The following is a 57,221-nucleotide window of genomic DNA, read 5'->3' on the forward strand; positions in this document are numbered from 1 at the left end:
GCAAGAAGTGGACGATGCCGATACGGGACTGGAAAGCGGCGCTGAATCGCTTCGCCATCCAGTTTGAAGACCGGGTGCCGCAGGCTTAAACGAAAACCCGTTTACACAGAATCCAGTACACCCCCAGCTGCCGGGCTACCCCCGGCAAGTATCCACGGAGTAGAAAACGTTTTAAGTAGCTACGATCTTCTATCGAATTCGTACGCATCTACTCCGTAGCCCGTTAAAAGGCGGCAGAGTCATTTTCGCAAAACCCGCGAAAAAAACTCTGACCCCATTTAACTACAAATGTGTGACGCGTACTTACAACTGCGGATTCAGCTTCTCTGATTTGGAATGCAATTTATTCAGCGCCGACAGATAAGCCTTGGCCGAAGCCACCACAATATCCAGATCCGCCCCAACCCCATTCACAATCCGACCAGCCTTGGACAAACGCATGGTCACCTCCCCCTGCGACTGCGTCCCGGTGGTAATCGCATTCACAGAAAACAGCAACAACTCCGCACCGCTAGCCACCTTGGTTTCAATCGCATTCACAATCGCATCCACCGGCCCATTCCCCTCCCCCGCGCAATTGGACTCCTTGCCATCAATCGAAAACACCACATGCGCACTAGGCTTCTCGCCAGTTTCAGAATGCTGCGACAACGACACAAAACGATAAAATTCCTGGTCATGCGACTGCTGCTCTTCCGACACCAGCCCGATGATGTCCTCATCAAAAATCTCAGATTTCCGATCCGCCAGCTCCTTGAAGCGCGCAAAAGCCGCATTCACTTCAGTCTCGGACTCCAGCGCAATGCCCAGCTCTTGGAGACGCTGCTTGAACGCATTCCGCCCAGACAGCTTGCCCAGCACAATCCTGTTAGCGCTCCAGCCCACATCCTCCGCCCGCATGATTTCATAGGTATCGCGCGCCTTCAGCACGCCATCCTGATGAATCCCCGAAGCATGCGCAAAGGCATTCGCGCCCACCACGGACTTGTTAGGCTGCACCGCAAACCCGGTGATCTGCGACACCAGCTTGGAAGCCGGCACGATCTGCGTGGTATCGATGCCGATATCCAGATTGTAGTAATCGCGCCGCGTCCGCACCGCCATCACGATTTCTTCCAACGCCGTATTACCGGCCCGCTCACCCAAGCCATTGATGGTGCACTCGACCTGGCGCGCGCCGCCGATCATGACCCCTGCCAGAGAATTGGCTACCGCCATGCCCAGGTCGTTATGGCAATGCACCGACCAGATCGCCTTGTCGGAATTAGGAATCCGCTCGCGCAAGGTGCGCAGCATCTGGCCATACAGTTCCGGCACGCCATAGCCGACGGTGTCGGCGAAGTTGATGGTGGTGGCGCCCTCCGCAATCACCGCTTCCAGCACACGGCACAGGAAATCCATATCGGAACGGCTGCCGTCCTCCGGACTGAACTCAACGTCGTCGGTAAATTTTCGGGCAAAACGCACCGCTTGCTTGGCTTGCTCGAACACCTGGTCCGGCGTCATGCGCAGTTTCTTTTCCATGTGCAGCGGCGAGGTTGCCAGGAAGGTATGGATGCGCTTGCGCTCGGCCGGCTGCAAGGCTTCTGCCGCACGCGCAATATCCTTGTCGTTGGCGCGCGACAAGGAACATACGGTGGAATCCTTGATGATGCCGGCGATCGCCTTGATCGCCTCGAAATCACCCGGCGAAGCCGCGGCAAATCCGGCTTCGATCACATCGACCTTCATCCGCTCCAGTTGCCGGGCGATACGGATTTTTTCATCCTTGGTCATCGAGGCGCCGGGCGATTGTTCACCGTCGCGCAAGGTGGTGTCGAATATGATCAGTTTTTCGGGCGAGTTGGCTGCCATGCTGTGCTCCAGATTGGTCTTGTGAACCATCAATTTTAAAGACTTTGACGGTTTGCGGTATAAAAATAACAAAGTAACGGGCGTAAAAAAACCGCCCGGAGTAAAGCGGGCGGCTTGTTTGGATTCCAGGGGATCAGGAAAGCGGCGGAATACGCAGCTTCTGGCCCGGGTAGATTTTGTCCGGGCTGCTCAACATTGGCTTGTTGGCTTCAAAAATGGCTTGGTACTTGTTCGGATCGCCATAGAATTGCTTGGAAATCTTCGACAGGTTGTCGCCGCTGACCACGTCATACCATTGGGATTCGTCGGTAGCCGCTGCAACGGTCAGATTATCATTCACATTACTGATATCCTTTACATTGCCGCAGCACAAAACGATTTTTTCACGGGTGGCCTGGTCCGACGCTTCTCCGCTGACGGTAACAGCAGAGGAAGCGGCATCGAAAGCAATCGTCAAACCGCTGGTATCGATGCCTTGCGTGCCGACATAGGTCTTGATCGCGTCTGCTGCGGCATTTTGCAGCTCTTCGACATTAGGAGCCGCTGCGACTTCTTCTGGCTTATGTCCCAGCAGCTTCTCGCCTGCCTCTTTAAAAAACGAAAGTAATCCCATTTTTTTCTCCGGTAGTAGTTAAACAACGATGATGCCACTAGCTTCGCTACAGTGCTGCTTGAAACGTAAGGTTTAACAACATTTAACCTTACGTATATTTCACAGGCATGACCGACTCACTATCTGTATCGCTTAGTCTTTATCGTCGTGCTCAAGTTCCGTCTGCACGATGCTGACCGGTTTGCCCTTGAACCAGCGCCAGAAGTACACGCCGAATCCCGACAAGCCATACAGCACGAACAGGCCGAACAATACCTTTGACGGATCGCTGAAAATCGCCACCAGCGCCAGCACCACCAGGAACGCTGCAATGAACGGCATCGGCTTGCGCAGATTGATGTCCTTGAAACTATAGAAAGGCACGTTGCTGACCATGGTCAGGCCGGCATACAGGGTGATCGCCCACGCCGCCCAGCTCAACGATGTGCCCTGGAACCCCAGATCATCCATCAGCCAGACAAAGCCCGCCACCAGCGCTGCCGCGGCCGGGCTGGGCAAGCCCTGGAAATAACGTTTGTCGACCACCGCGATATTGGTATTGAAGCGCGCCAGGCGCAAGGCGCCGCCGGCGCAATACACGAAAGCCGCCAGCCAGCCCAGTTTGCCCATGCCGCGCAAGGACCATTCATACACCACCAGCGCCGGCGCAGCGCCAAACGACACCATGTCGGACAAACTGTCGTACTGGGCGCCGAATTCGCTTTGGGTATTGGTCAGGCGCGCCACCCGGCCGTCGAGACTGTCCAGCACCATCGCCACGAAAATCGCGATGGATGCCTGGTCGAAGCGCAGGTTCATCGCCATGACGATGGCATAGAAACCGCAGAACAATGCTGCGGTGGTGAAGGCGTTCGGCAACAGATAAATGCCGCGCCGGCGGCGTACCGGCGGGTGGATATCTTCTTCGTCCAGGTATTCGCTGCGCTCGGCGTTTTTGTACGGGCGCAGCGCCTTGGGGAACTGTGCGACGTTACTCTTCGCTTTACGGCGCTTGAATGTGGCCATATAAGTTCCGTTTCAATCAACTCTAATTACACATAATCTTGCAAACTCCAACTTCCCGGCACGTCTTTTAGAATTCGGCCAGGATAGTCTCGGTAGCGGACACTTTGTCACCGACGGCGACTTTGGGTGTGGCGGTCAGCGGCAAGTACACGTCCACCCGCGAACCGAAGCGGATGAAGCCATAGCGCTGGCCACGCGTCAGGATGTCAGCAACCTTGACGTAGCACAGAATGCGGCGCGCAATCAGGCCGGCGACCTGGACGCAAGTCACGGTCTGGCCGTTGGCGGCGGTAATCACCAAGGCGTTGCGTTCATTTTCCACCGAGGCCTTGTCGAGGTCGGCATTGACGAATTTGCCCGGGAAATACTGGACTTTTTCAATCTTGCCGTCGACCGGCGCGCGATTCGAATGGACATTGAACACGTTCATGAAAACGCTGATCTTCAGAGCTTCGCGATTGGCGTAAGGATCCATGGTTTTTTCAACCACCACGATGCGGCCATCCGCAGGCGACAGCACGGCAGCCGGATTTTGTGGGATCACACGGCCCGGATCGCGGAAGAATTGCAGTACGAATAAGGCAATAATCCAGAATGGCAGCGACCATGCAACCGAGAAAAACGTAACCAGCAGCGCAACCGCAAAGGCGATGCCCAAAAACGGCCAACCCTCGCGGGCAATAATAGGATGGGGATAATTATTCAACTGCACTCCGGATTATTTTGAGAATTAGTGGATTGATACATTAGCGGTTTGAACCATGACGGAACTCAAAGCGTGGCTATTCTAGTCGAGCGGGAAATAAATGTAACCTGTCGCATAGCGATTACTCAGGCTAAAAGCTAAAACGCCAGCTGCTGTGCCGCTTGATGGTCAAGGTACTGGGTAAGGGAAATCACATCAACACCGCAGACCGTCAGCATGATACTAGATGATCTTTGGCATTGTATAAAAAGACCAAGCTTCTCGCTCGATTTTATTGACGTAGGTAAATATAGGCAAAGATATATTTTCAATACAACAACAAATCAGCAGATTCTTGTTAAAACAGGGCCGGGTTCGCATTGCAGAACCCGGCCTGTGCGGACTTTGGCGGATAACAGCCGGAGCGTGGCCTATTTCTGCTGCTCTTCTTCCGCCGCCCGGTTTCTGTCTTGCGCATCCTGCAACTGCTTCTCCACCCCTTTTGCCTTTTCCAGCGCATCCGTCTGGGTTTTGAATATCTGCGGCGGCGGCGGCGAAGGTTTGCAGCCGGCCAACGCCAACACAGCAACCGCGACCAAGCTCAGGCAAGAAACGGAGGAGCGCATCATTTGAAGCGGACTTTACCGACCACGCGCATGTTCAGGGTGGTTTCACCCGGTTCGAAGCTTGGCTCTTCCACCGGCGCAGCATCGGCCATGGAGGCTGCACGCATCATCATTGCCTTAGGCGCAGGCGCCGAGTCCTGGGCATAGTTGCCGGAACCTTCAAAATCCACTGTATCCAGCACTGCATCCGCAGGATTGCGGCCCATGGCGTGTGCGATCGAGGCGATCCGCTCGGTCAGGTTCTGATACGTCGCAGCGATACGCTGGTCATCCAGTTTCTTGCTGGTGGCGTCGCTCAAACCGAAATACAAACCGTTCAGGCCCAACACGCTTTGCACCGCCGCCACTGTTTTCGGCAGGTTGTTGAGATTGGTGGTGGTGGCGTCCAGATACTGGCCGACGCGCCAACCGGTTGGCTGGCGCGGCTTGCTGGCGTTGCCGCGCGGCTGCGGCTGGTCTTCCGGATAGACCGGATAGGTGTAGTAGCCACGCGTTTGCAGAATCGCCTGCGGGTCCTGGCGTTTCAGGATGTCGGTGCCCTGCTTCATCTTGACGTTGACGCGCGACGCTGCCGTCGCCTTGTCCTTGTCCTGCTCTTCCACGTTGAAAGTGATCCTGACCTGGTCGTTGGCGTGCTTGACTTCGCCGTAGGCCGGCACTATCACCAGCGTGCCGGTGGTCGGCGGCAAGGCTTGCGCCTGGGCGGCGAAACCGGTGGCGGCCAACAGGGATGACAACATCAATTTGCGTGATCGCGACATATTCTTCTCCAAGAAAAAATGGAGCGCTACTCAAGTGCGCTCCAAAGACTGTTTTTCAGACTACCCTTTTACAGACCATCCTTCGATTATATTCTGTCAATTTAGTTCGACGACAATGTTGCCTGTTGTAAGAATCAAATGCAATACAAGAAAAACCAGCGGCCTCCGATCCGCATTTACTTTTCAGACGAATCGCGGTGCACATTGCGTCCCATCAGATTCTTGATTTCAGCCAGATTATCCGACGTGTCAATTCCGGCTGCCGCCGCATCGTATTGATAGGGGTCCAGCTTCTCGCCGCAATGCTTACAGAATAGCGAATCGGCTTCATGCCCCTCGGTCAGGCAATGCGTACAGGTGCGGGTGGTCGGCGTGCCCTTCATCATGGTCATCGCCAGTTCCACGCCGACAATCCCGGTAGGCAAGGCGATGATGCCATAGCCCATCAGCATGGCGCAGGACGTGATCAACTGGCCCATCGGCGTTTTTGGATGGATGTCGCCATAACCAGTGGTGGTCAAGGTCACAATCGACCAGTACATGCCGACCGGGATGCTGGTGAAGCCGTTTTCCGGCCCCTCGATCACATACATGATGGTGCCCAGGATCACGCTCATGATCAGCACCGCGCCAAGGAACACCAGAATCTTGTGGCGGCTGTTGCGCAGCGCCTGCCACAAGACCTGCGACTCGTCGAAATAGCGCGGCAACTTCATCACGCGGAATACGCGCAGCATGCGCAACAGGCGGACATCGATCAGGAAATGGAATTCCGGCAGCAAAAACGCCAGATAGGTCGGCAGTATAGACAGCAAGTCGATGATGCCGAACAGGCTCAGGGCATAGCGCAATGGCCGCTTGACGCACAGCAGGCGCACCACGTACTCGATTGTGAACAAGATGGTGAATAGCCACTCCAGCGCGTTCAACGCCAGGAAATCACGCGAACGCACGGCGCCGACGCTGTCTATGATTACAGTCGCAACGCTGAGGACGATGATGATCAGCAAGGCGGTATCAAAACGCCGTCCGGCGGCGGTATCGGCTTCAAAAATGATCGTATAGAGACGTTCCCGCCAGCCACGGTCAGGCTTGCCGAATTTGCTGCTTATGGTGTTAGTTGCCATATTCCCTAGAAAGTCGCCCGATTACCAGTATCACAATCTAAACAATGAATGATTGCCGGTCAAGAAAGTAAAAAAGGACGGCAACGCCGTCCTTTTCATCGAACCGAAAGAAACTTGATTAGTTCTTCGTTTGATCTACCATCTTGTTTTTCTTAATCCATGGCATCATGCCGCGCAACTGTTCGCCAACTTGCTCGATCTGGTGTTCGGCTGTGATACGGCGACGGGAGATCAGGGTTGGCGCGCCAGCCTTGTTTTCCAGGATGAAGCTCTTCGCGTATTCGCCGGTCTGGATGTCTTTCAGGCATTGGCGCATTGCGTCCTTGGTGGCTTCGGTCACGATGCGCGGGCCGGTGACATACTCGCCGTATTCCGCATTGTTCGAGATCGAGTAATTCATGTTGGCGATACCGCCTTCATAGATCAGGTCGACGATCAGCTTCAGTTCGTGCAGGCACTCGAAGTAAGCCATTTCCGGCGCGTAGCCGGCTTCCACCAGGGTTTCGAAACCGGCCTTGATCAGTTCAACCGCACCGCCGCACAGAACCGCTTGTTCGCCGAACAGGTCGGTTTCGGTTTCTTCGCGGAAGTTGGTTTCGATGATGCCTGCACGGCCGCCGCCGTTGGCGGTTGCGTAAGACAAGGCGATCTCGCGGGCGCTGCCGGACTTGTCTTGGTAGACGGCGATCAGGTGAGGCACGCCGCCGCCCTGGGTGTAGGTCGCACGGACAGTGTGGCCTGGCGCTTTTGGCGCGATCATGATGACGTCGAGGTCGGCGCGTGGCACGACTTGGCCGTAATGCACGTTGAAGCCGTGAGCGAATGCCAGCGTTGCGCCTTGCTTGGCGAACGGTGCGACGTTTTCTGCATACACCTGAGCGATGTTTTCATCAGGCAGCAAGATCATGATGACGTCGGCTGCTTTCACTGCATCGTTGACTTCAGCCACGTTCAGACCGGCATTCTTTGCCTTGTCCCACGAAGCGCCGCCTTTACGCAGGCCGACGGTCACTTTCACGCCCGAGTCATTCAGGTTTTGCGCGTGGGCGTGGCCTTGGGAACCGTAACCGATGATGGCGACATTCTTGCCTTTGATCAGGGAGAGGTCGCTGTCTTTGTCGTAGAAAACTTTCATTTTTAATCCTATATAAGTAATTTGGTGTGAGGTGCGTTGAGACGTCCCAACGCCGTGTTCGATTTTTCTGATTCTTTACACTTTGAGAATGCGCTCGCCGCGACCGATGCCTGAGCCGCCGGTACGCACGGTTTCCAGGATCGCTGCACGGTCGATCGAATCGATGAACGCGTCCAGCTTGCCCTTGTTGCCAGTCAGTTCCAGGGTGTAGGACTTGTCGGTGACGTCGATGATGCGGCCACGGAAAATATCCGCGGTACGCTTCATTTCCTCGCGTTCCTTGCCGACCGCACGCACCTTGATCAGCATCAGCTCGCGTTCGATATGTGCGCCTTCGGTCAGGTCGACCACTTTGACGACTTCAATCAGACGGTTCAAATGCTTGGTGATCTGTTCGATCACGTCATCCGAACCGCTTGTCACGATGGTCATGCGTGACAAGGTCGCATCTTCGGTCGGTGCGACCGTCAATGTCTCGATGTTGTAGCCGCGGGCCGAAAACAGACCGACCACGCGCGACAGCGCGCCGGCTTCATTTTCCAGCAGTACAGAAACGATATGGCGCATGATTACAGATCCTCCGAACCGAGCAGCATTTCAGTCAAGCCCTTGCCCGCCTTGACCATCGGCCAGACGTTTTCGGTTTGATCCGTAATGAAATTCATGAATACCAGCCTGTCCTTCATGCCGAATGCCTCTTTCAACGCGCCGTCGACGTCGGCCGGATTTTCGATCTTCATGCCGACGTGGCCGAACGATTCTGCCAGCTTGGTGAAATCCGGCAGCGAATCCATGTAGGACTCGGAATAGCGCGAACCGTAGTCGATCTGCTGCCACTGACGGACCATGCCGAGGAAGCGGTTGTTCAACAAAATGATCTTCGGCGTCAAATGATATTGCTTGCAGGTGGCGAGCTCCTGGATACACATCTGGATCGATGCTTCGCCAGTGATGCAGGCTACGGTCGCACCCGGATTGGCCATCTGCACGCCCATCGCGTACGGCAGGCCGACGCCCATGGTGCCGAGACCGCCGGAGTTGATCCAGCGCCGTGGTTTGTCGAAGCCGTAGTACTGCGCCGCCCACATCTGGTGCTGGCCGACGTCCGAGGTGATGAACGCATCGCCGTCGGTGATCTGCCATACTTTCTGCACCACGGATTGCGGCTTGATGACTTCTTTCGAATCGGCAAACTTGAGGCAATCGCGACCGCGCCATTCGTTGATCTGCTTCCACCAGTTGGACAGGGCCGCCGTATTTTGCCGGGTCTCGGCCGCATCCAGTTGCGCCAGCAATTCCTGCAGCACATCCTTGACGTTGCCGACGATAGGAATATCAACCTTGACGCGCTTGGAAATCGACGACGGGTCGATGTCGATATGGATGATCTTGCGCGACACCGAAGTAAAATTCTTCGGATTGCCGATCACGCGGTCGTCGAAACGGGCGCCGATGGCGATCAGCACGTCGCTGTTCTGCATCGCCATGTTGGCTTCGTAGGTGCCGTGCATGCCGGGCATGCCGACAAACTTGTCGCTGGACGATTTGTAACCACCCAAACCCATCAAAGTAGTGGTGCACGGATAGCCCAGGCGATCGACCAGCTTGTTCAGCTCCGGCGAAGCATTCGCCAGGATAACGCCGCCGCCGGCGTAGATCATCGGCCGCTCGGCGGTCAGCAGCAGTTGCACGGCCTTGCGGATCTGGCCCGAATGGCCTTTGTCCACCGGCTTGTACGAACGCATCTCGACTTCCTTCGGATACTCGAAGACGTGCCGGTGCATGGTGATGTCTTTAGGGATATCCACCAGCACGGGGCCGGGACGGCCGGTGCTGGCGATAAAGAACGCCTTCTTGATGGTCGCCGCCAAATCCTTGACGTCCTTGACCAGGAAGTTGTGCTTGACGCACGGGCGTGTAATACCGACTGTGTCGCATTCCTGGAATGCATCCTCGCCGATCGCATAGGACGGCACCTGGCCCGAAATCACCACCATCGGGATCGAGTCCATGTAGGCCGTGGCCAGGCCGGTCACCGCATTGGTGACGCCGGGACCGGACGTGACAATCGCCACGCCAACCTTGTTCGAGCTGCGGGAATAGGCATCGGCTGCGTGAATCGCAGCTTGCTCATGTCGTACCAGGATATGCTGGAATTTTTCTTGCTGGAAAATGGCGTCGTAGATGTACAGCACGGCACCACCGGGATAACCGAACACGTGTTCGACTCCCTCTTCCGCCAGGCAGCGCACGAGAATTTCCGCGCCGGTGACAGGCAAGTTTGTGTCTTTGCTCATTTACTAGATCCTTTCAAGGTCCATTGGAAATTGATCGGATGCTCTTTCCTGACGAAATGGCGAAGCGTATCAGTGCTACGGCGTCCCTTCTTTGTGCGATCACGTCATTCCGTTGCGTAGCCGTAGATACGATTCAAAATGGCGCTAAACGCTACTCGTTCAGCCGAAATTCCTGTTTACGCTGTTACCTGATTCTCGCGCTTGTGGCACGGGTTAGAGCAAACAGCTTACAAATATGTAGCATGCCTGTCCGTTGAACAACATCTTGGGTCGTCAGCGAAAAGACTATGGTCGCACTCCAGGATGCTGAAGTGGATAGCTACCATAATGCGTAGTTTCAATCCGGTCAAGCCAAATTACATGAAATCTGCTTTAAATCATGTCTTTTGCTGCAGTTTTACCCACAACCCTCGCCTTTTTTGCTAGCATTCGGCCAGCCTTGAAATTAATCCTAAGCCATTGTTTATCAAGACAATGGCAAAAATAATTTCAGGCAGAGGCCAAGGACGACTAGCGCAAACGCGTCAACACCGGGATTCTCTCCAGGGGTCGCCGTATTTTCCCAACAACCGGCGGCAAGACAGTATATTGAACAGCATCTTGAAGAAAAGCAGCAGCCAGTTAATGACCGAATCCGCCGCACAGCATGGCCACAGATAAAGAACTTTCCGACTTTCTTGAAAACGTCGAGCGCCGGGCTTTCAAGCAGGCGGTTTACGCTGTCCGCAAGGATGAGTCGGCGCTGGACATCGTCCAGGACGCCATGATCAAACTGGCGGAAAAATATGGCGACAAGCCGGCCGCCGAGCTGCCGATGCTGTTCCAGCGCATCCTGCAAAACACGATCCACGACTATTTCCGCAGGGAAAAAGTCCGTAACACCTGGGTCAGCCTGTTTTCCAGCATGGGGCATAACAACGCCAATGACGAAGACTACGACGTCCTGGAAACCTTTGAATCGCCGGAAGATTCGCAAGCCACGGAATCCAGCGCCAGCAAGCTGGAACGTGAGCAAATTCTCAATATGATCGATCAGGAAGTACAGAAGCTTCCGGCGCGTCAACGGGAAGCGTTCCTGATGCGTTATTGGGAGGACATGGATGTTGCCGAGACCGCGGCCGCAATGGGATGCTCGGAAGGCAGCGTAAAGACGCACTGCTCTCGCGCAACGCACACTCTGGCGCAATCGCTCAAGGCCAAAGGAATCAGCTTATGAACACTAAAGAAATCAACTTCGCTTTCAAGGTGCGGCACGCACTGAATGAAAACCTGGACAACTTGCAGGCGCCGGCTGTCGACCGCCTGGCTGCTGCACGCCAGGCCGCACTCGCACGCAAGAAAAAAGACGTGCCGACGCGGGTATTGGCGCGCCAAGGCGTGCTGGCCGGCCATGCGGGTAACTTCGCGGGTAATTTCTTTAATGACCGCTTGTCATGGCTGACCCGCATCGGCGTCGCCGCGCCAATCCTGGTCGGCGTCATACTGTTGTCAGGCCTATATCAATTCGAGCAGCAACACCGGATTACCGCCGCCGCCGATATCGATGCCGCCGTGTTGTCGGATGAATTGCCGCCTTCGGCCTATCTCGACCGTGGCTTCAGCGCCTTCTTGGCGCAACAGCAAGAGCCGCAGCAAGACGCGACCCAGCAAGAGCAATGACCCTGACTACCTTCACGAATCCGGCTGAACGCAAGACGGCCGCAAGCAAGCAGACTGGCGGCGCCAAGCGTTTGATCGGCGCCGCATTTGCTTTACTGGTCACCGGCGGCGCCGTGCTGGCGGTTCTCGGGCCGGTTGTGCCGACCCATGCCGCCGATATCAGCGAAGCCGCCCTCAAAGCGCCCAAGATGACCAAGGTGGCCGGCAACGCCGTACCTAATTGGGTGGAGCTGACGGCGCTGCAACAGCATATCCTGGAGCCGTTGGCCCCTGACTGGGACAAACTGAAGCCGGCCACCCGCAAGAAGTGGCTTGAAATCAGTGGCCGCTATGTCAAGATGACTCCCGCGGAACAGGAAAGACTGCAAGCCAGGATGCGCGGCTGGGTCACCTTGACCCCGGAACAACGCCGTATTGCCCGTGAAAATTATGCGCGCGCTAATAAACTGGACACTGAGCAAAGAGCATTGCGTTGGCAGCAATACCAGCAATTGTCCGACGAACAAAAGAAGGAGCTGGCCGAACAAGCCACGCCGCGGCATAAACGGGTAACCACCATGCCGCCGACCACCCTGAACAAGCCCAAACCGGCGGCCCCGGTCAAACTGGCGCCCCAAGGAAATACGGAACAAACCGCAGTGGTCGCACCGGCAGCTGCAGCAGCGACACCTGTGGCGTCGCCGGCGCCAGTGCTGGCGCCCACCGCGAAATAAGCATTTTGAAGCCTTCAGCGTCGCCAGCAGTCAATTCGCTCGCCATCGAGCAACAAACGCCCTCATTGAAACGCCGTTTCGGCAGCATCATGTATGAATCGATGCTGCTGTTCGGCATCCTGTTCATCTCGGGATGGATTTTCTCCACTCTATTGCAACAGCGCAACGCCCTCTATCTGCGTCATGCCCAGCAAGCCTGGCTGTTTCTGGTGTTGACTGCGTATTTCGTCTGGTGCTGGAGCCATGGCGGCCAAACCCTGGCCATGAAAACCTGGCGCATCCGCCTGGTCAATAAAGACGGTAGCACAGTCAAGGCCCGCCGCGCAGCGCTACGTTTCCTGCTGAGCTGGTGCTGGTTTCTGCCGGGGCTGGCATTGGCTTGGGCATTGGGTGCGCATACCTGGATGCTGATCTGGGTGCCCGCCGCCAATTTCATTCTCTGGGCCCTGACGATTTATCTTGATCCTCAGCGCCAGTTCCTGCACGATCGGATCGCCGGCACCAAGCTGATCAATATGGCTGAAATCGCCACACCCGCCGGCAAACACAAGTGGTATCACTAAAAATATCAAGCCGCTCACCTGGAGCGGCTTTTTTATATCTGCTGCAAGGCAAGCAATTCCTGCTCTGAAAAGCCGGCCGCCCTTCTCGCCTCCAGATTGAACGGGCCGCGCAAGATCGGCGCCTTATATTGGACCGCCAAGGCGGCGAATGTCACCAGAGGCTCCAGTTGCCGCTCTTGGCATAGCCAGCCATACCAGCGATTGCCGATGGCCACATGGCCGATCTCGTCGCGCAAGATAATGTCGATGATCGCCGCCGCCGGCTCATCTCCGGCCTGCGCCAGCTTGGCGCGGGTGCGCGGCGAGGCATCCAGCCCGCGCGCTTCCATCATGCGTGGCACCAGCGCCATCCTGGCCACGATGTCGTCGCTGGTTTTTTCCGTCAACTCCCACAGACTGTTATGCGCGGAGAAATCGCCGTAGGCGAAGCCCAGGCTGCGCAAATGCGCTGCCAACAGGCCGAAGTGATAAGCTTCTTCCTTGGCTACCCGCAACCAGTCGGCATAGTAGTCGGGCGGCATCCCGGCAAATCGCCAGATGGCGTCCAGCGCCAGGTTGATGGCGTTGAATTCGATATGCGCCAGTGCGTGAATCATGGCGGCGCGCCCCTCTACCGAAGCCATGGAACGATGCCTGACCTCGCGTGGCGGCACCAGCGCCGGTTGCGGCGGGCGCCCGGGTATGCTGGCAACGGCCTCAAGCGTGGCAGCGGCATCGAGCGCCATGCCGCCGTCGCTCCATGCTGCGGCCATCGCTTCGACGGCAGCGACCTTGGCGGCGACATCGGCCTCGCACAGGCATTGCAAGGCAACCACACGCAGTTCCGCCGCGGCTGCCCTATCTACTGCAAAGCAAGAATCAGGCGGTTGGATCATGTTGACAGCGGTAAAATGGCGCTACGGTTGAAAAATCGGAGTACGGACATATCTACTGACATTGATTAACGGCATCCAGCATTTTACGGAGATTTATGGCCATCTACCAATTGGGTGAACATGCCCCCGACATCGCGCCGTCAGCCTATATCGCGCCATCCGCCAACCTGATCGGCAAGGTCAGGATCGAAGCCGACGCCAGCGTCTGGTTCGGCGTCACGATCCGCGGCGATAACGAATTGATCACGGTCGGCCAGGGTAGCAACGTACAAGAAAGCAGCACGCTGCATACTGACATGGGTTTTCCCCTGACGATAGGCAAGAATGTCACCATCGGCCATCAGGCGATGCTGCACGGATGCACCATCGGCGACGGCTCCCTGATCGGCATCCAGGCGGTGATACTGAATGGCGCCAAGATCGGCAAGAACTGTCTGGTAGGCGCCGGTGCGCTGGTCACGGAAGGCAAGGAATTCCCGGACAACTCGCTGATCATCGGTTCGCCGGCCAAAGTGGTGCGTACCCTGAGCGAACAGGATGTTGCTGCCCTTGCCGGCAACGCCGCGCACTATATCGAACGCGGGCAGGAATACAAGACCGGGCTGAAGCAAATCGGTTGACGGCAAACAGTTAGCGGCGACAATTGACAACAAACGGCAAAAAAGAAAACGAGTGGATAACGATATGGACGTAACAAAGATGGCGATAACCAGCGGTAGCGATTCGCTGCAGAAATTCATGGTCGAAAATGCGGCGGTGCGCGGCGAGCTGGTGGAACTGTCGACCACCTGGCAGCAAGTATTGACACATCATCACTATCCGAAGCCCGTCACCACGCTGCTGGGAGAAATGATGGCCGCGGCGGCGCTCATGTCCGCCAACCTGAAATTCAACGGCGTCATCGTCATGCAGATTCACGGCGACGGGCCGATCCGTTTACTGGTGGCCGAGTGCGATTCGCAGCTTCGCATGCGCGCCACCGCCAAGCTCGCTCCCGACGCCGTGATCGACGACGACGCCACGATGTCGCAACTGGTCAACCTGAATGGCCAGGGACGTTTTGCGATTACGCTCGATCCGCAGGACAAGATGCCCGGCCAGAAACCTTACCAGGGCATCGTGCCGCTGGACGGCGACAACGTGGCGACTGTCATCGAGAATTACATGTTGCGCTCGGAGCAGCTGGATACCAAGCTCTGGCTGGCAGCCGACGACAAGGTTTCGCGCGGCTTGCTGCTGCAAAAACTGCCGAACCATGGCGGCACCGATGTGCCAGTTGATGACGACCTGGAAACCTGGAACCGCTTCATGGCGCTGGGGGGCACCTTGCAGCCGAAAGAAATGCTGGCGACCGATATACAAACCTTGATGCGACGCCTGTTCTGGGAAGAAAGCATTCGTGTTTTCGAGCCGCGGCAGCCTAGCTTCCAATGCAATTGTTCGCGTGAAAAAGTCGGCAATATGCTGAAAATGCTAGGCGAGTCTGAAATCGAGGAAGCTTTAGCTGATCTTGGCAAGCTGTCGGTGGATTGCGATTTCTGCGGCCAGCATTATGAGTTCGACAAAGTCGATTGCGCCCACCTGTTTGCCACCGAAGCGCCGGTCGAGGCGCTGCTGCCTACCGGAACCAGCAAGCACTAAAAAAACGGCGCGCCATTATTTCAACATAATGGCGCGCCGTAGTGTCAGGCAGTTGCTGTTTCTGTCTGCCTTGCAAAAATCCGATGAATCAATGTTGCGGCTTCTTGCCCCGCTCGTCCGGCACGGCAACCGCTACCGTCTTCTCTACAGCAGTCAGCTCCGCATTCGGTGGCGCCGGCGCATCGGCCGGATTACCGTTCGGATCGAGAATCTGGATGAAAATCTCATCCTGCTTGATCATGCCCAGCTCGGTCCGCGCCCGTTCTTCAACCGCGCCTGTGCCCTCTTTCAAATCATGCACTTCCGAATCCAGCTTGGCGTTGCGGGCCTTCAATTCGGCGACCTTGTCGTGAGCGGTATGCACTTGCTGATCCATATCCCAGACGCGCAACCAGCCGCCCTTGCCTAACCAGAGCGGATACTGGACAAGCAGCAGAAGTAAAGTCAGGCAAATGGCAATTAGGCGCATCGATCGTATTGGATTGCTTCAAACTTCCTGCTGGTCAATGGAATTCGGGGTAACTCAGGGTAACTTCGCGCATGACGATCAATTACCCTGCCCAGTCATTTACTTCAGATTATAGAACGCATCACGACCAGGATAGCTGGCGACATCGCCCAGATCTTCTTCGATACGCAGCAGCTGGTTGTACTTGGCCATGCGATCCGAACGCGACAACGAGCCGGTCTTGATCTGCAGGGCGTTCATGCCAACCGCGATATCGGCGATGGTCGTATCTTCAGTCTCGCCCGAACGATGCGAGATCACTGCGGTGTAGCCGGCGCGCTTGGCCATTTCAATCGCAGCGAAAGTTTCGGTCAGGGTGCCGATCTGGTTGATCTTGATCAGGATCGAATTGGCGATATCCTTATCGATGCCTTCTTTCAGGATCTTGGTGTTGGTGACAAACAGGTCGTCGCCCACCAACTGGATTTTCTTGCCCAGTGTTTCGGTCAGCAGTTTCCAGCCGTCCCAGTCGTTTTCGGCCATACCGTCTTCGATGCTGATGATCGGGTACTTATCGCACCACGACGCCAGCAAACCGGTGAACTGCGCGCCGGTCAGGGTCATGTTTTCGCCAGCCAGGACATAGCTGCCATCCTTGTAGAATTCGCTCGCGGCGCAATCCAGACCCAGAGCGATTTGCGTGCCTGGCTCATAGCCGGCAGCTTCGATCGCCTGGATGATCAGCTTCAGCGCTTCTTCGTGGTTAGCCAGCGATGGCGCAAAACCGCCTTCATCGCCGACCGAAGTCGCCAGGCCCTTGTCGTGCAAAATCTTCTTCAGCGCATGGAATACTTCGGCGCCGTAGCGCAGCGCTTCACGGAAACTGGGAGCGCCGACCGGGATGATCATGAATTCCTGGATATCCAGGTTGTTGTCGGCATGCTCACCGCCATTGATGACGTTCATCATCGGCACAGGCATCTGCATCGCGCCGCTACCGCCAAAATAGCGATACAGCGGCAGGCCGGCTTCTTCGGCAGCAGCCTTGGCAACTGCCATCGACACCGCCAGCATGGCGTTGGCGCCCAGGCGGCTCTTGTTTTCAGTACCGTCGAGGTCGATCAGGGTGCGGTCCAGGAACGCTTGTTCGCTGGCGTCCAGGCCCATGATGGCTTCCGAGATTTCAGTGTTGATATGCTCGCAAGCCTTCAGCACGCCCTTGCCGCCGTAGCGGCTCTTGTCGCCGTCGCGCAGTTCGATCGCTTCGCGCGAACCGGTGGAAGCGCCGGACGGCACTGCCGCGCGACCCATCACGCCGGATTCCAGCAAGACGTCACACTCTACTGTCGGATTACCGCGTGAATCAATAATTTCACGGCCAATGATGTCAACGATTGCACTCATGTATTTCCCTATCGGATAAAAATATTCAAGATATTAAAACCATTTGCGGGGGACAGGGTTCAAGCTGCACCGCTTGCTGGTATAGCGGTGGCCATATAGTCACCCCAAGGACTTACGCAAAACTGCCCCAGCGGCGTTACTCCTCCTAGCCGTACGCCGTACTGTCTCCGTCGTCGTGCCTTGCTGGGACAGTGTTGCGTAAGTCCCGACCCCTTGTCCATCCCCAAGCAATCAACCGAAATTGCTTTCGATAAAGCCATTCTTTTTGACGACCCGGTCCAGGTCTATCATGGTCGACAACAATTCTTTGATGCGTCCCAGCGGCACCGCGTTCGGGCCGTCCGATTTGGCTTCGGCCGGATTCGGATGGGTTTCCATGAACACGCCCGACACGCCGACCGCAATCGCCGCACGCGCCAATACCGGCACAAACTCGCGCTGGCCACCGGAAGTGCTGCCCTGCCCGCCCGGCAATTGCACTGAGTGGGTGGCGTCGAACACGACCGGGCAACCGGTTTCGCGCATGATCGCCAGCGAGCGCATGTCGGACACCAGGTTGTTATAGCCGAACGATGCACCGCGTTCGCAAGCCATGAAATTATCTTCCGGCAAACCGGCTTCGCGCGCTGCGGCGCGTGCCTTGGCAATGACATTGATCATGTCGTGCGGCGCCAGGAACTGTCCCTTCTTGATATTCACCGGCTTGCCGGACTGCGCGCAAGCATTGATGAAATCGGTCTGGCGGCAGAGGAAAGCCGGCGTCTGCAAGACATCGACCACTGCCGCCACCGGCTTGATTTCATAAATCTCATGAATATCGGTCAGCACCGGCACGCCGATTTGCGCTTTGACTTCCGCTAGAATTTCCAGCCCTTTATCCATGCCGAGGCCGCGGAATGAGGAACCGGACGAGCGATTCGCTTTATCGAAAGACGATTTGTAAATGAAATTGATGCCCAGCTCGCTGGTGATCTCTTTCAGTTTGCCGGCGGTATCCAGCGCCATCTGGCGCGATTCGATCACGCACGGACCGGCGATCAGGAAAAACGGCTGATCCAGACCGATGTCAAAGCCACAAAGTTTCATGCTTTTTCCTTACGCCGCAGTGTTGGCTTGCTTGTGCGCCAGCGCAGCCTTGATGAACGAAATAAACAGCGGATGGCCATCGCGCGGCGTCGATTTGAATTCCGGGTGATACTGGACGCCGACATACCAGGGATGCGCGTTCTCACCGGTACGTGGCAATTCCATGATTTCGCACAGGTCTTCAGTCGGGGTACGGGCCGACACGACCAGACCGGCAGCTTCGATCCGCTCCAGGTAATGATTGTTGGCTTCGTAGCGATGACGGTGACGCTCGGTCACGGTCGTGCCATACACTTCCGAGGCCAGGGTACCCGGCTTGACGTCGCAGGTTTGCGCGCCCAGGCGCATGGTGCCGCCCAGATCGGAATTGACGTCGCGCAACTCTACCTTGCCGTCATGATTCTGCCATTCAGTGATCAAGGCCACGACCGGCTGGTCGGTCTGCGCATCGAATTCGGTTGAATTGGCGTGCGGCAAACCGGCCTTGTTACGTGCATATTCCAACAGGGCAACCTGCATGCCCAGGCAGATGCCGAGGTAAGGGATCTTGTTTTCACGCGCGAAACGCGCAGCGGCAATCTTGCCTTCCACGCCGCGCTTGCCGAAACCGCCCGGCACCAGAATCGCATCGTACTTGGCCAAAGGACCGGTACCGGTGGCTTCGATTTCTTCCGAATCCAGGTATTCGATGTTGACCCGGCTGCCGGTATGGATGCCGGCGTGACGCAAGGCTTCCGTCAATGACTTGTAGGATTCGGTCAAGTCGACATATTTACCGACCATGCCGATGGTGACTTCGTAGGTTGGATTTTCCAGTGCGTGCACCAGCTTGGTCCAGACCGACAGGTCCGCCGGCTTCGGCGACAGACCCAGCTTTTCGCAGACGATCGCGTCCAGCCCCTGGTCGTGCAGCATTTGCGGAATCTTGTAGATGGTGTCGGCGTCCCACACCGAAATGACGGCATCGCCCTGGACGTTCGAGAACAGGGAAATCTTGGCGCGTTCGTCGTCAGGAATCGGGCGGTCGGCGCGGCATAGCAGCGCATCCGGCGAAATACCGATTTCACGCAGTTTCTGTACGCTATGCTGGGTCGGCTTGGTTTTCAGTTCACCGGCCGACACCAGATAAGGCACCAGGGTCAAGTGAACGAAAGCCGCTGCCTTGCGACCTGCGCGCAGGCTCAGCTGGCGCGCCGCTTCCAGGAACGGCAAGGATTCGATGTCACCGACGGTGCCGCCGATTTCCACCAGCGCGACGTCGAAACCTTCGGCGCCGCGGTAGATGTAATCCTGGATCTCGTTGGTGATGTGCGGAATAACCTGTACCGTCTTGCCCAGGTACTCGCCACGGCGTTCCTTGCGAATCACGGATTCGTAGATCTGGCCTGTGGTGAAGTTATTCACCTTCTTCATCTTGGCCGTAATGAAGCGCTCATAGTGGCCAAGGTCGAGATCGGTCTCTGCGCCATCGTCGGTCACAAACACTTCGCCGTGCTGGAACGGGCTCATGGTGCCTGGATCGACGTTGATGTACGGATCGAGTTTAAGAAGGGTGACTTTAAGACCGCGTGATTCTAAAATCGCGGCGAGTGAGGCGGCTGCAATCCCTTTACCAAGGGATGAGACAACGCCACCGGTAACAAATACAAACTTAGTCATTACGGAAGGTGCCGAACGGCACATGCGGGAAATTCGAATTATACATCAAACGGCAAGCCAGGCAGCCGCGAGTGATTGTAAAAATAATGGCTTTTGTTGTTCGTCGGCGGCAATCAGCCCGGCGGTCGTCTGCATAAAATTGCGCTTCATGTAATAATCCGCAGCTCCGGCTCAAGCCTCCGATGCAGCTTCCATTTCCTAGTTGAACGTGCCTATTTCGCCCTATCTCCAATCAAGTATTGCGCCAATGCCTTACGGTTTGCCTGCATGAGCCAGCTATTCGGCGACCAGCCGGAAGATGACGGCTTGCCCGGCGCAGCCCGGCGGGTGGCGATTATCGTCATGATCCTAGGCACCAGCATGACGGTGCTGGACGGCTCCATCGTCAATGTCGCGTTGCCGATGATCGCGCGCAGCCTGCAGGTGGATCCGGCCGCCGCGGTCTGGATCGCCAACGCCTACATCCTGGCCGGCGCCATGACCATGGTAGCGTTCGCTTCGATCGGCGAGGTGTTCGGCTTCCGGCGCCTGTATATGAGCGGCATCCTGGTGTTTACCATGGCTTCGCTGGGTTGTGCGCTGTCGCCTTCGCTACCGATACTGAACGGCATGCGATTCTTGCAAGGCCTGGGCGGCGCTGCCGCCATGAGCATCGGGCCGGCGCTCTACCGTAATATCTTCCCTACCCGCCTGCTGGGCACCGCGCTTGGCGTCAACGCGCTGGTGGTGGCGTCATCCACCGCTGCCGGACCGGCCATCGGCGGCTTGATGTTGTCGGTGCTGAGCTGGCCATGGCTGTTCGCGGTCAATGTGCCGATCGGGATTGTTACCTTGCTGCTGGCGCGACGCGTGTTGCCGCGCGATCCCGGCCGCGGCGGCAAATTCGACGCCACCGGCGCCCTGCTGTCGGCAGTCGCCCTCGGCACCTTCGTCATGGCGGTGGATGGTTTGTCGCGCCACGATAGCTGGGGCAAGGAACTGTTGCTAGGCGGGATAGCGCTGATATCGATAGTTTTATTTATCATTCGACAACGAAAATATTCGGCGCCGCTGCTACCGCTTGATATTTTTGCATCACAGCGCTTTTCGATGGCGGTCGCCACTTCGCTCTGCTCCTTCATCGGCCAGGGAATTGCCTTTATCGCGCTGCCGTTCTTGTTCCAGGGCGCCTACGGTTTCAGCCCCCTCCTCTCCGCCGCCTTGTTCACTCCTTGGCCGGTGGCGATCGCCATCACCGCGCCGATCGCCGGCCGCCTGGCCGACCGCTATTCAGCAGCACTGCTGTCGACTTGCGGGCTGTTGGTGCTGACCATCGGCTTGGTCCTGCTGGCCTGCCTCGGCGAACACGCTTCGATCCCGGATATTTTATGGCGCGCCTTCATTTGCGGCCTTGGCTTCGGTTTCTTCCAGAGCCCGAACAATCGCGAAATGCTAAGCAATGCGCCGCGCGCCCGCAGCGGCACCGCCTCCGGCGTGTTGGCGATCGCCCGCACTTTCGGCCAGTCGCTAGGCGCAGCGTTGGTTGCGGTGGTACTGGCAGCCACCAGTATCGCCCAAGCCAGCGCCGACACCGCGCATATGGATGCCAGCGCCGTGCATCTATCGCTTTGGCTTGCCGCCAGCGCAACCTTGCTCGCCACCATCATCAGTGCACTGCGTATCAGGCACGGCAGAGTGCAAGCAACCTCCATGTAATTGAAACTGACAGAATTGTCATATTAGCGACAGCATCAGGTACTGCAGCGGGATGTAAAGTATACGCAAATACTGCCCGATGCTGCGCGCGGCGCGAATGCTTGTTTTTGCTGGCCTTAGCTTACTTCCAGTCCATTTGTCGCCACTTGCTGCCCGGACATTTCCATTCAATGTTCCGACTGTCAGCCTAATCAGACTCATGAATTTCTCCTCTTCCCCAAGACATCTCTCCAGCACCATCCTGGCTGCCGCGATCGCGCTGGCGCTGGCCGGATGCGCTGTCGGCCCCGATTACGTGCGTCCTGCCATGGACGTGCCCGCTCACTATAAAGAAAGCGGGCCATGGAAGCAGGCTGAGCCAAAACAGATCGACAGCAGCCACACCTGGTGGGAAGTGTATGGCGACAGCACGCTGAACACGCTGATGCAGCAAGCTAACCAGGCTAACCAGAACATCGCCCAGGGCGAGGCGCAATACCGTCAGGCGCGCGCCGCAGCCGATGCCGCGCGCGCCGGCTTTTGGCCATCCATCGGCATCAATGCCGGGACCGGCCGTGCGCGCACCAACACCAATGGCATCAACCTGGGCAACAGCTACACTGCCGGCGTGCAAGGCAGCTGGGAGCCGGATGTCTGGGGGGCGGTACGGCGCTCGGTGGAAGCCGGTGACGCCGGCACCCAGGCCAGCGCCGCCAACCTGGCCGCCGCACGCCTCAGCATCCAGGCCACGCTGGCGCAAGACTATCTGCAATTGCGGGTTACCGATCTGCTGAAAGATTTATATGCGCGCACCACCGCCGCCTACGCCCGCTCGCTGCAACTGACGCAAAGCCAGTATGCGGTCGGCGTCGCGCTGCGCTCGGACGTGGCGCTGGCCGAAAGCCAGTTGAAGACCGCAGAGGCGCAAGCCATCGATCTGCAGGCGCAACGCAGCCAACTGGAACACGCCATCGCCATCCTGACCGGCAAGGCGCCGGCCGGATTCTCGCTGGCGGCAACGCCAGCCGATCCGGCAATGACGGCCAAGATGCAAGCCAGCCTGCCGGCTATTCCCGCCGGCCTGCCGTCGGATCTACTGGAGCGACGGCCGGATATCGCCAACGCAGAACGCAATGTGGCGGTGGCAAACGCCAATATCGGCGTCGCCAAGGCTGCCTACTTCCCGGCGTTGACGCTGAGCGCCAGCGGCGGCTTCAACAGCGGCAGTCTGGCGCAATGGTTCGATACGCCAAGCAGGGTCTGGTCGCTGGGCGCGGCGCTGGCCGAAACGATTTTCGACGGCGGCCTGCGCCGCGCCCATACGGCGCAGGCGGTTGCCGTCTATGACGCCTCGGTGGCGCAATATAAACAAACCGTATTGGGCGGCTTCCAGGAAGTCGAAGACAACCTGGCGACGCTGAACGTGCTGGACCAGGAAACGGTTGCGCAAAACCAGGCTGTGAAAGCCTCGCAGCTGGCGGAGCAGCTGGCCCTGAGCCAGTATCGCGCCGGCACCGCAACTTATCTCACGGTGGTCACCGCACAAACTCTTGCGCTGAGCAATGAACGCACCCTGGTGCAATTGCTAGGGCGCCAGCTGGTAGCGAGCGTCGCACTAATCAAAGCGGTCGGCGGCGGCTGGGATGCATCACAGTTGAATGCACAGCTGACCACAGCCCAGGCTGAAAGCGCCGCACCAGCAAAAAACAACAATACCGCCAATTAATTTTCCGAGCCGACAGACACCATGACCACCACACTCTCCAAAACCCGTTCGACGCTGCTGATTACTGCCGCCATACTGGTCCTGATCGGCGCCGCCGGCTGGACCCTGAGCCAAAAGGCCGGCGCCGCCGCGCCACCACCGGCTGCCGCCACCAGCGCAATCGCGGTCAGCACCACCACCGTCAAGCAACAGGATATGCCGATCTACCTGACCGGGGTCGGCACCGTGACATCGAACGCCAGCGTTACGGTCAAGGCGCGTATCGATGGCCAGCTCGACAAGGTCGGATTTGTCGAAGGACAGGACGTCAAGGCAGGCCAGATGCTGGCGCAACTCGATCCTCGCACCTTGCAGGCGCAACTGGCCCAGGCCGTGGCGCAAAAGGCCAAGGACCAGGCGCAGCTCGCCAACGCCAGACTGGACCTGCAACGCTATACCACGCTGGTAAAGCAAGACGCCGCCACGCAACAGACGCTGGATGCCCAGCAGGCGCTGGTCAATCAGCTGCAAGCCGCGGTGCAATCCGACGATGCGCAGATCAACTTCGCCAAGGTGCAGCTCAGCTTCACCACCATCCAGGCGCCGATTAGCGGCCGCGTAGGCGCCCGCCTGGTCGATCCCGGCAATATCGTCCATGCCGCCGATACCAACGGCCTGGTGGTGATTAACCAGATCGATCCGATTGCAGTGGTATTCACGCTGCCGGAAGAAAGCTTCCAGAGCATCAACGCCGCCTTGCATGGCAACCAGCAACCGCTCGGCGTGCAAGCCTTCCCGCGTAATAGCAGCATCATGCTGGCCGAGGGCAAACTGGCGCTGCTGAACAACCAGATCGACACCACCAGCGGCACCGTGCAGCTGAAGGGCATTTTCCAGAACCCCTCGCATGTTTTATGGCCGGGGCAATATGTCAACACGCGGCTGGTATTGGGTATCCGCAAACAGGCATTGACGGTTCCTGCGGCTGCGGTGCAACGCAGCCAGGACGGCACTTACGTGTATGTCGTCAACGCTGACGGCACCGCGCAGACGCAGGCGATTCAGGTCGCCAATATCCAGGAAGGCATTGCCGTCATCGACAAGGGCTTGACTGCAGGACAAAAAGTAGTGGTCGATGGCCAGTACAAGCTAAAGCCGGGCATCAAGGTAAGAGAAGACGCCAGCGTGGCGGGCAGCGGCAGCGCCTCCAGCGCCGCCGCTAAAGACACAACTGCACCCACGCCAGCCGCCGCAACGACGGGGGCAAGCAAGTGAGTATTTCCGCCGCCTTCATCAAACGCCCTATCGGCACCACACTGCTCGCGATTGCGATTTTCCTGGTGGGCGCCGCAGTCTGGCCTCTGCTGCCGGTGGCGCCGCTGCCGCAGGTCGATTTCCCGACGATCCAGGTCTCCGCCAGCTTGCCGGGCGGCAGCCCGGAAACCATGGCATCGAGCGTCGCACAACCGCTGGAACGTCAATTTTCGCTGATTGCCGGCCTGTCGCAGATGACTTCCAGCAACTCGCTCGGTTCGACGCAAATTACCCTGCAATTCGACCTCAACCGCAGCATCGACGCCGCCGCGCTTGACGTGCAGGCAGCGATCACCGCCGCCAGCGGCCAACTGCCCGCCAACTTGCCGAGCCCGCCAACCTTCCGCAAGGTCAATCCGGCAGATTCGCCGATCCTGGTGATGTCGGTACAGTCGGACGTCTTGCCGATCATCCAGGTGAACGACTTTGCCGACAATATCCTGGCCCAGCAAATCTCGCAGATTCCCGGCGTCGGCCTGGTCAATATCGGCGGTGTGCAAAAGCCGTCGGTGCGGATCCAGGTCGACCCGACCAAACTGAGTGCGCTTGGCATGAACCTGGAGGATATCCGCGGCGTGATTGCGAATACCACGGTCAACCAGCCTAAAGGCACGGTAGACGGGCCGAAACAAAACTTTACCGTCTACACCAATGACCAGTTGCTGAGCGCGGAACCTTGGAACGACATGGTGTTGGCGTACAAGAACGGCGCGCCGATTCGCGTGCGCGACGTCGGCGTTGCAGTTGATGCGCCGGAGAACGTCAAGGTGGCCGGCTGGGCTTACGCCGGCGTCGCCGCACCGGCTGGCAACACCATTATCAACGGCCGCTCGATCGTGCTGGCAGTGACCAAGCAACCTGGCGCCAATGTGATCGAAACCGTGGATCGCATCAAGGCCGCGCTGCCGCGCCTGCAGGCAGCCATCCCGCCGACCGTCAAGGTCAACACACTGATCGACCGCACCCAGACCATCCGCGCCTCGGTATCCGATGTGGAATTCACGCTGGTGCTGACCATCGCGCTGGTGGTGCTGGTGATCTTCATTTTCCTGCGTAATGTGCCGGCAACCTTGATCCCTAGCGTCACCGTGCCGCTGGCGATTTTCGGCACGGCGGGCGTCATGTATCTGCTGGGATTCAGCCTCGACAACCTCTCGCTGATGGCGCTGACCATCGCCGTCGGTTTCGTGGTCGATGACGCGATCGTGATGCTGGAGAATATCTATCGCTATGTCGAAGAAGGCATGTCGCCGATGGAGGCGGCCTACAAGGGGGCGGGAGAAATCGGCTTCACCATCATTTCGATTTCGGTCTCGCTGGTGGCGGTATTTATTCCACTGCTACTGATGGGCGGCATCGTTGGCCGCCTGTTCCGTGAATTTGCGATTACCGTCACACTGACGATTGCGGTCTCGGTCATCATTTCGCTGACCTTGACGCCGATGCTGTGCTCGCGCTTCCTGAAACCACATTCGGCTGAATCGCATGGCCGCATGTATCAACTGTTCGAGCGCGGTTTCGACGCCATGCTGAATGGTTACAAACGCGGCTTGCATGTCGTGCTGCGGCACCAGTTCATCACCCTGATGGTGTTCTTCGCCACCATGGCGGCCACCGTGGTGCTGTTTATCGTGATCCCCAAGGGCTTCTTCCCGCAACAGGATACCGGTTTCGTTTACGGTTTTGCCGAATCCGCGCAAGACTCTTCGTTTGCATCGATGAATCATCGCATGTTGGCGCTGGCCGAGATCGTGCGCAAGGATCCTGACGTCACCGGTTTCGGCATGAGCGGCGGCGGCAACACCTTCAATACCGGCAACTTCTTCATCAGCCTGAAGCCGAAAAATGAAGGCCGCACCGCCAGCGCCGATGAAGTGATTACACGCCTGCGGCCGCAACTGGCCAAGGTGCAAGGAGTTAACCTGTTCTTGCAGGCTGGCCAGGACATCAACGTCGGCGGCCGTTTGTCGCGGACCCAGTATCAGTACACCTTGACGGATTCCAACCTGGACGAACTGAATGTCTGGGCGCCGAAACTGATGACGCGTTTCCGCCAGTTGCCGCAATTGACCGACGTCGCTTCGGACCAGCAAAATGCTGCAGCCTCCGCCAGCCTGACCATCGACCGTGCGCGCGCTTCCAGCTTCGGCATCACGCCGGCGCTGATCGATTCGACGATCTACGACGCCATCGGCCAGCGCCAGGTGGCTCAGTATTTCACACAGATCAACAGCTACCACGTGATCCTGGAAGTGACACCCAAGCTGCAACAAGATCCAGACCTGTTCAACAAGCTGTACCTGACCTCGCCGGTCACCGGCCAGCAGGTGCCATTATCGACCTTCGTCACCGTCGATACCAACAAGACTTCATACCTGTCGATCAGCCACCAGGGCCAGTTCCCGGCAGTGACGATTTCCTTCAACCTGGCGCCGGGCGTGGCGCTGGGCGAAGCGGTCGATGCCATCAACAAGGCGCAAAACGACATGGGCATTCCACCCACCCTGACCGGCGCATTCCAGGGCACGGCGAAGGCGTTCGGCGATTCGCTGTCGTCGCAGCCTTACCTGATCGCCGCTGCACTGGTCGCGGTGTATATCGTGCTGGGCCTGCTGTATGAGAGTTACATCCATCCGTTGACGATCTTGTCGACCTTGCCTTCGGCCGGCGTCGGCGCGCTGCTGATTCTGATGGCGGGCGGTTATGATCTGAGCGTGATTGCGCTGATCGGCATTATCCTGCTGATCGGCATCGTGAAGAAAAACGGCATCATGATGGTCGACTTTGCGCTCACGGCGGAGCGCGATCACGGCATGAAACCGGAAGAAGCGATCTACCAGGCTTGCCTGCTGCGCTTCCGGCCGATCATGATGACCACCATGTGCGCACTGCTGAGCGGCTTGCCGCTGATGCTGGGCCACGGCGCCGGCTCGGAGCTGCGGCGGCCGCTGGGCTACGCCATGGTGGGTGGCCTGATCCTGTCGCAGGCGCTGACCTTGTTCACGACGCCGGTGGTGTATTTGTACCTGGACCGCGCCCACTATTGGTATGAAAGCCGCAAGGAAGCGCGACAGGCACGCAAAGCGGCGCGCAAGACAGCAACAACGATTACCAGCGCGCCAGTCGTGATAGATTCGAAATAACCAAAACAAAAATTGCTCCGTTCTGCGCGGCGGTAGGATACTGGCGCCACGCAGGACAGAACAGAACAGGAGACCGGCAGCCCATGAAAATCCTGATCGTCGAAGATGAACTGAAGACGGCTGACTACCTATGCAAGGGCCTGACCGAACAGGGCTGTGCAGTCGATGTCGCGCACGACGGCATCGACGGCCAGCATCTGGCGTTGCAGCATGATTACGACGTGATCGTGCTGGATGTCATGCTGCCCGGTATCGACGGCTTTTCTGTCTTGCATGCGCTACGTGAAATCAAACAAACCCCGGTCATCATGCTGACCGCGCGCGACCGTGTGGAAGACCGCATCAAAGGCTTGCAAGGCGGCGCCGACGATTACCTGATCAAGCCGTTTTCATTCCTGGAACTGCTGGCGCGTCTGCAGGCGCTGACCCGGCGTGGTCGCGCGCTGGAACCGGCGCAGCTGCGGATTGCCGATCTGCAGATCGACCTGATCAGCCGCAAAGCCTATCGCGCCAATGTGCGCATCGACCTCACCGCCAAGGAATTTTCCTTGCTCGCGGTGCTAGCCAGGCGGCAAGGCGAAATACTCTCCAAGACGGCGATCGCCGAACTGGTGTGGGACATGAATTTTGACAGCAATACGAATGTCGTCGAAGTCGCCATCAAGCGCTTGCGCGCCAAGATCGACACACCGTTCAACCTGAAGCTGCTGCACACCATACGCGGCATGGGTTATGTGCTGGAACCGCGGGAACCCCGCCATTCACAGGACCCGCATCATCAAGAGAACATTGAATGAAACGCTCCATCAAAGTGCGCCTGGTGGCGATGTTTGCGCTAGCCGCGCTGCTGATTTTCTCCCTGATCGGCAGCGCCCTGTACGGCGTGCTGCAGCGCGAGCTGGCGCGCCATCAGCACGATGAACTGAATACGCGCTTCATCGATACCCAGTACATGATCCAGCACAACGGCGACCCTGGCCGATGGCCGCGGGTCCAGGCCAAGCTGGATACATTGACGCCGGCTGACGGCAGCTTTCGCTATTGGGTGCTGAGCGATGATCCGCGTTTCCAGTATGGCAAAGACCTGGCTGACATCGAAAACATAGATCGCAATCCCGCCGGCATGGGCAAGCTGACTTTGCGTGGCCGCGAATATCCCTTGCTTACCCTGACCAAAGCCCTGCCCGCCTTCCAGGAACGGCCCGCGGTCAGGCTGATCGTGGCGGTGGACGCAGCGCCTTACATGCATACCCTGCACGCCTTCATGATCGCACTGGTCGGCCTGTCGCTGCTGGGTGTGATGCTGGTGATGCTGCTCGGTTACTGGATTGCGCAAGTGGGATTGCGGCCGTTGAAACAGTTGTCCAGCGAAGCACAGTCACTTGGTCCCAAAACTTTATCGCAGCGCTTGCAGATTTCGCCGCTGCCAGGCGAACTGTCGGACCTGACGGCAGCTTTCAATGGCGCGCTGGAGCGCATGGAAGGCGCTTACAACCAGATGGAAGCCTTCAATGCCGATGTCGCCCACGAGCTGCGCACGCCGCTGGCCAACCTGATCGGCGAAACCCAGGTTGCCTTATCGCGCCAGCGCACCGCGCCGCAATTCGAGGAAGTGCTGCAGTCCAATCTGGAGGAACTGGAACGGCTGCGTTCGATCATCAACGACATGCTGTTCCTGGCGCGCGCCGACCAGGGCGAAGCCGCCACCAGCCTGGTACGCACCCCGATTGCGCTGGAAATCAACAAGACAGTGGAGTTCTTTGAATTTGTGCTGGATGAGTCGAAGATGACGGTCAAGGTGGACGGCGACATCGATGCCGAAGCCTCGATCGAGACTTCGCTGTTCAAACGCGCCATGAGCAACCTGCTGCATAACGCGATCCAGCACTCGACGCCGGGCGCCGCGATTGTGGTGACCATCACGCAACAGCCGGCGGCTATCGGGATTGCCGTCTCGAACCCCGGCAAACCGATCGCCGAAAAACATTTGCCGCGCCTGTTCGACCGCTTCTATCGCGTTGACGCCGCCCGTAACGATAAAGACCAAAGCCAGCTGCACGGCCACGGCCTGGGGCTGGCGATCGTCAAGGCGATCGCCAAGATGCATGGCGGCGGCGTGTTCGCCAATAGCGTGGAAGGCGTGACGACAATAGGTTTCAGCATTCCAGCCACTGACGCAATCGCACGCTGAAATAGCATGCCCGAGCAAAGACGGTTGCCGCGTATAAAGCGGCAAGCGCCAGACCAACATTGGGTAGTTGCGCAGAATGGATGCGCTGAACGGGCGGAGAAACGCCGTACTGAATAATACTGAGGATAGAGGCGAGCCTTGTCTGCGGCACTTGCAGGAAATGGCTGTGGCTGCTTCGTTCCCGACCTGACCAGGTTGACCACGCCACAATGCGCAGGGGCCCGCCGGGGTGAATTGTACCGCATTGCGTCATTACTGGCAGCGCTTTTTACAGCTTTTTGGCAAGCGCCGCCATTTTCCTGCTATTTATATAAAGCTTTTTCTATAAACCGGCGCTACAAACCCAGCTCTTGCCAGATCTGGTCGACCCGCGTCTTCACCTCATCCGTCATGCTGATGGTGCGCCCCCATTCGCGACTGGTTTCCCCCGGCCATTTGTTGGTGGCGTCGATTCCCATCTTGCTGCCGAGACCACTCACCGGCGAGGCGAAATCGAGATAATCGATAGGCGTGTTATCGACAATGGTGGTATCGCGGATCGGGTCGACGCGGGTGGTGATGGCCCAGATCACTTCATTCCAGTCACGGATATTGACGTCTTCATCCACCACCACGATGAACTTGGTATACATGAACTGGCGCAAGAAGCTCCAGACGCCGAACATCACCCGCTTGGCGTGGCCGGCGTAGGCCTTTTTCATCTGCACCACGGCCATGCGGTAACTGCAGCCTTCAGGCGGCAGATAGAAATCGGTGATCTCGGAAAACTGCTTTTGCAGCAAAGGAATGAACACCTCGTTCAGCGCCACGCCGAGCACCGCCGGCTCATCCGGCGGCTTACCTGTATACGTAGAGTGATAGATCGGCGATTTTCGCATCGTGATGCGATCGATGGTGAACACCGGAAACCAGTCCTGCTCGTTGTAATAGCCTGTGTGATCGCCATACGGCCCTTCCAGCGCCATCTCATAGCCGGACGGATGCGACGGATCGGGATTGATGTGTCCTTCCAGCACGATCTCGGCTGAAGCCGGCACCCGCAGCTCGCTGCCGATGGCTTTCACCAGCTCGGTCCGGCTGCCGCGCAACAGGCCGGCGAACTGGTATTCGGAAAGGCTGTCCGGCACCGGCGTCACCGCACCTAATATAGTAGCGGGATCGGCGCCCAGCGCTACCGCCACCGGATATGGCTTGCCGCCGGTAGCGATCGCGTGTTCGCGGAAATCCAGCGCGCCGCCGCGATGCGCCAGCCAGCGCATGATGACCTTGTTGCGGCCCAATACCTGCTGGCGGTAGATGCCGAGGTTCTGGCGCTTCTTGTGCGGCCCTTTGGTAATCACCAGGCCCCAGGTAATCAGCGGCGCCACATCGCCGGGCCAGCAGTGCTGGATCGGCAGCTTGGCGAGATCGACGTCATTGCCCTCCCAGACGATATCCTGGCACGGCGCCGAGCGGTGCTCCTTGGGCGCCATGTCCCACAGGGATTTCACCAGCGTGCCGAGGCCGAGAATATCCTTGAAACCCTTCGGCGGTTCCGGTTCTTTCAGGCTTGCCAGCACGTGGCCGATGCGTCGCAATTCGCTGACGTCATCGGCGCCCATGCCCAGCGCGACACGGCGCGGCGTGCCGAACAGATTGCCTAGCACAGGTATCGAATGTCCGCTCGGATTCTCGAAAAGCAGTGCAGGACCGCCCGCGCGCAAAGTGCGATCGCAGATCTCAGTCATCTCCAAATAGGGTGAAATCGGCGTCGAAATCCGTTTTAACTCGCCAATTTGTTCCAATTTGATAATAAAATCACGTAAATCTAAGTATTTCATGGATTTTTACAATCTTTTTACATGTTAATTAAGCAACTAATACTTACCCGCCAAGTGCTTGATTTTATTGGGTCGGAGCAGTAAACCTATATAATCGTTATACATAAAAGTTATTATTAATGTTTTTTATAGTATTGACTTGATATAAAAGCCCTCATACAATCCGCCCAGCTTGAAGAAGCCGCAGCGCCAAAAAGCGCTTTTCAGTCGGCTCTCAATACTTACGGGATCGGGGTCCCACATGACATTTTAAGGAGTGTTTTCAAAAGGCGTCAGCCTTCTCCCCCGAACAAGTTGTTTGCCAGTGGCACGGCGCATTACTGCAGCCGACCAGCTTAGAGTCACATAAGCGCAAACAGCAACGACGTCTGGCATGGCGCACACAGCATGCGAAGCCAGGCGATATTGATTACGGTGCACGCAGCATTCAGTTTATTTGTACCCGCCCTTGCTGTTCCAAAGGGCCTGCATGCACCGCGACGATTCAGGAGGTTCCATTGTTAGCAAGATCTACCAAAGCTTTACCTAGTTGGGCTACGCCCGCGTATTTAAAGAAACTCAGCACCCAATCCGTCAGCGGCGCACTGTTTGCCCGCGACACCGTCGGCGGCTTCATCGCCACCACCCGCCTCAGCATCCTGTTCAGCGGCATCCTGGCCATCATCGGTCTCAGCACCATGATGATCAAACCGGATCTGGCCTACAAGCTGCAAAGCCTGCCGCTGTTCGCCAGCAGCGCTCCGCAACCAGTTGCTGCACAATCGGCCCCGGCTGTGCAAGTTGTCGTTCCGGCAAATAATCTGGCCAGTGCGCCGGCGGCTACTGCCGTCAGGAACATTGCCAGCCTGACCGTACCGGCGCCAAACGCCAACACGAATCATCTGCTGCACATGGATGGCCTCGGCAAAGCTGTTAAACCGCTCGATAGCTCGCGCCAGCAGCAATGGGTCACTAATTGGCTGTCCAAGCGCTATCGCGTCGCTGGCGACGCTACCAACATGTTTGTGACGACCGCCTACAAGACCGCGCGCGAAACCAAGCTGGATCCGCTCCTGATCCTGGCCGTGATGGCGATCGAGTCCGGCCTGAATCCGTTTGCCGAAAGCCCGGTTGGCGCACAAGGCCTGATGCAAGTCATGTCGAAAGTACATGAAGACAAGTTTGAAAGCATGGGCGGCATCAAGGCTGCTCTGAATCCGACCGCCAACATCAAGGTCGGCTCCATGATCCTGCGCGATTACGTGAACCAGGGCGGTTCGGTCGAAGCCGGCCTGAAGCGTTATGTCGGCGCTGCAGCATTCGCCAATGATGGCGGCTATGGCTACAAGGTGCTGGCCGAATATCGCCGTCTGCAAGATGTCGCTACCGGCAAAAACGTGCCATCAGGCGGCTCTGTTGCGCCTATCGCCACTCCGAAGGCACGTCCGATACAAGCCGTTGCACCTGCCGACGCTACCAGCCCGACTCCGGCTGAAGCAGCAGCCAACGTGCCGGACGCCATTGAGCATCGGATCCAGCAGTCAGATAATCAGTTGACCCCGCTGCCATTGACCTGATCAAAGCAAAGCTGTGCACCAATGAAAAAAAGAGCCGATGGCTCTTTTTTTTTGCTCTTGCAAACGGCGCCGGGATTGCGGAAATCCCGACGCCCTCCTGATTACTCGCCCAGATAAGCGGCTTTCACCTTAGGATCGTCCAGCATGTCCTTGGCGTTGCCGCTCATCGTTACCAGGCCGGAATCCATCACGTAGGCCCGATGCGCCGCTTCCAGCGCCAGTTTGGCGTTCTGCTCTACCAGCAAGATGGTGATACCCTGCGCCGAGACGTTGCGGATCACCTCGAAGATTTTTTCCACCATGATTGGCGACAAACCCATCGACGGCTCATCCAGCAGCAACAGTTTGGGATGACTCATCAAGGCGCGCGCCATTGCCAGCATTTGCTGTTCGCCGCCGGACAAGGTGCCGGCCATCTGCGCCGCGCGCTCTTTCAGGCGCGGGAAGACGGTGAACCACTTGTCGATGTCAGCCGTGATGCCGGCCTTGTCGTCACGTGTGTAAGCGCCCATCAACAGGTTTTCCTGGATGCTCATGCGGGTGAATACGCCACGCCCTTCCGGCACCATCGCCAGCTTTTGCTTGACCAGGTTGAACGAGGTCAGGCCCTTGGTATGCTGCTCCAGATAGTGCATCTCGCCTTCGACTTTGCATTGCGGCAAAGTACCGGTGATGGCTTTCAGCGTGGTGGTCTTGCCAGCGCCATTGGCGCCGATCAACGTCACCAGTTCGCCTTCGTTGACCTCCAGGTTAATGCCCTTGACCGCCTGGATGCCGCCATAAGCGACTTTCAGGTTATTGATTTTCAGGATATTGGTTGCCATTAGTGACCACCTCCCAGATAGGCTTCGATCACAGCCGGGTTCTTCTGAATTTCAGCAGGCAATCCTTCTGCAATCGGCTTGCCGTAATCCAGCACGGTCAGGCGGTCGCACAAGCCCATCATCAGCTTGACATCATGTTCGATCAGCAAAATGGTCTTTCCTTCATTCTTGATTTTCACCAGCAACTCGCGCAGCGCCAGTTTTTCGGTGGCGTTCATGCCGGCCGCAGGTTCATCCAATGCTAGCAATTGCGGCTCGGTAGCCAGCGCGCGGGCGATTTCCAGACGGCGTTGATCACCGTACGACAAATGGCGCGCGGTGCGCTCGCCAAAACGGCCGATGCCGACGAAATCCAGCAGCTCTTGCGAACGCTTGCGGATCGCCAGTTCTTCGACGCGGGCCGCCTTGTGACGGAATACCGCACCGAACACACCTTGATGGGTGCGCACGTGGCAACCGACCATGACGTTTTCCAATACGGTCATCTCGCCAAACAGACGGATGTTCTGGAAGGTGCGGGCAATCCCGGCCTTGGCGACTTCATGCGGCGCCGACGGTGAATAAGGCTTGCCGGCCAGCTCGAAAGAACCGGTATCGGCCTGGTACAAGCCGGTGATGACGTTGAAGAAAGTCGTCTTGCCGGCGCCATTCGGTCCGATCAGGCCGTAGATCTGGCCTTTCAGGATCTTCACATTGACTTCCGACAAAGCCTGCAAACCGCCGAACCGCTTGTTGACGCCGGAGATATTTAAAATAGTTGGTGTGCTCATGTGATCTCCTTAAGCCTCTACCACGCCGGTTGCCAGCGTAGGTTTATCGATATCGGCATCCGGCCGGTCCTCGTGCTTGGGCGCAGGCCACAAGCCGGCTGGACGCGTCAGCATGATCACCACCATCGCCAGGCCGTACAGCAACTGGCGCAAAACTTCCGCATCGATCAGGACCGTGCCGAACAGCGCCATCTGCAGTGGTTCGACGGTATGCCGCAAGACTTCCGGCAACGCCGCCAGCAAGATACCGCCAAGCACCACGCCCGGGATATGACCCATGCCGCCCAGCACCACCATCGCCAGTACCGCGATCGATTCAGTCAGCGAGAAGGATTCCGGCGAGACAAAGCCCTGGAACGAAGCAAACATGGCGCCGGCGACGCCGCCGAACGAAGCGCCCATGGTGAACGCCAGCAGTTTCATGTTGCGGGTATTGATGCCCATCGCCTTGGCGGCGATTTCATCTTCGCGTATCGCCACCCAGGCACGGCCCAGGCGCGAGTTTTGCAAACGGATCGAGATGAAGATGATCGCAATGCACAGCACCAGGAACAGGAAGTAGTAGGCATTCACCGATGGCATGCCGAAGCCGCCGAAATACACTGTCGCATTGGAACCGCGCTCGCCTGCCAGCGAGACGCCGAAGATACGGATAGGATCGATCAGGTTGATACCTTGCGGGCCGTTGGTGATGTTTACCGGCGCGTTCAGGTTGTTCATGAAAATCCGGATGATTTCACCAAAACCCAGGGTCACGATGGCCAGATAGTCACCACGCAGCTTGAGTGTCGGCGCGCCGAGAATGGCGCCGAACATGCCGGCCAGCGCCGCGCCTAGCGGCACGATCACCCAGAGCGACAAGTGAATGCCGTTCTGAACGATTTCCGGACCGCACACCCAGACCAGGAAATTGCCGATCGCTGGATAGGTATTGACGAAGGATTCCAGCACCGAGGCAAACTGCGGCGACGCCAGCAAGCCGGTCATGTAGGCGCCGATGGCGTAAAACGCGATGTAGCCCAGATCCAGAAGGCCGGCAAAACCGACCACGATGTTCAGGCCCAGCGCCAGCATGATGTAGAGCAGTGCAAAGTCCATGATGCGGACCCACGAATTGCCGAAATTGGAGGCAATGAACGGGAAAATCACGAACAGGATAGCAAGGGCGACCAGGCTGGTGTACGCCTTGGTCGGGTTCTTTTTAGTATCGAAAAAATTGGCCATGTGTGTTCCCCGGATTAAGCGCGATCGGCGACACGTTCGCCCATGATGCCGGATGGACGCAAGGTCAATACGATAATCAGCACGATAAAGGCAAAGATGTCCTGGTAGTTACTACCGAAGAAATTGCCGGTCAGGTCGCCGATGTAACCGGCGCCAAGGCTTTCGATCAGGCCCAGCAGGATACCGCCTAGCATGGCGCCGTAGATATTACCGATACCGCCCAGCACCGCGGCGGAGAATGCTTTCAAGCCTGGCACGAAGCCCATGGCGAACTGCGCGGAGGAATAATTCGCCCCCCACATCACGCCGGCCACCGCCGCCAGCGCAGCGCCGATGGCAAAAGTCATGACGATGACGCGGTTGGAATCGACGCCCATCAGGCCGGCGACCCGGGGATTCTCGGCGGTGGCACGCATGGCGCGGCCCATCTTGGTTTTCTCGACCAGCATCACCAGGCCGAACATCGAAGCGGCAGCCAGCACCAGCAACATGATCTGCGTCGGCGAAATCAAGGCGCCGAAGATATGTACCGGATCAGACGGCATGACTTGCGGCACTGGCAGCGGGCTGCGGCCCCAGATCATCATGGCGAAAGTCTGCAACAGGATGGAAACGCCGATCGCCGTGATCAACGGCGCCAGGCGTGGCGCATTGCGCAGCGGCCGGTAAGCGACCCGTTCGATGATCAGGCTGACGATGACGCAGACAGGGATGGCGCCGATGATGGCAATCGCCAGCTGGACGATGCCAGGCAGGCCGGGTGCAACGTGCTGCAGCAGCTTGAGGATGGTCAGGCCGACCATCGCGCCGATCATCAGGATATCGCCGTGGGCGAAGTTAATCAGGTTCAAGACGCCGTATACCATCGTGTAACCGAGGGCAATCAACGCGTACATGCTTCCCAGCACCAAGCCGTTGATAACTTGTTGGATAAAGATATCCATAATTTCCTTTGTGTGTTTCGGTTCAAATCGGTCAGAACACTATTGCGACCATCTCAGAGGCAGCACAGCAAAAATCATTCCCGATACAAAAACGGCACCTTGGATAAATCCTAGTGCCGTGGGGAGTCGCCCTTCCGCTTAGCTGGAAAGGTAGTTTGGCATTGCGTGAATAGCCGGAATAAGAAGGATGAACGAGGTACACATATTAATTTGTCTCCTATTACGTCTTTATGTAAGAACGTTTTTATCTTAAAGCGCCTTGTCTCGGTGGACAAATGCACCATGACCGTGCAGATTATAGCTAACGTTGAGCCATAAGCAACCTGACGGCACTACAATATTACCTTGCGAAATACGGTAAAGCACAGGGTTTTACAATCAAACTACAGCGCCGCAATGATAGCGAGGAAAACAAAAAACTATCGATGGAAAAGTAGGACCTATTCGAAATATAATTTCGCGCCAGAATGAGGCATTCATCCCGCTGCACAAAGATTTCCCACAGGTGTTTTGCCAGTTGGCAAGCGGCAGCGATACGGCCACTGTCCGCAAGGATCAATAGATCCCCCGTGGGTAACTCGCTTGTTTCGCTCACCGCAACCTCGGCTCGGACCCGCGATTCAGGCCCGCGCGAGGCCCTTCGGCATAGGAAATGTGACGTTTTCTTCCGCGCCGTCGAGCGTACGTACGCTCTTGGCGCCATAGGCGGTCAGGCGGTCGATCACCGCTTGCACCAGGATTTCGGGCGCAGAAGCGCCGGCGGTGACGCCGATGCGGGTTTTACCCTGCAGCCAGTCGGGATCGATCTGCTCGGCGTTATCCACCATATAGGCCGCCGTGCCGCGTTTTTCGGCCACTTCACGCAATCGGTTGGAATTCGAACTGTTGGGACTGCCGACCACGATCACCACGTCAACTTGCGGCGCCATGAATTTCACCGCTTGCTGGCGGTTGGTGGTGGCGTAGCAGATATCGCCCTTCTTCGGCTCGGTAATCAGCGGGAAGCGCTGCTTCAGCGCGGCGATCACATCCGCGGTATCGTCAACCGACAAGGTAGTCTGCGAAACATAAGCCAGCATCTCGGGATTCACCACTTGCAGCTTGCCGACATCGGCCACGGTCTCGACCAAGTGCATGCCGCCCTCGGTCTGGCCCATGGTGCCCTCGACCTCCGGATGGCCCTCATGTCCGATCATGATGATTTCACGTCCCTCGCGGCGCATCTTGGCGACTTCCATGTGAACCTTGGTCACCAGCGGGCAAGTGGCGTCGAACACCTTCAAGCCGCGCACCTCAGCCTCTTCCTGCACAGCTTTGGAAACACCGTGGGCAGAAAAGATGACCGTATTCCCGGCCGGAACATCCGCCAGTTCCTCAATGAAAATCGCGCCTTTATTGCGCAGGTCGGCCACTACATAGGCATTGTGGACAATCTCGTGCCGCACATAGATCGGCGCACCGAACTGTTCCAGCGCACGCTCGACGATTTCAATCGCGCGGTCGACGCCAGCGCAAAAACCGCGCGGCTGCGCCAGCAGAATCTCTTTATCCATAGTCATATCCTTCAGTCGGCGCAGTTACAGAATGCCGACGATTTTTACTTCAAATTTGAGTGACTGGCCCGCCAGCGGATGATTAAAGTCGAACAAGGCGCCCTGCTCGTCAATCTCGCGCAGCACGCCGGCAAACTGGCCGCCGCCCGGCGCAGCGAATTCGACCAGGTCGCCGATGCGGTATTCCTCGCCCAGCTGCGAATTCTGGCGCAAGGTCGCGCGCGACACGCGCTGGATCAGCTCAGGATTGCGCGGGCCGAAAGCCTGCTCCGGCGGCAGGTCGAAGGTTTGATGCGTGCCTTCAGGCAAACCCAGCAGGCAGGTTTCCAGGAACGGCGCCAATTGGCCCATGCCGAACTGCAAAGTGGCAGGCGATTCCTTGAAAGTACTGACGATATCCACGCCCTCTTGAGATGCAAGACGGTAGTGCAAGGTTAAATAGGAGGCTTCGGTGACGACAGGTAAGGACAAGTTAGACATAAATTAGGCAAAAACACCATTAACAAAAAGGCAATCATTCATCTGAAGATGATATTGTAAGCCACCTTGCAGCACATGACGTGCTTAGCACCCAGCAATTCAGCAATTCACCTTAGCGATGGCAATTACCGACTGGCCCACAGACCAAAGACCGCGCGAACGCCTGATTAAACTCGGGCCGCAAGCGCTTTCCGATGCGGAATTGCTGGCGGTGTTCCTGCGGGTTGGCGTCGCCGGCAAAAGCGCAGTCGACCTGGGGCGCGAGATGACTACCCATTTCGGCTCGCTGAACAGCTTGTTTTCAGCATCGCTGAAGGACTTTTGCACAATTAACGGCCTCGGACCCGCCAAATATGCCCAGCTGCAAGCCATACTGGAACTGGGGCGGCGCTCGCTGGTGGAAGAATTGCAATCCGGCAGCAGTTTCGATGCACCGGCCGCAGTAAAGCAATATCTGCAACTGTTGCTGACCAATAAACCGTATGAATCGTTTCTGGTGCTGTTTCTTGACGTCAAAAACCGCCTGATCTGCGCCGAGGAACTGTTTCGCGGCACGCTGACCCACGCCAGCGTCTATCCGCGCGAAGTGGTCAAGGCGGCCCTGACGCACAACGCCGCCAGCATCATGCTGGCGCACAATCATCCCTCAGGTACGCTGGAACCGAGCGCCGCCGACCACAAACTGACGCAGACTCTGAAGCAGGCCATGGACCTGATCGGCGTCCGGGTGCTTGATCATTTCATTGTGGCCGGCACCAAGGTGCATTCATTTGCGGAGCATGGCCAACTCTAGATGCAGAGGCATGAAAAGAAATTGTTAAATCAATTTACGCGCAAAAGACACAATTGTTTTCTCCAAGTCGTTGAAAAATCTCATTTTTTTATATATAATCGATTTTTTTCCAATTCTGGAATACTTTAGGAGCTCTATATGGCACGTGTCTGCCAAGTCACCGGGAAGGGGCCGATGGTCGGCAACAACGTTTCCCATGCAAACAACAAGACGAAACGTCGCTTTTTGCCTAACTTGCAAAATCGCCGAATTTTCGTCGAGTCTGAAAATCGCTGGGTCTCCCTGCGCCTGTCCAACGCCGGTTTGCGTGTAATCGACAAAATCGGCATCGATGCCGTATTGACCGATATGCGCGCTCGTGGCGAAAAAGTCTAACTAGCAGAATAAAGGAAGAATCATGGCGAAATCAGGCCGCGACAAAATCAAGCTGGAATCGACCGCAGGTACAGGTCATTTCTACACTACGACAAAAAACAAGCGTACAACACCGGAAAAAATGTCGATCATGAAATTTGATCCGAAGGTACGCAAACACGTTGAATACAAAGAGACCAAGATCAAGTAATTGATCTGCACTCTGAAAAGCCCCGCACGGTTTGTCCTGCGGGGCTTTTTTACGTATGTTGATAATATCGCCGTGCTTTGATCATACCGGCCTCGGCTGTCATTGATGAACGCGAACAGGACAGCAAGACTCTCGAGCATGGTCGAAACAATAAACCATCCGACGAAAAAAAACGGCCCGAAGGCCGTTTTCTTGAACGCTGTCCTGAATCAGGAATAACTACGCAGACGCAAGGAGAAATCTTGCAGCGACTTGATACCGGAAGCTTCAGCGCGTGCGCACCAGTCTTGCAGCTGATGCAGCAACTGGTCGCGGGTGAAATGCGAACGCTCCCAGATGGCGCCCAGCTCAACCCGCATTTCATGCATGGTTTGCAGCGCCTTGCTATGCAAGAACAACTCGGTCAATTGCTGCTTTTGCGGCGCTTCCAGCTTGGTCGGCTCGCGTTGCAGCAGCTTCTTTGACGACTTAAGGAAACCGGCGCCCAGTTTGGCCTTGTCGGTCAGATGGCTACGTTCTTCATGCCAGGCATTCTTCAACGATTTGGCGTACTTGGCCATCACGTCATAACGGTTGGCGATCACCGATTGCAGAGTGTCAAGATCCGGCACCAGCTTGGCGTGGTTGAACTTCGGTGCAGGCGCAATCTTCTTGACCTTGGCCAGACCGCAGATTTCCAGAATCCGGATATACATCCAGCCGATATCGAACTCGTACCACTTCGACGACAGCTTGGCCGAGGTACCGAAAGTGTGATGATTATTATGCAGTTCTTCGCCGCCGATGATGATGCCGAACGGGATGATGTTGGTGGCGGCGTCATTGCAATCGTAGTTGCGGTAACCCCAATAGTGGCCGATACCGTTGATGATGCCGGCGGCAGTAATTGGAATCCAGACCATTTGTACTGCCCATACGCTCAGACCGACGACGCCGAACAGCAGCAGGTCAATGAACAGCATGGCAACAATGCCGTAGGCGCTGTGCTTGGTATACAGGTTTCTTTCGATCCAATCGTCCGGTGTGCCATGGCCGAATTTTTCCATGGTTTCCAGATTCTTGGATTCAGCGCGGTACAGCTCGGCGCCTTCCCAGAATACTTTCTTGATGCCACGAGTGACCGGGCTGTGCGGATCTTCTTCGGTATCGCACTTGGCGTGATGCTTGCGATGGATGGATGCCCACTCTTTGGTCACCATGCCGGTCGTCAGCCACAGCCAGAAACGGAAAAAATGACTCGGGATCGCGTGCAGATCCAGGGCACGGTGTGCCTGGCAACGATGCAGGTAGATAGTCACACCGGCGATCGTGATGTGCGTCACGACCAGCGTGAACACGACGACCTGCCAGGCGCTGGCACCTGTTACGCCATTCGATAAGAAATCGAGAATTGCATTGAACACTATGTTGTACTCCATGTGTAGTAGAGATTACGCCACTGCTTGTTTTAATGTCTAATTTGCAGTGTGATGCGGGTAAGTTGACGGGTAGTTACCGACCAGTTACCCGAATTTCGAGTGCAATTGTACCCTGAATATCAGCCGTTTTTAGATTTCGGCGAATCTACCGGACTATCTAATTGCAAATCTTGTTGTGAATCTGAGTGAAAATTACTTTTATGCAAGCCAGCGTCATGCACCTTGATTTCGCGTTTCACGTGAGCAACTTTGATCTGACGGGCTTGCAGCGAACGCCAGACCGCTCGGTTAACATCTGACAACACATTCAGGCGACCGTTCTCGGGATCAGTGATCCAGAACCCGAGCTCTAGCTCTAGTCCGTCCGGGCCGATCTTCAACAGCAAAGCCTGCGGCAACACTTCATGCGACACACGGTCGACCCCGAGCGCCGCCTGCTCCAGCATCGTCAATACGCTTTCGACATCATCCTGGTACACAATTGTCACTTGCGTCGCCAGTCGCAGGATACGGTTGGTCAACGAATAATTCTGCACCGAATTGATCATGAAGATTTCATTCGGGATTACCGTATCGATGCCGTCCAGCCCCTGCAGCACGGTGTAGCGGCTATTGATCTGCACCACCTTGCCGTAAAACGTGCTGACCCCGACCATATCGCCGATCGCCAGGCTGCGTTCCAGCAAAATCACGAAGCCTGATACATAACTGCTGGCAATTTTCTGTAAACCAAGCCCCAATGCCACACCGAGCGCGCCGCCGAACACCGACAGCACGGTGAGGTCGATGCCCACCAGCGACAAGCTGAGCAATATCGCGATCAGGATCAGGACCGCGCGCGCCATGCGCGCCACCACGGTGCGGATCGACGAATGCATGGTGTTGACGCGCATCAGCCGCTCTTCGATGGTGGCGCCGGCCCACAGCGCGATCACCAGCGTCACCAGTACAGAAACCAGCGCCTGCATTATTGACAACAACGATACTTTGTAGCGCCCGATCGGCAGCACCGTGCCGTCCAGGTAATCGAACAGGTCCGGCCACCAGCCGGTGATATATAACAGCAGGCCGATCCAGACCAATGCGCCAAAACTCTTTTCAAACAGCAACAGGAAAGTGCCGACGCCGCTGTTGCGCGCGAAAACCCTGCGCAACACGTAGAACACAAAGCGCATCAGCGCCAGCGACGCCACCAGCGGCACCATCAGGCGCAGGATATTCACCGGCTGATGCCAGCGTTGCAAAGCCAGCTTGACCAGCAACAACAGCAGGAAAGTCAGGATCGGCGTCAAGACCTTGACGAAACTGCCCAGGCCGATCTGCATGGCCGGCGGCTGCACCGCGCTCAGCGTGAAAGTACGGCGCAACAAGCGCGCCAGCACCCAGCCGAGGCCGATACAAAGCAGCATCAGGCCGACCTGCAACAGCAAGCCTGGCGCTCGCAGGTTGGTCAGCAAATCGTTGAGCAAATCCGTGAAAATATCTGGCATGGTTGTAGGTGCTGCGTTGGCTACTGCGTTTTGTATTGCGTAGCGTCGAGACGGTGACGCTCCCAATTCAGCGCGTAACGCGCCGCCAGCGCCGGATTGTCGCGTACGATCAGCACGTTCTCAGCGTTCTTGTGTTGCGCGCTCCAGGTGAAATTGAAACTGCCGGTGATGACCGTTGCCGTGGCGGCGGACGGATCGATCACCATCACCTTGTTGTGCGCATTCTGATAGCCGCTTTCCAGCCAGAGCGGAATTCCGGCCGCAGCCAGCTCGCGCGCCTTGCTGGCGCCTACTTTCTCAAGCTGACGGCCATCCAGCATGACCTTGACGTCGACTCCACGCCGTTTGGCGGCGATCAATGCCGCGGCGATTTTCTGGTTGCTCAACAGGTAGGCTTGCACCAGCACCTGCCGGCGGGCGGCGCCGAGCATATCGGTCAAGGCGGTTTCGATATCGTCCCATGGCGCGAAAAGCGGCTGCAAAGTGCCCTCCGCTGCTTGCGGCGCCTGGCGTGCATCGAAAGCGCTCGCCGACGCTGCAATCAGTGCTGTGCAAAACACCAAGCCCAGCCCGACGCAACGCATCAGACTGACGACAGCTCTCATTTGGCTCGATGCAAACACAGGATAGGTGCCTGGTTAAGCGTACTTGGTGGAGCGTAATTACTTACGCACGAACACCGCGGCAAAGAAACCGTCGGTCTGATGCTGATGCGGCAGCAGTTTCAGATAGTCACCCATTTCCAGCGGGATTTTCTGTTCGGCCAGCACGTCTTTCATCGGCACCAGGGTGAAATCTTCGTGGTTCGCCAGGAATTGCGCGGCAATCGCTTCGTTTTCTTCATCCAGCAAGCTGCAAGTGCCGTACACCAGGCGGCCGCCGGATTTCACCAGCCGCGCGGCGCTCGACAGAATTGCGATCTGCTTGGCGTTCATCTCGACGATCGCTTCCGGCGTCTGGCGCCATTTGACATCCGGATTGCGGCGCAACGTGCCCAGGCCGCTGCACGGCGCGTCGACCAGCACGCGGTCGATCTTGCCGGCCAGGCGTTTGACCTTGCCGTCGTTCTCATGCGCGATCAGAACCGGATGGACGTTCGACAAACCGCTGCGCGCCATGCGCGGCTTGAGTTTTGCCAGGCGCTTCTCGGAAATATCGAAAGCATACAAACGGCCGGTATTGCGCATGGTAGCGCCCAACGCCAACGTCTTACCGCCAGCACCGGCGCAGAAATCCACCACCATTTCGCCGCGTTTGGCGCCGACGATTTGGGCCAGCAACTGGCTGCCTTCATCCTGCACTTCAATCGCGCCGCTCTTGAACAGCGGCAGGTTTTGCAAGGCCGGCTTCTTGATGACGCGCAAACCCAGCGGTGCATAGGGAGTCGGTTCACACAAGATCGGCGCTTCAGCCAGGGTGGCGCTGACCGCTTCGCGGTTCGACTTGATCGAATTGACGCGCAAGTCCAACGGCGCCGGCTGGTTCATGGCATACGCCAGTTCCAGCGTTGCGGCTTCACCGTCACGCGCCACCAGTTTATCGAACAGCCATTGCGGCAGGTTGGAGCGCATCAGCGGCGGCATCAGGTTGCGGTCGATCTCCGCGACCCGCGTCAGCCATTCGGTTTCTTCTTCCGACAAACCACCCAGCGAATCGACGCCGACCGCATCGGCCAGGCCCAGCAAAGTCATGCGGCGCATAGTCGGACCATTGCCTGATTCCGCAAAGCTGGTATAAATGGATTTGTTGCGCAGCAAGCCGTACACCGCTTCGGCAACGACGCCACGTTCGCGTGAACCGAGCTTTGGATGCTCGCGGAAATAATGCGACAAAGTGCCGTCGGCAGGGCCGGTAAAACGTAAAATTTCGCGCAGGACTTCTTCGGTGTGACCAATGATCGCGGGAGGCAATCTCATAATGATTCTTTCTTAAAAATCTGTTGTATCTGCTGTATCTATTGTTCGCCGTACTCTTGTGGCAAACCTTGATAATTCGCAGTGAATATAATAACTAAACGCCGTTAAAGGCTGACGTAAGTAAAAGCTGGAACTAGGCTGACTCGGTGTTGACGCGTACCCGGCCATCTTCGATGGCCAATCGATTCTCGACAAACCAGCGCACCGCACGCGGATAGAGCTGGTGTTCTTCAACCAGCACCCGCTGCTCCAGCGACTGTTCGGTATCGCCTTCCAGCACCGGCACTGCAACCTGCGCCACAATCGGGCCGTGGTCCAATGTCGGTGTGACGAAATGCACGGTCACACCATGTACCTTGACACCCGCCTCCAGCGCTTGGCGATGGGTCGCCATGCCGGTAAAACTCGGCAACAGCGAAGGATGGATATTCAACATGCGGCCGGCGTAATGCTCCACGAACGGCGCAGTCAAAATCCGCATGAAACCTGCCAGCACCACAAGATCAGGGGCAAAACCGTCAATCACGACACGTAAAGCGGCGTCGAACTGTGCACGATCAGGATAGTCTTTATTCGCGACCACCGCCGTGGGAATACCTTGGGCGGCAGCAAATTTCAAACCTTCGGCATCTGCGCGGTTGCTGATCACTGCAGCGATTCGGGCCGGCCATTGTTCGGTTTGAGCGGCGCGGACAATGGCTTGCATGTTGCTGCCACGCCCGGAAATCAGGATAACAATGCTTCTCATGGCGCGCATTGTACCCGTTGCAACGCTGTTTTTGAGCAAAACAGGTGCTAAATATCGCTATTGGAAGGAATAAAAGACGCGGAAGGCAACTTTTTTATCGGCCCAGAAATCAGCGCTGTCGCGGAATACGTCAAGCAAGGTTTCACGCGCTTCCTTGTCGAATTTTTGCGTATTCGGCAGTTGTTCAATCACCACAATGAAGCCGGGCTGCGGGCCGGCCTTGTGCGCCAGATCGGTCAGGCAATCGGCCAGGGCGTCGAAATTCTTGCCGAAATGCTTGGGAAACTGGAAGGCGTTGGCGATTTTGGCCAGAACTTGCTGTTTAGTCGTTGCTTCCGCACAGTAGGCATACAGGAAATGTTGTCCCAGACGGTGAGCTTCCGCCTGCAGTTCGGTCACACGGAAGGCGCGGATGGACTGCACTACATTTGGCGGTACGGTTTTAAACAAGCTCATTTTTTCCCTCAGCTAGAGCAATGATGATGGATTGCCGTTGTTGTATGTATATCAGTCACTCGTCTCAGTCACTCCTGTATGCGCCTGAAAGTTTGATAGTGATTGTCAGTGTAATAATATTCGCCCGACGTCTGCGGATTACCGCCTGCAATGATGCGCCTTGCGCCACGATTGCGGGCGCGCGGAGTTTTTACCGTGTATTCATGATAATAACCACGCCGTTGCCTAGGCAGCATCCCCTCGTAATTGCCAAATATGACGCCATCCTTGGCGTAGGGAAACGGCCCGCCTTGCTTGATCACCGCCAATACCGTCTGCGCTTCCGGTGGCAACTGATCTACCGCAACCATATCCTGCGGTAGGGATTCACGCGCCAATACCTGGAAAGACAGTAGCAAACCAAGCAGCAGCAGTATGCTGTTACGCAGCATGGCGATAGCGAAATCGGCTTTTAGACCAAGAAAATGACGCTGGGTTGCGTGGCTTTTCATAAATTTCATATTTTCTGGGTATGCGATACCGTAGGGTAACGTGTTGCTGAAAACGAATCAACCCGTATACTTGCTCCTGCATCAAGTGTTGCAATATTTGACAATATTGCCCGCTCTATCGTCAGACACGCGCCAGGCTAAGGACATGGCGGCCCGAAAAAAGCCACAACCTCGTCTCGCCGCGCCAAAGTATCCTTTTGTCCCATGCGAATCAGCTCCCGCGTATAACCCGATTCAAACAATAAATACGACGCCAGGCCGCCGCCGTGCACTTCTTTGGCGCCAAGACCGCCGAGCAAGGTACGGATCGGCACCGGCAAGCTGCCAAAATGCTTGGTGGCGATATCGTCGATTTGTTCCGATGGCGAAATAATCAGCATTTCGACCGCCTTCAGCGGCGTTTGCCGGCGCTGCTCTTCAGTTAAAAAGGATAACGTGTGATTGATACGCTCCAGGCGTTCGATATCCACCGCCAGCCCGTCCAGGAAAATACTGGATAGCGCATGACTGGCGATTTGCGCCAGGCTTGGATAACGGGCCAGGTTCGGCGAATCCGCCGGCGCTTCCTGGCGGCGACCGGCGCCGACCACCAGCACTTTACTGGCGCCCAGGTGAATCGCGGGCGAAATCGGCGCCAGCTGGCGCATCGAGCCATCGCCGAAAAACTGGCGGCGGCCTTCGCAATAAATCGGGATCGCAGGAAAAATAAAAGGAATCGCCGACGACGCCAGCAAATGGCCGACGCCAATCTGATCCCTGACCGCCCGGCGCTGGCTGCGGGTCCAGCCCTGGATTTCGATCGCGCTCTGGTAAAAAGTAATATGCTGGCCGCCGCTGTACGACGATGCGGTGATCGCCAACGCATCCAGGCTACCGTTGGCCAGCGCCTTGTCCAGCCGCTCCAGATCCAGCAAGCGGTGCAACAGGGTAATCAGCGGCGTATTGTCGAGCAGAGAATTAGGTGGATGGGCATGCCACTTGCGCAACAGCCAGCCGAAAGACAGCAAGGACAGCCAGCGCGCGCCGGAACGCAAGACCGCCAGAGAATCGGCGCGATACACCTGCTCGACAGTGAAGTGTTCCCAGACATCCATCAGCTTTTGCACGCCGAGGCCGAAGTTGTCGACCCGGCATGCCAGCGCCGTCGCATTGATCGCGCCGGCCGAGGTGCCGCAAATGATATCGAAAGGACTTTTCTCGCGCGCCCAACCCTGCTCTCGCAAAATCGACGCCACCGCGTCCATCACGCCAACCTGGTAAGCCGCGCGGGCGCCGCCGCCGGTGAGGATGAGGCCGGTTTTTTGTTTTGTCTCCATGGGTTGGAAGATTAGCAGGTAGGCGGCGTTTTTGCTTTATTCGATTGACGCTTTACAACATTCTTATGCTTTCGCGGCAGGCTTAGACCACAAGCGCCAAGGGCATCGCTCGGCAACAATATCCGCAGTCGCTCGCTACGAAGTTTCCTGATTCAAAATGGTGATATATGCGCTGTAAGCGTACACCCGGTTGCGTTTTTGCCCCGTGAGTTCGTCCACCATGTCGAGATTGTGCTCCATCGCGTCAAGTACCTTGCCAATGGTGGCAGGAGTAAGGCCGGTCGCGCTAGTCAGTGCGGCAATATTCGATATCGGATGGGCAAACAGTGCATCCAGGACTTGTGTGGCTGACCCTGCCAAACGGCCGAGTTCGACCAACCGTATTTTATCGGAAGCGGGTAGTTGCGTCAGTTCTTGCGCGGTGCTAACCGCCTGGTTGGCGGTTGCGGCAATAGCATCGACAAAAAACAGCAGCCAGACTTCCCAGTCACCAGTGACGCGCACCTGTTGCAGCAAGCTGTAATAGCTATCGCGATATTGCTTAAAAAGTACCGACAGGTACAGCAGTGGTTCTTTCAGAATACCAGCCTCAACCAGTATCAGCGGAATCAGCAAGCGCCCAAGATGGCCGTTGCCATCGATAAAAGGATAGATGGTTTCAAACTGCACATGCGCCAGCGCGGCTTTAATGACTGGCGCGGTAGTGTCTGGCACATCATTTAAACTGTTCCAGCACGGCCCGGCAATCGGCTATCTGGTTGGCTGGTGGCGGCACAAATGTGGCTTCATCGGCGCGATGGCCGCCGATCCATACTTGGTTGCGGCGGAGCTCGCCCGGCCCGCGTTGCGCGCCGCGGCCGGAAGTCATCAGTACCTGGTGAATTTCCGTCAGCAAACGAAAACTGGTCGGATGACCTTGTCGTATACATTCCACGCCCAGCGTCAGGGCGGCGACGTAGCTAGAGACTTCCTGCACGTCGTCGATCGGCACACCGGGCAGGCCATCCATCTCATACAGCATCAAATCGCTGAACGATGAGTAGGTGCCTTCGATTTGGGAAGACATTACCGCCTCTTTGCGCACGTAACTGTATAAAAACAATTTCGCGTCAGGCAATAAGGTGCTGATTGCATCGAGTCTTCCGAGCGCGATCAGCGCGTCATTCAGGCGCGCCTGCAGCTTGCCGCTCAGATCCAGTGCGGGCAACGGCGGCACTGCATGGGCACAAAAGCTTGGCACGCAACGCCACCTGCAATGGCGGGCGTGTAGTGACCGGTTAATCCACGTTTCATTCGCCAGCTTCCATCAACTTAGTTGAAGTTAAAATTACACAAGCCACTATTTTAACTTGACTCAGAAAATGAAATAGTATGCCTTTTACTATGATTTGCGGACGAAACCAGCCAATCTTCAGAAATGACACTTGACCGGACACTTAATGAATAAGTCCCCAGCCAACAAAAAATCGCCTTACGGCAAAGTAATGGTCAGGTTAGCCGCACGCGGCGCCAGTTTGACAATGTCGCTATAACCGGCAATGCTGGACGCCGTGGCGCGCGACAGCATGGTGTTCAAACCGAAATAACCGCCTAGCCCGATCAGCGCAAACACCGAGCACAGCGCCCACAGCGGCACTTCGTTGCGCAGCTTGTGGCTGACCTGATCCGGCCGCTCCCAGTGCGGCGCGAAGCCGGCGCTTTTGCCTTTCATGCGAGCGATTTCGTCGCCCAGGCGCGCAGTCAGGTAGTTCAGTTTTTCCGGGCCTTCGATAATGTATTTGCCTTGAAAACCAAGCAACAGACACATGTGGAAAACTTCCAGGGCCTGCAAGTGCAACGCACCTTTTGCGCGCAAATCTTCAAGACGCGTGAAGAAATGTTCGCCGGCCAGCTGGTCGCCGAACAGGATCAGCTGCAGTGGCCGGCGCGCCCACGACTCGCGGATATTAAATTGCGAATGCAGGATATTTTCGTCGACCGCCGCGCAAAAGGCGTACTTGGCTGCGTGGACATCTTCCGGAGAGACATCCAGTTTTTTTGCGCCGCGTTCAAAGTCGCTCAGGAAACGCTGCATTTTCGCCGTGAAACCGGCTTCATCGACCGGCGCGCAACGGTTCTTCAGCAAAAACAAGGCATAGAAACCGTCATACATCAAGTCCAGCAATGAATTGGCTGAAGTGCTGCTGTCAGCGGCGGCGTATTGTCCTTGGCCCTGGCCGGAAGCCATGTCGCCAAGCAAGGATGGGGCTGATGTTTTGTTCATGATGTAACCGCTAAGAGCTCAAGTTTAAGGTCGTTGATGCCGGATGGTACATAGATCGAAATCGATTGCGCCTGCAACATGCGGTCGTACAGAGCACCCTTGTTTTCCAGCGCAAAATAATAGGTGTCGGGCCGCACCGGCAATGCTGCAGGAACTTGCGGCGAATGCGACAGCTTGACGCCGGGCATTGCCGACAGCACGAATTTATCAACGTCATCAGGAGCGCCGATCTTGAAGCGCAACGGTACGATATCGACCAGTTCGATGGCGGGCATGCTGGCGTTGACCGCCAGGTAGAACGCCGTCTTGTCATCGATTTTGCCGGAGTCGAGCATGCCATGATGGTGCGAAGGCTTGTTTTCCGACAGCGCGATCGAGAAGTAACGCGACGAAATCACCGTGTCCAACAACTCGCGGATGATCGTGTCCAATTTGGCGAAACACGGACCAGGATCCTGATGCTGGTACACCGGCAGATCGGACAGCGCGTAGCTCTTCGAAAACGTCATCAGCGCGCCCGCCAGACTCAGCAATTGCTCGTACAGGCGCTCGGGATGAAACGATGGATTATGGAAATAATGTGTCAATGCGGCGAACGCCGAACTGGCCGTGTGCAACAGCCAGAACGAAGAGATATCGCCGGAACGGAATTCGATCACATTCTTGCTCGGCTCGCGGTGATGGCCGTACAAGGCGCTGACTTTGGCCTGCAGCGCATCCATCAGCCGCCGCAGCTGGATATACAATGCCGGCGCACTGCGGATCGTCAGGCTCGGAGCGACAAAAGTCGGATCAGGCTCGAAGCCGCCGGTCGAGATGCGGCGCAATTTGATCAGCGGAAAACTGATCAGGGAATCGCGCGGTTCGACTTCCGACACCAGCCGTACCGACTTCTTGAGATAAGTCAGCTCTGCTTCCGCTGCCTGTGTGAACAAATCCGGCGTCGCCGAATTATTTTGCGCGTAACGGGTCGAGTTGCTGGTCTGGCCCAGAGGCGAAAAGTTGCCGCCGAAGCCCTTCATATAGGGCAGCGCAGCGTAGTAGGTAATGGTTTGCTGGGCGTGCGGAATATTCACCAGGTCGACCACTTCCGGCAAGTCGTCCGCCTCCGGCGCCTTGTAGATTTCGCCGTCCTGGAAAATGACCGACAACTCCGACAAGCGCAAAGTATTGTTGGCCAGCGCATCGCGGTCCAGCTGCACCGACAGCACTCCCCAAGCGTAAGGATGCAAGGCATTGGTGGTTTCATGCAGGCGATTCTCGTGATACCGGTCCTGCTGCTGGAAATGCTGAGGACGCAAGAACAAGCCTTCGCCCCATAAAATTTTCGATGTTCGATTCACGTATTTGACTCACATGTAAATTTGCTCAAACCATCATCATGCAGTTGCCGGTAAACAGCTGGCCGGTCAGCCGCATGGGGCCGGGGTTAAAAACTTGCTGGCGCCGACGTCTTCCGCCACCGTGATGCCGGTGCCGACAGTCAACGCGCATGCATGCGCACCTAAAGTTATACCGGATTTTTCAGCCTGCTCCGCTGGAAATGTCAATTTCCAGCGTTGTGCGGCCGGTTTTCTAAACAAGGCAACAATGCCCACGAAACCCGCTTCCCTGGGGACTTTTTCGCTAACTTCATAGCGCTGCCCAGGCACCAGGGTAATTTCCTTAACTTCGACCAAATCTGCTCCCAACGTATCCTTTTCTTTCTGCGGGTTAGTAAATGTATCGTAAGTTGCCTGTTGGAATGCACCATTTTGTCTTAACTTATATACTCTGACGACAAGTGCAAGCGGTGCGCCGCCACTATCTGCATTCAAATTGGTGCCGGCGTGCAGCTTGATGGCAATGGTCCGCGGCGGCTTCTGGGCGTCAGGAATTTCCGGTTTGGTGATACCTGACATTTGCAACACGGAGCTGGCGATCGAGCCAACCGCCGAGACGGCGCCTGCTGCGCAGCCAGCCAGACTGAGTACAGCCGCCAGCGATGCCAAGAGATAGAGAGGTCGCATTATTGATTGTCGTCTTTATTTGAGTTGCAAAAATATCGAATAGATAATACTGTCTAGCGTAATATTTTATTACCATTATTGTACAGAATAACAACAGCATACTAGTTGCCTTCTAGACATATAGTACGTGTCTGAACTAAACTTGTTGCAATGGTGTAACCAAAGTTAACAAATTTTGATGTAGATTGGCAATATGATATCTGCATCCGCCAGGTTTTGTTAAGATTTGGGCTATTTAAAAGTTGCCACATAGAAAGCGAGTTTAAGATGAGTCAATGGAAGAGTAAATTTATCTACGGCATGGCATTGGCATGCTTGGTAAGCGCATGTGCAACAACCCCGCCACCAGTGGTGGACCCTGCAGCCAAACTGGACGCCATCGTAGCTGAAGCGGACGCGGCTCAAAAAGCCGGACAAACCGACAAGGCAGTCAAATTGCTGAAAGACGCGACCGGCGCGTACCCTGCAGACAAAGCGCCATGGATCAAGCTTGCGCAAATCAGATTCGATGCAGAAAACTACGGCGATGCCATCTCCTATGCGCTGGAAGGTTTGCAGCGCGATCCGAAAGACAAGGTTGCCAACAGCATCGTCGCTGTGGGCGGGCTCCGCCTGTCAACCAAGGCTTTGAACGACCTGCGCACACAAAACGATTTGAACGGCAATGTGCGTAGCGAAGCACAAGGCCTGGCAAAAATCCTGCGTGAAAGTCTGGGAGAAACCGTACTGGTGCCGGCGCGTCCAAAGGTGGTAGCACGCCCTCCAGTCGCCAAAAAAGGCGCGGTAGCGACAAAACCGGGCACAACGCCTGACCAGCCTGCTAGCGGCGACGGCGCAAATCCATTCGGATCGTTGCAGTAACTTAAGTGAATCCTGATCCTGCACGGCAGGACCAGGGCTTGATTATTCGGTAAGCATCAGTGGGGGTTTTATGGCCAAAAAAGAGAGTACTCAAAAACGTTTGCAGAAAGTGCGTCCGCCACGGGTGCAAATGACGTATGACGTTGAAATCGGCGACGCCATCGAGCAAAAGGAATTGCCTTTCGTGATGGGCGTAGTGGGCGACTTCAGCGGCAAATCAGATGTGGCCCAGGCCAAGCTGAAGGACCGCAAGTTCGTCAATATCGACAACGATAATTTCGACGAAGTGTTGAAGGGCATCGAGCCGAAAGCCACTTTCCGTGTGCCGAATCATCTGAGCGACGCCGGCGGCGAATTCGGGGTTGAACTGAAATTCAAGTCGATCGACGATTTCCGTCCGGAAGCCGTGGTGCAACAGATCGAACCGCTCAGGCAGTTGCTCGAAGCGCGCACCAAACTCGCGGATCTGCGCAACAAGCTGGCCGGCAACGACAAGCTGGAAGACATCCTGAACGATGTGCTGAACAGTACCGAAAAGCTGGCGGCGTTGAGCAAGCAAACCAAAAAGCAAGGAGACTGAGATGTCCTTTCAGCACAACCCTGCAGCGGCGGCCAGCCCGGCGGCGGCAGAATCCGGTCTGCTCGACCAGATCGTAGAACAGAGCAAAGTCGCCAAGTCCGGCGCCGAACACGACCGCGCCAAAGATATCATTTCTGAGCTCGTGAACCAGGTCATGCAAGGTACCGTCGTGGTATCGGCCAACCTGTCGGCCACCATCGACGCCCGCGTGGCAGAACTGGACCGTTTGATTTCGGCGCAAGTCAGCGCCGTCATCCATGCTCCTGAGTTCCAGAAACTGGAAAGCAGCTGGACCGGCCTGCACTACCTTGTGTTCAACTCGACTACCGGCCAGAACATCAAGATCAAGGTCTTGAACGCGACCAAACGCGAGCTGGTAAAAGACTTTCAGGCGGCACTGGATTTCGATCAGAGCGCCATTTTCAAGAAAGTCTACGAAGAAGAGTTCGGCACGTTCGGCGGTTCGCCATTCGGCGCCCTGCTCGGCGACTTTGAAATTACCCGGCAACCGGAAGACATGTATTTCGTCGAGCAGATGTCGCACATCGCGGCCTCTGCCCATGCGCCTTTTATCAGTTCGGCATCGCCGGAATTGTTCGGCCTGGAAACCTACAGCGAACTCGGCAAGCCGCGCGACCTGGCCAAGGTGTTCGAGACCGTCGAATATGCAAAATGGAAGTCTTTCCGCGAATCGGAAGATTCCCGCTATGTCGGCCTGACCTTGCCGCGTTTCCTGGGCCGCCTGCCATTCAATCCGAAGGATGGCCAGACTGTCGAAGGCTTCAACTTCGTGGAAGACGTGGACGGCACCGATCACTCCAAATACCTGTGGTGCAACGCCGCTTACGCGTTCGGCACCAAGCTGACCAAGGCATTTGAAGATTTCGGCTGGTGTGCTGCGATCCGCGGCGTCGAAGGTGGTGGTTTGGTGGAAGACTTGCCGACCCATACTTTCAAGACCGACGAAGGCGAAGTTGCGCTCAAGTGCCCTACCGAGATCGCCATTACCGACCGCCGCGAAAAAGAACTGAGCGACCTCGGTTTCATTTCGCTGGTGCATTGTAAAAATACCGACTACGCCGCCTTCTTCGGCGCACAATCGGCCCAGAAAGCCAAGAAATACAATACCGATTCGGCCAATGCAAACTCGGTGCTGTCCGCCCAGTTGCAGTACATCTTCGCCGTATCGCGTATTGCGCATTACATGAAATCGATGATGCGCGACAAGATCGGCAGCTTTGCTTCGGCAGGCAACGTGGAAGACTTCCTCAACCGTTGGCTGACCCAGTACGTTCTGCTCGATGACAATGCCAGCCAAGAGCAAAAGGCGCAATTTCCGTTGCGTGAAGCCTCAGTGCAGGTATCCGAAGTACCAGGACGTCCGGGTGTCTACCGCGCAGTTTCTTTCTTGCGCCCGCACTTCCAGCTCGACGAACTTTCAGTTTCACTCCGCTTGGTCGCAGAATTACCGGCGTCAACCAAATCTTAACTTAATTGAATAAGGGGTATCACCATGGCAATCGACGTATATCTGCAAATTAACGGCATCAAGGGCGAGTCGACCGACAGCGCCCACAAAGACTGGATCGAATGCAAATCGGTGCAGTGGGAAGTACTGCAACCGAAGTCGGCGACGGCATCGACCGGTGGCGGCCATACAGCCGAGCGTTGCGAACACAAGGACATCGTGATCACCAAGATCGCCGATCTGGCCACGCCATTGCTGCTGCAAAACTGCTCATCCGGCAAAACCATCGACAGCGCAAAGTTCGAATTCCTGCGCGCTGACGGCAAGGGCGACCGCATCAAGTACTTCGAAATCGAACTGTCGAACCTGCTGATTTCCGATGTCACTCCATCTGTTCAAGAAGGCGATGTACTGAGCGAGTCAGTCAGTCTGAAGTACTCCAAAGTCAAATGGAAGTACACACAGCAAAAAATCGGTGGCGGCTCCGGCGGCAACACTTCCGGCGGCTGGGATCTGTCGACCAATAAAGTCGTGTAATTTTTTTGTATTAGCAATGAGAGCCGTGGCGTGCTGCGGCTCTTTTTTTCTCTGAATGGTATGCGATGAAGGGTTTCACGCCTGGATTGTTTGACAGACTGATGGGCGGCGACAATACGCCTGCGCAATCCGATCTGGTAGTGCGCCTGTCCATGGACTCCTTGAAAGACGCGGTAGCTCGCGATCTCGAAGCCATGCTGAATACGCGCACAGTGATTCCCGAAGACATACTGAAGAATTTCCCCGAATGCAGCAAGTCGATATTGACTTACGGCTTGAACGATTTTTCCGGCATGAGCCTGGCCAGCGTGGATGACCGTGCGTATATCTGCCAATGCCTGGAACAAGGCATTGCGCGCCACGAACCGCGCTTGAGAAACGTCAAGGCTTCGCTCGAACTGCGCGAAGGATCGATCAACCGTTTGAATTTTGCGATTGCTGCCATGCTGGTGGTCGGACCCGCCAAGGAAGCCGTGAGCTTCGACGCCGTGCTACAGCCATCTACCTTGCAATACTCAATCAGCAGAGCACGCCGCGCGATGCGCATGGACGGTTAACGTGGACGAACTACTTCCCTATTATGAACGCGAGCTCGGTTTCCTGAGACGCTATTCGCGCGAATTTTCCGAGCGCTACCCCAAGATTGCCGGGCGCTTGCTAATGTCCGGCGAAGTCTCGGAAGACCCGCATATCGAGCGCATGATCCAGTCGTTTGCACTGATCAACGCCCGTACTTCGAAACGGCTGGACGACGATTACCCGGAATTCACCGAAGCCCTGTTCGAGGTGCTGTATCCGCACTATCTGCGCCCTTTCCCGTCTTGCTCGATCGCCCGCATGGACTATAGCGTCGCGGCAGAGCAGTTGACCTCCGCCATGCCGGTGCCGCGCGGCACCGAGCTGACCACGCGCCAGGTCAGAGCCGTGGCGTGCAAATTCAAGACAAGTTATGAAGTCACGG

Annotated in this window: 56 protein-coding genes, 1 other RNA gene and 1 pseudogene (1 of these 58 running past the window's edge); 23 read left to right on the forward strand and 35 right to left on the reverse strand. The window is 56.7% G+C overall.

All coding sequences use genetic code 11. The annotated features are described in order from the left end of the window. Positions 1-303: 303 nt before the first annotated feature. The 4 genes from ABI171_RS08155 to ABI171_RS08170 form a co-directional block, all read right to left on the reverse strand. On the reverse strand, positions 304-1,854 hold the full coding sequence (locus tag ABI171_RS08155) for a 2-isopropylmalate synthase (protein ID WP_348092073.1): 1,551 nt from the start codon (positions 1,852-1,854) through the stop codon (positions 304-306). Between the two features lie 133 nt (positions 1,855-1,987). Continuing rightward, positions 1,988-2,467: a peptidoglycan-binding protein LysM gene (gene lysM / locus ABI171_RS08160; RefSeq protein ID WP_348092074.1), complete on the reverse strand. Its 480-nt coding sequence runs from the start codon at positions 2,465-2,467 to the stop codon at positions 1,988-1,990. A gap of 132 nt (positions 2,468-2,599) precedes the next feature. Further along, a complete protein-coding gene (pssA, locus tag ABI171_RS08165; RefSeq protein WP_348092075.1) occupies positions 2,600-3,472 on the reverse strand; it encodes a CDP-diacylglycerol--serine O-phosphatidyltransferase in 873 nt (290 codons plus the stop codon). Between the two features lie 67 nt (positions 3,473-3,539). Then, entirely contained in the window at positions 3,540-4,184 is a 645-nt protein-coding gene (locus tag ABI171_RS08170; protein WP_348092076.1) for a phosphatidylserine decarboxylase, read from the reverse strand. A gap of 210 nt (positions 4,185-4,394) precedes the next feature. Here ABI171_RS08170 and ABI171_RS08175 point away from each other — a divergent pair, with 210 nt between their 5' ends. Next, positions 4,395-4,790, forward strand: a complete 396-nt coding sequence (locus ABI171_RS08175) for a hypothetical protein (protein ID WP_348092077.1) — start codon at positions 4,395-4,397, stop codon at positions 4,788-4,790. Here ABI171_RS08175 and ABI171_RS08180 read toward each other — a convergent pair. The 5 genes from ABI171_RS08180 to ABI171_RS08200 all read right to left on the reverse strand — a co-directional run bounded on the left by ABI171_RS08180 (position 4,783) and on the right by ABI171_RS08200 (position 10,103). Then, positions 4,783-5,544, reverse strand: a complete 762-nt coding sequence (locus tag ABI171_RS08180; protein ID WP_348092078.1) for an SIMPL domain-containing protein — start codon at positions 5,542-5,544, stop codon at positions 4,783-4,785. The genes ABI171_RS08175 and ABI171_RS08180 overlap by 8 nt on opposite strands. A 176-nt stretch (positions 5,545-5,720) precedes the next feature. Beyond that, the gene (locus ABI171_RS08185) at positions 5,721-6,671 is read right to left on the reverse strand and encodes an ion transporter (RefSeq protein WP_348092079.1); all 951 of its coding nucleotides are present in this window, start codon (positions 6,669-6,671) and stop codon (positions 5,721-5,723) included. A 118-nt stretch (positions 6,672-6,789) separates the two neighbouring features. Further along, positions 6,790-7,806, reverse strand: coding sequence for a ketol-acid reductoisomerase (gene ilvC, locus ABI171_RS08190; protein ID WP_348092080.1), 1,017 nt, complete (start codon positions 7,804-7,806; stop codon positions 6,790-6,792). A gap of 75 nt (positions 7,807-7,881) precedes the next feature. Next, positions 7,882-8,373: an acetolactate synthase small subunit gene (ilvN, locus tag ABI171_RS08195; RefSeq protein WP_014005248.1), complete on the reverse strand. Its 492-nt coding sequence runs from the start codon at positions 8,371-8,373 to the stop codon at positions 7,882-7,884. A 2-nt stretch (positions 8,374-8,375) separates the two neighbouring features. Further along, positions 8,376-10,103, reverse strand: coding sequence for an acetolactate synthase 3 catalytic subunit (locus ABI171_RS08200; protein WP_348092081.1), 1,728 nt, complete (start codon positions 10,101-10,103; stop codon positions 8,376-8,378). 646 nt (positions 10,104-10,749) lie between these two features. Here ABI171_RS08200 and ABI171_RS08205 point away from each other — a divergent pair. The 4 genes from ABI171_RS08205 to ABI171_RS08220 are packed head-to-tail and all read left to right on the forward strand — an operon-like array spanning position 10,750 to position 13,038. Next, positions 10,750-11,319: an RNA polymerase sigma factor gene (locus ABI171_RS08205; RefSeq protein ID WP_348092082.1), complete on the forward strand. Its 570-nt coding sequence runs from the start codon at positions 10,750-10,752 to the stop codon at positions 11,317-11,319. Then, positions 11,316-11,762 carry a DUF3619 family protein gene (locus ABI171_RS08210; protein WP_348092083.1) on the forward strand — a complete coding sequence of 149 codons (447 nt, stop codon included), beginning with the start codon at positions 11,316-11,318 and terminating at the stop codon, positions 11,760-11,762. Before ABI171_RS08205 ends, ABI171_RS08210 begins: the two co-directional genes overlap by 4 nt. Continuing rightward, positions 11,759-12,475: a DUF3106 domain-containing protein gene (locus tag ABI171_RS08215; RefSeq protein ID WP_348092084.1), complete on the forward strand. Its 717-nt coding sequence runs from the start codon at positions 11,759-11,761 to the stop codon at positions 12,473-12,475. Before ABI171_RS08210 ends, ABI171_RS08215 begins: the two co-directional genes overlap by 4 nt. Before the next feature lie 5 nt (positions 12,476-12,480). Further along, entirely contained in the window at positions 12,481-13,038 is a 558-nt protein-coding gene (locus ABI171_RS08220; protein WP_348092085.1) for an RDD family protein, read from the forward strand. 32 nt (positions 13,039-13,070) lie between these two features. On the opposite strand, the gene ABI171_RS08225 is transcribed toward ABI171_RS08220, so the two are convergent. Then, positions 13,071-13,913, reverse strand: coding sequence for a ferritin-like domain-containing protein (locus ABI171_RS08225; RefSeq protein WP_348092086.1), 843 nt, complete (start codon positions 13,911-13,913; stop codon positions 13,071-13,073). A 95-nt stretch (positions 13,914-14,008) separates the two neighbouring features. Between ABI171_RS08225 and ABI171_RS08230 the strand changes: the two genes are divergently transcribed. Both ABI171_RS08230 and hslO read left to right on the forward strand, forming a co-directional pair. Next, positions 14,009-14,533 (forward strand): gamma carbonic anhydrase family protein, encoded by a 525-nt coding sequence (locus ABI171_RS08230; RefSeq protein ID WP_348092087.1) that lies wholly within the window; start codon positions 14,009-14,011, stop codon positions 14,531-14,533. A gap of 64 nt (positions 14,534-14,597) precedes the next feature. Beyond that, the gene (hslO, locus tag ABI171_RS08235) at positions 14,598-15,554 is read left to right on the forward strand and encodes an Hsp33 family molecular chaperone HslO (RefSeq protein WP_348092088.1); all 957 of its coding nucleotides are present in this window, start codon (positions 14,598-14,600) and stop codon (positions 15,552-15,554) included. 88 nt (positions 15,555-15,642) lie between these two features. Here the strand turns inward: hslO and ftsB are convergent, their stop codons facing one another. From ftsB to ABI171_RS08255, 4 genes are all read right to left on the reverse strand, one after another. Then, positions 15,643-16,023: a cell division protein FtsB gene (ftsB, locus tag ABI171_RS08240; RefSeq protein ID WP_348092089.1), complete on the reverse strand. Its 381-nt coding sequence runs from the start codon at positions 16,021-16,023 to the stop codon at positions 15,643-15,645. 99 nt (positions 16,024-16,122) lie between these two features. After that, on the reverse strand, positions 16,123-17,406 hold the full coding sequence (eno, locus tag ABI171_RS08245; RefSeq protein ID WP_348092090.1) for a phosphopyruvate hydratase: 1,284 nt from the start codon (positions 17,404-17,406) through the stop codon (positions 16,123-16,125). A gap of 231 nt (positions 17,407-17,637) precedes the next feature. Then, entirely contained in the window at positions 17,638-18,492 is an 855-nt protein-coding gene (gene kdsA, locus ABI171_RS08250) for a 3-deoxy-8-phosphooctulonate synthase (RefSeq protein WP_348092091.1), read from the reverse strand. Positions 18,493-18,501: 9 nt separating this feature from the next. Continuing rightward, positions 18,502-20,151 (reverse strand): CTP synthase, encoded by a 1,650-nt coding sequence (locus ABI171_RS08255; protein WP_348092092.1) that lies wholly within the window; start codon positions 20,149-20,151, stop codon positions 18,502-18,504. Between the two features lie 267 nt (positions 20,152-20,418). Here ABI171_RS08255 and ABI171_RS08260 point away from each other — a divergent pair, with 267 nt between their 5' ends. From ABI171_RS08260 to ABI171_RS08285, 6 genes are all read left to right on the forward strand, one after another. Further along, positions 20,419-21,846, forward strand: a complete 1,428-nt coding sequence (locus tag ABI171_RS08260) for an MFS transporter (protein ID WP_348092093.1) — start codon at positions 20,419-20,421, stop codon at positions 21,844-21,846. 199 nt (positions 21,847-22,045) lie between these two features. Further along, positions 22,046-23,551: an efflux transporter outer membrane subunit gene (locus tag ABI171_RS08265; RefSeq protein WP_348092094.1), complete on the forward strand. Its 1,506-nt coding sequence runs from the start codon at positions 22,046-22,048 to the stop codon at positions 23,549-23,551. Positions 23,552-23,572: 21 nt separating this feature from the next. Continuing rightward, positions 23,573-24,805 carry an efflux RND transporter periplasmic adaptor subunit gene (locus ABI171_RS08270; RefSeq protein WP_348092095.1) on the forward strand — a complete coding sequence of 411 codons (1,233 nt, stop codon included), beginning with the start codon at positions 23,573-23,575 and terminating at the stop codon, positions 24,803-24,805. Then, complete coding sequence (locus tag ABI171_RS08275; RefSeq protein WP_348092096.1) at positions 24,802-27,987, forward strand: efflux RND transporter permease subunit; 3,186 nt, start codon at positions 24,802-24,804, stop codon at positions 27,985-27,987. Before ABI171_RS08270 ends, ABI171_RS08275 begins: the two co-directional genes overlap by 4 nt. A gap of 83 nt (positions 27,988-28,070) precedes the next feature. Continuing rightward, positions 28,071-28,784: a heavy metal response regulator transcription factor gene (locus ABI171_RS08280; protein ID WP_348092097.1), complete on the forward strand. Its 714-nt coding sequence runs from the start codon at positions 28,071-28,073 to the stop codon at positions 28,782-28,784. Continuing rightward, positions 28,781-30,178 (forward strand): heavy metal sensor histidine kinase, encoded by a 1,398-nt coding sequence (locus ABI171_RS08285; protein WP_348092098.1) that lies wholly within the window; start codon positions 28,781-28,783, stop codon positions 30,176-30,178. Before ABI171_RS08280 ends, ABI171_RS08285 begins: the two co-directional genes overlap by 4 nt. Before the next feature lie 127 nt (positions 30,179-30,305). On the opposite strand, the gene ffs is transcribed toward ABI171_RS08285, so the two are convergent. Both ffs and ubiD read right to left on the reverse strand, forming a co-directional pair. Further along, an RNA gene (gene ffs, locus ABI171_RS08290) (signal recognition particle sRNA small type) lies at positions 30,306-30,404 on the reverse strand. 109 nt (positions 30,405-30,513) lie between these two features. Continuing rightward, positions 30,514-31,998: a 4-hydroxy-3-polyprenylbenzoate decarboxylase gene (ubiD, locus tag ABI171_RS08295; RefSeq protein ID WP_348092099.1), complete on the reverse strand. Its 1,485-nt coding sequence runs from the start codon at positions 31,996-31,998 to the stop codon at positions 30,514-30,516. A 635-nt stretch (positions 31,999-32,633) separates the two neighbouring features. Between ubiD and ABI171_RS08300 the strand changes: the two genes are divergently transcribed. Then, complete coding sequence (locus ABI171_RS08300; RefSeq protein WP_348092131.1) at positions 32,634-33,554, forward strand: transglycosylase SLT domain-containing protein; 921 nt, start codon at positions 32,634-32,636, stop codon at positions 33,552-33,554. Positions 33,555-33,655: 101 nt separating this feature from the next. On the opposite strand, the gene ABI171_RS08305 is transcribed toward ABI171_RS08300, so the two are convergent. The 6 genes from ABI171_RS08305 to ABI171_RS08330 all read right to left on the reverse strand — a co-directional run bounded on the left by ABI171_RS08305 (position 33,656) and on the right by ABI171_RS08330 (position 39,349). Beyond that, the gene (locus ABI171_RS08305) at positions 33,656-34,378 is read right to left on the reverse strand and encodes an ABC transporter ATP-binding protein (protein ID WP_348092100.1); all 723 of its coding nucleotides are present in this window, start codon (positions 34,376-34,378) and stop codon (positions 33,656-33,658) included. Next, entirely contained in the window at positions 34,378-35,148 is a 771-nt protein-coding gene (locus ABI171_RS08310; RefSeq protein WP_348092101.1) for an ABC transporter ATP-binding protein, read from the reverse strand. The genes ABI171_RS08305 and ABI171_RS08310 overlap by 1 nt, the downstream gene beginning before the upstream one ends. Positions 35,149-35,157: 9 nt before the next feature. Next, the gene (locus ABI171_RS08315; RefSeq protein WP_348092102.1) at positions 35,158-36,372 is read right to left on the reverse strand and encodes an ABC transporter ATP-binding protein; all 1,215 of its coding nucleotides are present in this window, start codon (positions 36,370-36,372) and stop codon (positions 35,158-35,160) included. Positions 36,373-36,386: 14 nt separating this feature from the next. Beyond that, a complete protein-coding gene (locus ABI171_RS08320; protein WP_038491282.1) occupies positions 36,387-37,316 on the reverse strand; it encodes a branched-chain amino acid ABC transporter permease in 930 nt (309 codons plus the stop codon). Between the two features lie 620 nt (positions 37,317-37,936). Further along, positions 37,937-38,869, reverse strand: coding sequence for a 4-hydroxy-3-methylbut-2-enyl diphosphate reductase (gene ispH / locus ABI171_RS08325; protein ID WP_348092103.1), 933 nt, complete (start codon positions 38,867-38,869; stop codon positions 37,937-37,939). 24 nt (positions 38,870-38,893) lie between these two features. Further along, positions 38,894-39,349 carry a peptidylprolyl isomerase gene (locus ABI171_RS08330; RefSeq protein WP_348092104.1) on the reverse strand — a complete coding sequence of 152 codons (456 nt, stop codon included), beginning with the start codon at positions 39,347-39,349 and terminating at the stop codon, positions 38,894-38,896. 118 nt (positions 39,350-39,467) lie between these two features. On the opposite strand from ABI171_RS08330, the gene radC reads away from it, so the two are divergent. The 3 genes from radC (at position 39,468) to rpmG (ending at position 40,707) form a co-directional block, all read left to right on the forward strand. Next, positions 39,468-40,142 (forward strand): DNA repair protein RadC, encoded by a 675-nt coding sequence (gene radC / locus ABI171_RS08335; protein WP_348092105.1) that lies wholly within the window; start codon positions 39,468-39,470, stop codon positions 40,140-40,142. A gap of 138 nt (positions 40,143-40,280) precedes the next feature. Beyond that, positions 40,281-40,517: a 50S ribosomal protein L28 gene (rpmB, locus tag ABI171_RS08340; RefSeq protein WP_348092106.1), complete on the forward strand. Its 237-nt coding sequence runs from the start codon at positions 40,281-40,283 to the stop codon at positions 40,515-40,517. Positions 40,518-40,539: 22 nt separating this feature from the next. Further along, the gene (gene rpmG, locus ABI171_RS08345; RefSeq protein WP_009667251.1) at positions 40,540-40,707 is read left to right on the forward strand and encodes a 50S ribosomal protein L33; all 168 of its coding nucleotides are present in this window, start codon (positions 40,540-40,542) and stop codon (positions 40,705-40,707) included. A gap of 209 nt (positions 40,708-40,916) precedes the next feature. Here rpmG and ABI171_RS08350 read toward each other — a convergent pair whose 3' ends face one another. The 13 genes and pseudogenes from ABI171_RS08350 to tssJ all read right to left on the reverse strand — a co-directional run bounded on the left by ABI171_RS08350 (position 40,917) and on the right by tssJ (position 52,814). Then, positions 40,917-42,125 carry a fatty acid desaturase gene (locus tag ABI171_RS08350; RefSeq protein ID WP_348092107.1) on the reverse strand — a complete coding sequence of 403 codons (1,209 nt, stop codon included), beginning with the start codon at positions 42,123-42,125 and terminating at the stop codon, positions 40,917-40,919. A 119-nt stretch (positions 42,126-42,244) separates the two neighbouring features. Next, the gene (locus ABI171_RS08355) at positions 42,245-43,615 is read right to left on the reverse strand and encodes a mechanosensitive ion channel domain-containing protein (RefSeq protein ID WP_348092108.1); all 1,371 of its coding nucleotides are present in this window, start codon (positions 43,613-43,615) and stop codon (positions 42,245-42,247) included. Between the two features lie 20 nt (positions 43,616-43,635). Further along, the gene (locus ABI171_RS08360; RefSeq protein ID WP_348092109.1) at positions 43,636-44,220 is read right to left on the reverse strand and encodes a phospholipase D-like domain-containing protein; all 585 of its coding nucleotides are present in this window, start codon (positions 44,218-44,220) and stop codon (positions 43,636-43,638) included. 57 nt (positions 44,221-44,277) lie between these two features. Continuing rightward, positions 44,278-45,531 (reverse strand): RsmB/NOP family class I SAM-dependent RNA methyltransferase, encoded by a 1,254-nt coding sequence (locus tag ABI171_RS08365; RefSeq protein WP_348092110.1) that lies wholly within the window; start codon positions 45,529-45,531, stop codon positions 44,278-44,280. A 133-nt stretch (positions 45,532-45,664) separates the two neighbouring features. Continuing rightward, entirely contained in the window at positions 45,665-46,288 is a 624-nt protein-coding gene (gene purN, locus ABI171_RS08370) for a phosphoribosylglycinamide formyltransferase (RefSeq protein WP_348092111.1), read from the reverse strand. Positions 46,289-46,336: 48 nt separating this feature from the next. Further along, positions 46,337-46,747 (reverse strand): annotated as a pseudogene (locus ABI171_RS08375) (barstar family protein); the annotation flags it as partial. 56 nt (positions 46,748-46,803) lie between these two features. Beyond that, positions 46,804-47,226 carry a ribonuclease gene (locus tag ABI171_RS08380; protein ID WP_348092112.1) on the reverse strand — a complete coding sequence of 141 codons (423 nt, stop codon included), beginning with the start codon at positions 47,224-47,226 and terminating at the stop codon, positions 46,804-46,806. Between the two features lie 137 nt (positions 47,227-47,363). Continuing rightward, the gene (locus ABI171_RS08385; protein ID WP_348092113.1) at positions 47,364-48,542 is read right to left on the reverse strand and encodes a patatin-like phospholipase family protein; all 1,179 of its coding nucleotides are present in this window, start codon (positions 48,540-48,542) and stop codon (positions 47,364-47,366) included. A 135-nt stretch (positions 48,543-48,677) separates the two neighbouring features. Beyond that, a complete protein-coding gene (locus ABI171_RS08390; protein ID WP_348092114.1) occupies positions 48,678-49,256 on the reverse strand; it encodes a Fic family protein in 579 nt (192 codons plus the stop codon). Between the two features lies 1 nt (position 49,257). Then, positions 49,258-49,782, reverse strand: coding sequence for a Fic/DOC family N-terminal domain-containing protein (locus ABI171_RS08395; protein WP_348092115.1), 525 nt, complete (start codon positions 49,780-49,782; stop codon positions 49,258-49,260). 231 nt (positions 49,783-50,013) lie between these two features. Beyond that, complete coding sequence (gene icmH, locus ABI171_RS08400; RefSeq protein WP_348092132.1) at positions 50,014-50,769, reverse strand: type IVB secretion system protein IcmH/DotU; 756 nt, start codon at positions 50,767-50,769, stop codon at positions 50,014-50,016. A gap of 32 nt (positions 50,770-50,801) precedes the next feature. Continuing rightward, positions 50,802-52,148: a type VI secretion system baseplate subunit TssK gene (tssK, locus tag ABI171_RS08405; protein ID WP_348092116.1), complete on the reverse strand. Its 1,347-nt coding sequence runs from the start codon at positions 52,146-52,148 to the stop codon at positions 50,802-50,804. A 66-nt stretch (positions 52,149-52,214) separates the two neighbouring features. Beyond that, complete coding sequence (gene tssJ / locus ABI171_RS08410; RefSeq protein WP_348092117.1) at positions 52,215-52,814, reverse strand: type VI secretion system lipoprotein TssJ; 600 nt, start codon at positions 52,812-52,814, stop codon at positions 52,215-52,217. Positions 52,815-53,081: 267 nt separating this feature from the next. Between tssJ and ABI171_RS08415 the strand changes: the two genes are divergently transcribed. The 6 genes from ABI171_RS08415 to tssF all read left to right on the forward strand — a co-directional run. Further along, positions 53,082-53,675, forward strand: a complete 594-nt coding sequence (locus tag ABI171_RS08415; RefSeq protein WP_348092118.1) for a tetratricopeptide repeat protein — start codon at positions 53,082-53,084, stop codon at positions 53,673-53,675. Positions 53,676-53,745: 70 nt separating this feature from the next. Next, complete coding sequence (tssB, locus tag ABI171_RS08420) at positions 53,746-54,255, forward strand: type VI secretion system contractile sheath small subunit (protein ID WP_348092119.1); 510 nt, start codon at positions 53,746-53,748, stop codon at positions 54,253-54,255. A gap of 1 nt (position 54,256) precedes the next feature. Next, positions 54,257-55,744 (forward strand): type VI secretion system contractile sheath large subunit, encoded by a 1,488-nt coding sequence (gene tssC / locus ABI171_RS08425; RefSeq protein ID WP_348092120.1) that lies wholly within the window; start codon positions 54,257-54,259, stop codon positions 55,742-55,744. A gap of 24 nt (positions 55,745-55,768) precedes the next feature. Continuing rightward, on the forward strand, positions 55,769-56,260 hold the full coding sequence (locus ABI171_RS08430; RefSeq protein WP_038491337.1) for a type VI secretion system tube protein Hcp: 492 nt from the start codon (positions 55,769-55,771) through the stop codon (positions 56,258-56,260). 65 nt (positions 56,261-56,325) lie between these two features. Beyond that, positions 56,326-56,817, forward strand: a complete 492-nt coding sequence (gene tssE, locus ABI171_RS08435) for a type VI secretion system baseplate subunit TssE (RefSeq protein ID WP_348092121.1) — start codon at positions 56,326-56,328, stop codon at positions 56,815-56,817. A gap of 1 nt (position 56,818) precedes the next feature. Next, positions 56,819-57,221: the 5' end (the start) of a type VI secretion system baseplate subunit TssF gene (tssF, locus tag ABI171_RS08440; protein WP_348092122.1), read on the forward strand. 1,442 nt of this gene lie beyond the right edge of the window; the window shows 403 of its 1,845 coding nt (coding positions 1-403); it begins with the start codon at positions 56,819-56,821; the stop codon falls past the right edge of the window.

Origin of the sequence: Collimonas sp., from assembly GCF_039923675.1 — a bacterium.
Taxonomy (GTDB): Bacteria; Pseudomonadota; Gammaproteobacteria; order Burkholderiales; family Burkholderiaceae_D; genus Collimonas.

Bases quoted from the DNA above. Each gene is read 5' to 3' on its own strand.
- tssB (WP_348092119.1), top strand. From the start codon at position 53,746: ATGGCCAAAAAAGAGAGTACTCAAAAACGTTTGCAGAAAGTGCGTCCG.
- ABI171_RS08230 (WP_348092087.1), top strand. From the start codon at position 14,009: ATGGCCATCTACCAATTGGGTGAACATGCCCCCGACATCGCGCCGTCA.
- ABI171_RS08210 (WP_348092083.1), top strand. From the start codon at position 11,316: ATGAACACTAAAGAAATCAACTTCGCTTTCAAGGTGCGGCACGCACTG.
- lysM (WP_348092074.1), bottom strand. From the start codon at position 2,467: ATGGGATTACTTTCGTTTTTTAAAGAGGCAGGCGAGAAGCTGCTGGGA.
- ilvC (WP_348092080.1), bottom strand. From the start codon at position 7,806: ATGAAAGTTTTCTACGACAAAGACAGCGACCTCTCCCTGATCAAAGGC.
- ABI171_RS08355 (WP_348092108.1), bottom strand. From the start codon at position 43,615: ATGCCAGATATTTTCACGGATTTGCTCAACGATTTGCTGACCAACCTG.
- rpmG (WP_009667251.1), top strand. From the start codon at position 40,540: ATGGCGAAATCAGGCCGCGACAAAATCAAGCTGGAATCGACCGCAGGT.
- ABI171_RS08330 (WP_348092104.1), bottom strand. From the start codon at position 39,349: ATGTCTAACTTGTCCTTACCTGTCGTCACCGAAGCCTCCTATTTAACC.
- tssC (WP_348092120.1), top strand. From the start codon at position 54,257: ATGTCCTTTCAGCACAACCCTGCAGCGGCGGCCAGCCCGGCGGCGGCA.
- ABI171_RS08360 (WP_348092109.1), bottom strand. From the start codon at position 44,220: ATGAGAGCTGTCGTCAGTCTGATGCGTTGCGTCGGGCTGGGCTTGGTG.
- ABI171_RS08350 (WP_348092107.1), bottom strand. From the start codon at position 42,125: ATGGAGTACAACATAGTGTTCAATGCAATTCTCGATTTCTTATCGAAT.
- ABI171_RS08430 (WP_038491337.1), top strand. From the start codon at position 55,769: ATGGCAATCGACGTATATCTGCAAATTAACGGCATCAAGGGCGAGTCG.
- ABI171_RS08255 (WP_348092092.1), bottom strand. From the start codon at position 20,151: ATGACTAAGTTTGTATTTGTTACCGGTGGCGTTGTCTCATCCCTTGGT.
- eno (WP_348092090.1), bottom strand. From the start codon at position 17,406: ATGAGTGCAATCGTTGACATCATTGGCCGTGAAATTATTGATTCACGC.
- ABI171_RS08265 (WP_348092094.1), top strand. From the start codon at position 22,046: ATGAATTTCTCCTCTTCCCCAAGACATCTCTCCAGCACCATCCTGGCT.
- pssA (WP_348092075.1), bottom strand. From the start codon at position 3,472: ATGGCCACATTCAAGCGCCGTAAAGCGAAGAGTAACGTCGCACAGTTC.
- kdsA (WP_348092091.1), bottom strand. From the start codon at position 18,492: ATGAAACTTTGTGGCTTTGACATCGGTCTGGATCAGCCGTTTTTCCTG.
- ABI171_RS08380 (WP_348092112.1), bottom strand. From the start codon at position 47,226: ATGAAAAGCCACGCAACCCAGCGTCATTTTCTTGGTCTAAAAGCCGAT.
- ABI171_RS08305 (WP_348092100.1), bottom strand. From the start codon at position 34,378: ATGGCAACCAATATCCTGAAAATCAATAACCTGAAAGTCGCTTATGGC.
- purN (WP_348092111.1), bottom strand. From the start codon at position 46,288: ATGCGCGCCATGAGAAGCATTGTTATCCTGATTTCCGGGCGTGGCAGC.
- ABI171_RS08180 (WP_348092078.1), bottom strand. From the start codon at position 5,544: ATGTCGCGATCACGCAAATTGATGTTGTCATCCCTGTTGGCCGCCACC.
- icmH (WP_348092132.1), bottom strand. From the start codon at position 50,769: ATGGCTTCCGGCCAGGGCCAAGGACAATACGCCGCCGCTGACAGCAGC.
- ABI171_RS08280 (WP_348092097.1), top strand. From the start codon at position 28,071: ATGAAAATCCTGATCGTCGAAGATGAACTGAAGACGGCTGACTACCTA.
- tssE (WP_348092121.1), top strand. From the start codon at position 56,326: ATGAAGGGTTTCACGCCTGGATTGTTTGACAGACTGATGGGCGGCGAC.
- ispH (WP_348092103.1), bottom strand. From the start codon at position 38,869: ATGGATAAAGAGATTCTGCTGGCGCAGCCGCGCGGTTTTTGCGCTGGC.
- ABI171_RS08225 (WP_348092086.1), bottom strand. From the start codon at position 13,913: ATGATCCAACCGCCTGATTCTTGCTTTGCAGTAGATAGGGCAGCCGCG.
- radC (WP_348092105.1), top strand. From the start codon at position 39,468: ATGGCAATTACCGACTGGCCCACAGACCAAAGACCGCGCGAACGCCTG.
- rpmB (WP_348092106.1), top strand. From the start codon at position 40,281: ATGGCACGTGTCTGCCAAGTCACCGGGAAGGGGCCGATGGTCGGCAAC.
- ABI171_RS08260 (WP_348092093.1), top strand. From the start codon at position 20,419: ATGAGCCAGCTATTCGGCGACCAGCCGGAAGATGACGGCTTGCCCGGC.
- hslO (WP_348092088.1), top strand. From the start codon at position 14,598: ATGGACGTAACAAAGATGGCGATAACCAGCGGTAGCGATTCGCTGCAG.
- ABI171_RS08320 (WP_038491282.1), bottom strand. From the start codon at position 37,316: ATGGATATCTTTATCCAACAAGTTATCAACGGCTTGGTGCTGGGAAGC.
- ABI171_RS08270 (WP_348092095.1), top strand. From the start codon at position 23,573: ATGACCACCACACTCTCCAAAACCCGTTCGACGCTGCTGATTACTGCC.
- ABI171_RS08215 (WP_348092084.1), top strand. From the start codon at position 11,759: ATGACCCTGACTACCTTCACGAATCCGGCTGAACGCAAGACGGCCGCA.
- ABI171_RS08155 (WP_348092073.1), bottom strand. From the start codon at position 1,854: ATGGCAGCCAACTCGCCCGAAAAACTGATCATATTCGACACCACCTTG.
- ABI171_RS08385 (WP_348092113.1), bottom strand. From the start codon at position 48,542: ATGGAGACAAAACAAAAAACCGGCCTCATCCTCACCGGCGGCGGCGCC.
- ABI171_RS08285 (WP_348092098.1), top strand. From the start codon at position 28,781: ATGAAACGCTCCATCAAAGTGCGCCTGGTGGCGATGTTTGCGCTAGCC.
- ABI171_RS08200 (WP_348092081.1), bottom strand. From the start codon at position 10,103: ATGAGCAAAGACACAAACTTGCCTGTCACCGGCGCGGAAATTCTCGTG.
- ubiD (WP_348092099.1), bottom strand. From the start codon at position 31,998: ATGAAATACTTAGATTTACGTGATTTTATTATCAAATTGGAACAAATT.
- ABI171_RS08205 (WP_348092082.1), top strand. From the start codon at position 10,750: ATGGCCACAGATAAAGAACTTTCCGACTTTCTTGAAAACGTCGAGCGC.
- ABI171_RS08365 (WP_348092110.1), bottom strand. From the start codon at position 45,531: ATGAGATTGCCTCCCGCGATCATTGGTCACACCGAAGAAGTCCTGCGC.
- tssJ (WP_348092117.1), bottom strand. From the start codon at position 52,814: ATGCGACCTCTCTATCTCTTGGCATCGCTGGCGGCTGTACTCAGTCTG.
- ilvN (WP_014005248.1), bottom strand. From the start codon at position 8,373: ATGCGCCATATCGTTTCTGTACTGCTGGAAAATGAAGCCGGCGCGCTG.
- ABI171_RS08315 (WP_348092102.1), bottom strand. From the start codon at position 36,372: ATGGCCAATTTTTTCGATACTAAAAAGAACCCGACCAAGGCGTACACC.
- ABI171_RS08415 (WP_348092118.1), top strand. From the start codon at position 53,082: ATGAGTCAATGGAAGAGTAAATTTATCTACGGCATGGCATTGGCATGC.
- ABI171_RS08185 (WP_348092079.1), bottom strand. From the start codon at position 6,671: ATGGCAACTAACACCATAAGCAGCAAATTCGGCAAGCCTGACCGTGGC.
- ftsB (WP_348092089.1), bottom strand. From the start codon at position 16,023: ATGCGCCTAATTGCCATTTGCCTGACTTTACTTCTGCTGCTTGTCCAG.
- ABI171_RS08175 (WP_348092077.1), top strand. From the start codon at position 4,395: ATGATACTAGATGATCTTTGGCATTGTATAAAAAGACCAAGCTTCTCG.
- ABI171_RS08310 (WP_348092101.1), bottom strand. From the start codon at position 35,148: ATGAGCACACCAACTATTTTAAATATCTCCGGCGTCAACAAGCGGTTC.